Source organism: Cupriavidus sp. 05N39, assembly GCF_056397325.1.
The window spans coordinates 1-56,837 of the sequence record NZ_JBFTNE010000004.1 but is presented as its reverse complement, the minus strand read 5'-3'; the positions used below and the strand labels follow the sequence as shown (position 1 = coordinate 56,837).

Annotated in this window: 53 protein-coding genes (1 of these 53 running past the window's edge); 18 read left to right on the top strand and 35 right to left on the bottom strand. The window is 65.1% G+C overall.

Annotation, left to right across the window (positions count from 1 at the left end):
* The 10 genes from AC1DN0_RS03005 to AC1DN0_RS02960 all read right to left on the bottom strand — a co-directional run.
* Positions 1-667 carry the 5' portion of a formimidoylglutamate deiminase gene (locus tag AC1DN0_RS03005; RefSeq protein ID WP_441635358.1) on the bottom strand. 734 nt of this gene lie to the left of the window's left edge, so only the first 667 of its 1,401 coding nucleotides appear in the window; the start codon lies at positions 665-667; the stop codon falls past the left edge of the window.
* On the bottom strand, positions 664-1,938 hold the full coding sequence (gene hutI / locus AC1DN0_RS03000; RefSeq protein WP_441635360.1) for an imidazolonepropionase: 1,275 nt from the start codon (positions 1,936-1,938) through the stop codon (positions 664-666). The genes AC1DN0_RS03005 and hutI overlap by 4 nt, the downstream gene beginning before the upstream one ends.
* Positions 1,938-2,561: a HutD/Ves family protein gene (locus AC1DN0_RS02995; protein ID WP_441635362.1), complete on the bottom strand. Its 624-nt coding sequence runs from the start codon at positions 2,559-2,561 to the stop codon at positions 1,938-1,940. The genes hutI and AC1DN0_RS02995 overlap by 1 nt, the downstream gene beginning before the upstream one ends.
* A complete protein-coding gene (gene hutU / locus AC1DN0_RS02990; RefSeq protein ID WP_477102531.1) occupies positions 2,558-4,279 on the bottom strand; it encodes a urocanate hydratase in 1,722 nt (573 codons plus the stop codon). The genes AC1DN0_RS02995 and hutU overlap by 4 nt, the downstream gene beginning before the upstream one ends.
* Before the next feature lie 62 nt (positions 4,280-4,341).
* Positions 4,342-5,922: a histidine ammonia-lyase gene (gene hutH / locus AC1DN0_RS02985; RefSeq protein ID WP_441635366.1), complete on the bottom strand. Its 1,581-nt coding sequence runs from the start codon at positions 5,920-5,922 to the stop codon at positions 4,342-4,344.
* Positions 5,923-5,997: 75 nt separating this feature from the next.
* Complete coding sequence (hutC, locus tag AC1DN0_RS02980; RefSeq protein WP_045237655.1) at positions 5,998-6,762, bottom strand: histidine utilization repressor; 765 nt, start codon at positions 6,760-6,762, stop codon at positions 5,998-6,000.
* 15 nt (positions 6,763-6,777) lie between these two features.
* Positions 6,778-7,557: an ABC transporter ATP-binding protein gene (locus AC1DN0_RS02975; protein WP_045237654.1), complete on the bottom strand. Its 780-nt coding sequence runs from the start codon at positions 7,555-7,557 to the stop codon at positions 6,778-6,780.
* A complete protein-coding gene (locus AC1DN0_RS02970) occupies positions 7,554-8,426 on the bottom strand; it encodes an ABC transporter permease (protein WP_035867335.1) in 873 nt (290 codons plus the stop codon). Before AC1DN0_RS02970 ends, AC1DN0_RS02975 begins: the two co-directional genes overlap by 4 nt.
* Positions 8,427-8,439: 13 nt before the next feature.
* Complete coding sequence (locus AC1DN0_RS02965; RefSeq protein WP_441635369.1) at positions 8,440-9,408, bottom strand: ABC transporter substrate-binding protein; 969 nt, start codon at positions 9,406-9,408, stop codon at positions 8,440-8,442.
* Between the two features lie 470 nt (positions 9,409-9,878).
* Positions 9,879-10,859 carry an NAD-dependent epimerase/dehydratase family protein gene (locus AC1DN0_RS02960; RefSeq protein ID WP_477102530.1) on the bottom strand — a complete coding sequence of 327 codons (981 nt, stop codon included), beginning with the start codon at positions 10,857-10,859 and terminating at the stop codon, positions 9,879-9,881.
* Between the two features lie 9 nt (positions 10,860-10,868).
* On the opposite strand from AC1DN0_RS02960, the gene AC1DN0_RS02955 reads away from it, so the two are divergent.
* Positions 10,869-11,939: a CDP-6-deoxy-delta-3,4-glucoseen reductase gene (locus AC1DN0_RS02955; RefSeq protein WP_441626394.1), complete on the top strand. Its 1,071-nt coding sequence runs from the start codon at positions 10,869-10,871 to the stop codon at positions 11,937-11,939.
* A gap of 263 nt (positions 11,940-12,202) precedes the next feature.
* Positions 12,203-13,390, top strand: coding sequence for an acetylornithine transaminase (locus AC1DN0_RS02950; protein WP_045237649.1), 1,188 nt, complete (start codon positions 12,203-12,205; stop codon positions 13,388-13,390).
* 102 nt (positions 13,391-13,492) lie between these two features.
* Here AC1DN0_RS02950 and AC1DN0_RS02945 read toward each other — a convergent pair whose 3' ends face one another.
* From AC1DN0_RS02945 to AC1DN0_RS02915, 7 genes are all read right to left on the bottom strand, one after another.
* Positions 13,493-14,209, bottom strand: coding sequence for an ABC transporter ATP-binding protein (locus tag AC1DN0_RS02945; protein ID WP_441626391.1), 717 nt, complete (start codon positions 14,207-14,209; stop codon positions 13,493-13,495).
* A 15-nt stretch (positions 14,210-14,224) separates the two neighbouring features.
* The gene (locus AC1DN0_RS02940; protein WP_045237647.1) at positions 14,225-15,001 is read right to left on the bottom strand and encodes an ABC transporter ATP-binding protein; all 777 of its coding nucleotides are present in this window, start codon (positions 14,999-15,001) and stop codon (positions 14,225-14,227) included.
* Positions 15,002-15,014: 13 nt separating this feature from the next.
* Positions 15,015-16,175: an ABC transporter permease subunit gene (locus AC1DN0_RS02935; RefSeq protein WP_477145524.1), complete on the bottom strand. Its 1,161-nt coding sequence runs from the start codon at positions 16,173-16,175 to the stop codon at positions 15,015-15,017.
* 13 nt (positions 16,176-16,188) lie between these two features.
* The gene (locus AC1DN0_RS02930; RefSeq protein ID WP_276287479.1) at positions 16,189-17,124 is read right to left on the bottom strand and encodes a branched-chain amino acid ABC transporter permease; all 936 of its coding nucleotides are present in this window, start codon (positions 17,122-17,124) and stop codon (positions 16,189-16,191) included.
* A gap of 208 nt (positions 17,125-17,332) precedes the next feature.
* Complete coding sequence (locus AC1DN0_RS02925) at positions 17,333-18,535, bottom strand: branched-chain amino acid ABC transporter substrate-binding protein (protein ID WP_035867344.1); 1,203 nt, start codon at positions 18,533-18,535, stop codon at positions 17,333-17,335.
* 767 nt (positions 18,536-19,302) lie between these two features.
* Complete coding sequence (gene ispH / locus AC1DN0_RS02920) at positions 19,303-20,265, bottom strand: 4-hydroxy-3-methylbut-2-enyl diphosphate reductase (protein WP_441626386.1); 963 nt, start codon at positions 20,263-20,265, stop codon at positions 19,303-19,305.
* Positions 20,266-20,311: 46 nt separating this feature from the next.
* Positions 20,312-20,803 (bottom strand): FKBP-type peptidyl-prolyl cis-trans isomerase, encoded by a 492-nt coding sequence (locus AC1DN0_RS02915; protein ID WP_441626384.1) that lies wholly within the window; start codon positions 20,801-20,803, stop codon positions 20,312-20,314.
* A 90-nt stretch (positions 20,804-20,893) separates the two neighbouring features.
* Between AC1DN0_RS02915 and radC the strand changes: the two genes are divergently transcribed.
* The 4 genes from radC to nadB all read left to right on the top strand — a co-directional run bounded on the left by radC (position 20,894) and on the right by nadB (position 23,969).
* Positions 20,894-21,568 carry a RadC family protein gene (radC, locus tag AC1DN0_RS02910; protein ID WP_441626382.1) on the top strand — a complete coding sequence of 225 codons (675 nt, stop codon included), beginning with the start codon at positions 20,894-20,896 and terminating at the stop codon, positions 21,566-21,568.
* Positions 21,569-21,756: 188 nt separating this feature from the next.
* Complete coding sequence (rpmB, locus tag AC1DN0_RS02905) at positions 21,757-21,990, top strand: 50S ribosomal protein L28 (RefSeq protein WP_035867349.1); 234 nt, start codon at positions 21,757-21,759, stop codon at positions 21,988-21,990.
* A gap of 13 nt (positions 21,991-22,003) precedes the next feature.
* Positions 22,004-22,174: a 50S ribosomal protein L33 gene (rpmG, locus tag AC1DN0_RS02900; protein WP_006157508.1), complete on the top strand. Its 171-nt coding sequence runs from the start codon at positions 22,004-22,006 to the stop codon at positions 22,172-22,174.
* Positions 22,175-22,370: 196 nt separating this feature from the next.
* Positions 22,371-23,969 carry an L-aspartate oxidase gene (gene nadB, locus AC1DN0_RS02895; RefSeq protein WP_441626380.1) on the top strand — a complete coding sequence of 533 codons (1,599 nt, stop codon included), beginning with the start codon at positions 22,371-22,373 and terminating at the stop codon, positions 23,967-23,969.
* A 96-nt stretch (positions 23,970-24,065) separates the two neighbouring features.
* Here nadB and nadC read toward each other — a convergent pair whose 3' ends face one another.
* The 6 genes from nadC to purN form a co-directional block, all read right to left on the bottom strand.
* Positions 24,066-24,953, bottom strand: coding sequence for a carboxylating nicotinate-nucleotide diphosphorylase (nadC, locus tag AC1DN0_RS02890; RefSeq protein WP_441626378.1), 888 nt, complete (start codon positions 24,951-24,953; stop codon positions 24,066-24,068).
* Positions 24,950-26,101, bottom strand: a complete 1,152-nt coding sequence (nadA, locus tag AC1DN0_RS02885) for a quinolinate synthase NadA (RefSeq protein ID WP_441626376.1) — start codon at positions 26,099-26,101, stop codon at positions 24,950-24,952. The genes nadC and nadA overlap by 4 nt, the downstream gene beginning before the upstream one ends.
* Positions 26,102-26,250: 149 nt before the next feature.
* Entirely contained in the window at positions 26,251-27,441 is a 1,191-nt protein-coding gene (locus AC1DN0_RS02880) for a DesA family fatty acid desaturase (protein WP_441626374.1), read from the bottom strand.
* A gap of 394 nt (positions 27,442-27,835) precedes the next feature.
* Entirely contained in the window at positions 27,836-29,239 is a 1,404-nt protein-coding gene (locus tag AC1DN0_RS02875; RefSeq protein ID WP_441626372.1) for a mechanosensitive ion channel family protein, read from the bottom strand.
* Positions 29,240-29,457: 218 nt separating this feature from the next.
* Positions 29,458-30,858, bottom strand: a complete 1,401-nt coding sequence (locus AC1DN0_RS02870; protein WP_035867358.1) for an RsmB/NOP family class I SAM-dependent RNA methyltransferase — start codon at positions 30,856-30,858, stop codon at positions 29,458-29,460.
* Positions 30,858-31,511, bottom strand: coding sequence for a phosphoribosylglycinamide formyltransferase (purN, locus tag AC1DN0_RS02865; RefSeq protein ID WP_441626368.1), 654 nt, complete (start codon positions 31,509-31,511; stop codon positions 30,858-30,860). Before purN ends, AC1DN0_RS02870 begins: the two co-directional genes overlap by 1 nt.
* Positions 31,512-31,752: 241 nt before the next feature.
* Here purN and AC1DN0_RS02860 point away from each other — a divergent pair, with 241 nt between their 5' ends.
* Positions 31,753-32,412: a response regulator gene (locus AC1DN0_RS02860; protein ID WP_441626366.1), complete on the top strand. Its 660-nt coding sequence runs from the start codon at positions 31,753-31,755 to the stop codon at positions 32,410-32,412.
* Positions 32,413-32,494: 82 nt separating this feature from the next.
* On the opposite strand, the gene AC1DN0_RS02855 is transcribed toward AC1DN0_RS02860, so the two are convergent.
* Positions 32,495-34,324, bottom strand: coding sequence for a hybrid sensor histidine kinase/response regulator (locus AC1DN0_RS02855; protein WP_441626364.1), 1,830 nt, complete (start codon positions 34,322-34,324; stop codon positions 32,495-32,497).
* 148 nt (positions 34,325-34,472) lie between these two features.
* Between AC1DN0_RS02855 and AC1DN0_RS02850 the strand changes: the two genes are divergently transcribed.
* From AC1DN0_RS02850 to dut, 6 genes are all read left to right on the top strand, one after another.
* Complete coding sequence (locus AC1DN0_RS02850) at positions 34,473-35,480, top strand: bifunctional riboflavin kinase/FAD synthetase (protein WP_441626360.1); 1,008 nt, start codon at positions 34,473-34,475, stop codon at positions 35,478-35,480.
* A 144-nt stretch (positions 35,481-35,624) separates the two neighbouring features.
* Positions 35,625-38,504, top strand: coding sequence for an isoleucine--tRNA ligase (ileS, locus tag AC1DN0_RS02845; RefSeq protein ID WP_477145523.1), 2,880 nt, complete (start codon positions 35,625-35,627; stop codon positions 38,502-38,504).
* Positions 38,504-39,034 carry a signal peptidase II gene (lspA, locus tag AC1DN0_RS02840; protein ID WP_035867371.1) on the top strand — a complete coding sequence of 177 codons (531 nt, stop codon included), beginning with the start codon at positions 38,504-38,506 and terminating at the stop codon, positions 39,032-39,034. Before ileS ends, lspA begins: the two co-directional genes overlap by 1 nt.
* A 241-nt stretch (positions 39,035-39,275) precedes the next feature.
* Entirely contained in the window at positions 39,276-40,472 is a 1,197-nt protein-coding gene (gene coaBC / locus AC1DN0_RS02835) for a bifunctional phosphopantothenoylcysteine decarboxylase/phosphopantothenate--cysteine ligase CoaBC (RefSeq protein ID WP_441626355.1), read from the top strand.
* A gap of 49 nt (positions 40,473-40,521) precedes the next feature.
* Positions 40,522-41,544: an LLM class flavin-dependent oxidoreductase gene (locus tag AC1DN0_RS02830; protein ID WP_441626353.1), complete on the top strand. Its 1,023-nt coding sequence runs from the start codon at positions 40,522-40,524 to the stop codon at positions 41,542-41,544.
* Positions 41,545-41,599: 55 nt separating this feature from the next.
* Complete coding sequence (gene dut, locus AC1DN0_RS02825) at positions 41,600-42,100, top strand: dUTP diphosphatase (RefSeq protein WP_035867378.1); 501 nt, start codon at positions 41,600-41,602, stop codon at positions 42,098-42,100.
* A 19-nt stretch (positions 42,101-42,119) separates the two neighbouring features.
* On the opposite strand, the gene AC1DN0_RS02820 is transcribed toward dut, so the two are convergent.
* The 4 genes from AC1DN0_RS02820 to clpS form a co-directional block, all read right to left on the bottom strand.
* On the bottom strand, positions 42,120-42,962 hold the full coding sequence (locus AC1DN0_RS02820; RefSeq protein ID WP_441626402.1) for a VOC family protein: 843 nt from the start codon (positions 42,960-42,962) through the stop codon (positions 42,120-42,122).
* 27 nt (positions 42,963-42,989) lie between these two features.
* Entirely contained in the window at positions 42,990-44,003 is a 1,014-nt protein-coding gene (locus AC1DN0_RS02815; RefSeq protein WP_441626351.1) for a Bug family tripartite tricarboxylate transporter substrate binding protein, read from the bottom strand.
* A gap of 151 nt (positions 44,004-44,154) precedes the next feature.
* Positions 44,155-46,449, bottom strand: a complete 2,295-nt coding sequence (clpA, locus tag AC1DN0_RS02810; protein WP_276291161.1) for an ATP-dependent Clp protease ATP-binding subunit ClpA — start codon at positions 46,447-46,449, stop codon at positions 44,155-44,157.
* Entirely contained in the window at positions 46,446-46,772 is a 327-nt protein-coding gene (clpS, locus tag AC1DN0_RS02805) for an ATP-dependent Clp protease adapter ClpS (RefSeq protein ID WP_006157525.1), read from the bottom strand. The genes clpA and clpS overlap by 4 nt, the downstream gene beginning before the upstream one ends.
* A gap of 503 nt (positions 46,773-47,275) precedes the next feature.
* Here clpS and AC1DN0_RS02800 point away from each other — a divergent pair.
* Entirely contained in the window at positions 47,276-47,482 is a 207-nt protein-coding gene (locus AC1DN0_RS02800; RefSeq protein ID WP_017229665.1) for a cold-shock protein, read from the top strand.
* Between the two features lie 244 nt (positions 47,483-47,726).
* Here AC1DN0_RS02800 and AC1DN0_RS02795 read toward each other — a convergent pair whose 3' ends face one another.
* From AC1DN0_RS02795 to icd, 3 genes are all read right to left on the bottom strand, one after another.
* Positions 47,727-48,218, bottom strand: coding sequence for an SRPBCC family protein (locus tag AC1DN0_RS02795; protein ID WP_441626347.1), 492 nt, complete (start codon positions 48,216-48,218; stop codon positions 47,727-47,729).
* Positions 48,215-48,517: an ArsR/SmtB family transcription factor gene (locus AC1DN0_RS02790; protein ID WP_477145548.1), complete on the bottom strand. Its 303-nt coding sequence runs from the start codon at positions 48,515-48,517 to the stop codon at positions 48,215-48,217. Before AC1DN0_RS02790 ends, AC1DN0_RS02795 begins: the two co-directional genes overlap by 4 nt.
* A gap of 525 nt (positions 48,518-49,042) precedes the next feature.
* Complete coding sequence (gene icd / locus AC1DN0_RS02785) at positions 49,043-50,293, bottom strand: NADP-dependent isocitrate dehydrogenase (protein WP_477102529.1); 1,251 nt, start codon at positions 50,291-50,293, stop codon at positions 49,043-49,045.
* A 337-nt stretch (positions 50,294-50,630) separates the two neighbouring features.
* On the opposite strand from icd, the gene AC1DN0_RS02780 reads away from it, so the two are divergent.
* The 3 genes from AC1DN0_RS02780 (at position 50,631) to AC1DN0_RS02770 (ending at position 52,307) form a co-directional block, all read left to right on the top strand.
* The gene (locus tag AC1DN0_RS02780; RefSeq protein WP_441626398.1) at positions 50,631-51,308 is read left to right on the top strand and encodes a pseudouridine synthase; all 678 of its coding nucleotides are present in this window, start codon (positions 50,631-50,633) and stop codon (positions 51,306-51,308) included.
* A 105-nt stretch (positions 51,309-51,413) separates the two neighbouring features.
* On the top strand, positions 51,414-51,644 hold the full coding sequence (locus AC1DN0_RS02775; RefSeq protein ID WP_035867390.1) for a hypothetical protein: 231 nt from the start codon (positions 51,414-51,416) through the stop codon (positions 51,642-51,644).
* A 213-nt stretch (positions 51,645-51,857) separates the two neighbouring features.
* On the top strand, positions 51,858-52,307 hold the full coding sequence (locus tag AC1DN0_RS02770; RefSeq protein WP_276291158.1) for a DUF192 domain-containing protein: 450 nt from the start codon (positions 51,858-51,860) through the stop codon (positions 52,305-52,307).
* Positions 52,308-52,352: 45 nt separating this feature from the next.
* On the opposite strand, the gene AC1DN0_RS02765 is transcribed toward AC1DN0_RS02770, so the two are convergent.
* The gene (locus tag AC1DN0_RS02765) at positions 52,353-52,838 is read right to left on the bottom strand and encodes a YajQ family cyclic di-GMP-binding protein (RefSeq protein WP_035867396.1); all 486 of its coding nucleotides are present in this window, start codon (positions 52,836-52,838) and stop codon (positions 52,353-52,355) included.
* Between the two features lie 169 nt (positions 52,839-53,007).
* On the opposite strand from AC1DN0_RS02765, the gene murB reads away from it, so the two are divergent.
* Complete coding sequence (gene murB, locus AC1DN0_RS02760) at positions 53,008-54,024, top strand: UDP-N-acetylmuramate dehydrogenase (protein WP_441626343.1); 1,017 nt, start codon at positions 53,008-53,010, stop codon at positions 54,022-54,024.
* Positions 54,025-54,043: 19 nt separating this feature from the next.
* On the opposite strand, the gene ppnP is transcribed toward murB, so the two are convergent.
* The 3 genes from ppnP to argF form a co-directional block, all read right to left on the bottom strand.
* Positions 54,044-54,355 (bottom strand): pyrimidine/purine nucleoside phosphorylase, encoded by a 312-nt coding sequence (gene ppnP / locus AC1DN0_RS02755; protein WP_045237620.1) that lies wholly within the window; start codon positions 54,353-54,355, stop codon positions 54,044-54,046.
* A 152-nt stretch (positions 54,356-54,507) separates the two neighbouring features.
* Positions 54,508-55,737: an argininosuccinate synthase gene (locus AC1DN0_RS02750; protein WP_035867543.1), complete on the bottom strand. Its 1,230-nt coding sequence runs from the start codon at positions 55,735-55,737 to the stop codon at positions 54,508-54,510.
* Positions 55,738-55,933: 196 nt separating this feature from the next.
* Positions 55,934-56,837, bottom strand: a 904-nt coding sequence (gene argF, locus AC1DN0_RS02745; protein WP_477145522.1) for an ornithine carbamoyltransferase, incomplete at its 5' end; no start/stop codon positions are given.

The window sequence follows — 56,837 nt, the reverse complement described above, 5'->3', positions numbered from 1 at the left end:
TTTGCGGCGGCACCGCCCGCAGCGAATGCGGTGCCAGCCCTAGCCGCGCCTGGCCGTGGCATTGCGGGGCCAGGCGTCCGAGCAAGGCGAGCATGGCGTCGGTTTCGTGCAGGAAACGGCGCTGCTCGGCGAGCGCGGGCTTGTCGCCGAAGCCGGCGGTCTGGTACAGCACCGGCAGCAGCGTGATGCCGATGCCGGCGTTTTGCGCGGCGCGCAGCAGGCGCAGCGACATCTCGGCGGGATCGGCGTAGGGCTTGCCGTCCGGATCGTGATGCACGTAGTGGAATTCGCACACGCTGGTGTAGCCGGCGCGCAGCATCTCGATATAGAGCTGCGTGGCGATGGCTTCGAGCGTATCGGGCGAGAGCCGCAGCGCGAAGCGGTACATCAGCTTGCGCCAGCTCCAGAAGGAGTCGCTCTCCTGGCCGTCGGCCAGCGTCTCGCTGCGGTATTCGGTCAGGCCGGCAAAGCCGCGCTGGAAGGCGTGCGAATGCAGGTTGGGCATGCCCGGCAGCAAGGGGCCCGCGGCGCGCGGCACATCCGCCGCCGGCACCGCGCCGGCCTGCACCGTGGTGAAGGCGCCGGCATCGTCCCAGGCCAGCAGGACATCGCTGGCCCAGCCCGTGGGCAGCAAGGCCTGCGCGGCAAACAGGCTGCCGGCGCTCATGGCCGGGCTCCTTGCGCCGGCGCGACAGCGGGATAGATCTTGCCCTGCCGCACCACGGCGGCAGCCGGGTTGCGGCCGAACCAGTAAGCCAGCTCCGCCGGCGAGTCGACTTGCCACAGGACGAAATCGGCCGCGCGTCCGGCAGCCAGCAAGCCGTGGCGGTCCGCCGCGCCCAGCGCGCGCGCGGCGTGCGTGGTGACGCCCTCCAGGACTTCGGGCACGGTCAGCCTGAACAGGGTGCACGCCATATTCATCATCAGCAGCAGCGAAGTGACGGGCGAGGTACCGGGATTGTGATCGGTGGAAATGGCCATCGGCACGCCATGCCGGCGCAGCAGTCCGATCGGCGGCAGCGTGGTGTCACGCAGGAAATAATAGGCGCCCGGCAGCAGGACCGCCACCGTGCCGGACTCGGCCATCGCCATCACGCCGGCTTCGTCGAGATGCTCCAGGTGATCGGCCGACAGCGCATGGTGGCGCGCTGCCAGCGCACTGCCCCCCAGGTTGCTGAGCTGCTCGGCGTGCAGCTTGACGCGCAGGCCAAGGCGCTCGGCCGCCTGGAAGACGCGCTCGGTCTGCGCCAGGCTGAAGCCGACGGATTCGCAGAAGGCATCGACGGCATCGACCAGGCCTTCCTCGGCCAGCGCCGGCATCATGGTGTCGCACACCAGCGCGATGTAGTCGTCGGCGCGGCCCGCGTACTCCGGCGGCAACGCGTGCGCGCCGAGGAACGTGGTGTGCACCGTTACGCCGAAGGCTTCGCCGAGGCGGCGCGCCACGCGCAACTGCTTGCGCTCGCTGGCGAGGTCAAGGCCATAGCCGGACTTGATCTCCAGCGTGGTCACGCCCTCGGCCAGCAGCGGCGCGAGGCGCGCGGCGGCTAGCGCGAACAGGGTATCCTCGTCGGCGGCGCGCGTGGCGCGCACGGTGGACACGATGCCGCCGCCGGCGCGGGCGATTTCTTCGTAGCCGGCGCCAGCCAGGCGCATGGCGAACTCATCGGCGCGCTGGCCGCCGTACACCAGGTGGGTGTGGCAGTCGACCAGGCCCGGCGTGATCCACGCATTACCCGCATCGAAGCGCGGCAGCGCGGCGTAGTCCCGCGGCAGTTCGGCCAGCGGGCCCAGCCAGGCAATGCGGCCCTGTTGCACGACCAGTGCCGCGTCGCGGATCGCCCTGGCGGGATCGCCGTCGGGCAGCAGGTGGCAGCGATGCCAGACGCCGTCGGCGGACGAGGAGGAAGCGGCGGCCTGCGCCGGGGTCAGGTTCATTACGGGTTCTCCATTTCCAGGGTGACGCACAGGCAGAGCGCCGGCTCGGACATCGCCTGCAGGCGATACGGCGCCGCCACGCCTTCGGCGAACAACATGCCGTCGTCGCTGGCCAGCACGGCCTGCCCGCCTTGGCCGGCGATGCCGTGGCGCCATGCACCCTCAATGACAAACAGCAGCACAACATGCGCGCCGGGGGGAATCGTGAATTCGCGGCGCGCCGCTACGATGCTCGCGCGGCAGGCGCCGCGCCGCGTCATCACATTGAAGTCGCGCGTGGCGCCATCCAGCAGTGTCGCCTGCACGCCGCGCTCGCCGGCAAAGGCGAACGGCTCGCCCACGGTATCCAGGCGATGGTCGAAACTGCCATCGTCCGCCAGCAAGCGAACGCCCGCGCCATCGAGCAGCGCGATCTGGCGGTCGATGCCGGGGAAGGCGGAAAACGGGCCATCGGCGGCGATATCGGCCACGCTCACGCGCCACTGAAAGGCGTCCATGCCGGCGCCCGGCGGCCACGCCGCGATCTCGCGCGTGACGCCGCCGCCGTTTTTCCAGGGCTGCGCAGGCAGGGCGCCGAGCGAGAAATACTCCAGGCCGCGCGGGCCTTCCATTGCGCCGCTCATGCCCCTGTCGCCTTTGGCACCATCGGCAGGTTCAGGCCCTTCTCGTGCGCGCATTCGATAGCGCTTTCGTAGCCGGCATCGGCATGGCGCATCACGCCGGTGGCGGGGTCGTTCCAGAGCACGCGCTCGATACGTTTCGCCGCGGCGTCGGTGCCATCGCAGACGATCACTACGCCGGAATGCTGCGAGAAGCCCATGCCCACGCCGCCGCCATGATGCAGGCTGACCCAGGTGGCGCCGCCCGCCGTGTTGAGCAGCGCGTTGAGCAGCGGCCAGTCGGACACCGCATCGGAGCCGTCGCGCATGGCTTCGGTCTCGCGGTTGGGGCTGGCGACCGAGCCGCAATCCAGGTGGTCGCGGCCGATCACCACGGGCGCCTTCAGCTCGCCGTTCTTCACCATCTCGTTGAAGGCCAGGCCGGCGCGGTGGCGCTCGTCCAGCCCCACCCAGCAGATGCGCGCGGGCAGGCCCTGGAAGGCGATGCGGTCGCGCGCCATGTCGAGCCAGCGGTGCAGGTGATGGTCTTCGGGGAACAGCTCCTTCATCTTGGCATCGGTCTTGTAGATGTCCTCGGGGTCGCCCGACAGCGCGACCCAGCGGAACGGGCCCTTGCCGCGGCAGAACAGCGGGCGGATATACGCGGGCACAAACCCCGGGAAATCGAAGGCATTGGCCACGCCTTCGTCAAAGGCGACCTGACGGATGTTGTTTCCGTAGTCCAGCGTGGGCACGCCCATCTGCTGGAAGGCCAGCATGGCCTGCACGTGCCCGACGATGGAGGTCCTGGCCGCTGCCTCGACGGACTTCGGATCGGCCGTGCGCGCGGCTTCCCACTGCGCCACGGTCCAGCCCGCCGGCAGGTAGCCGTTGACCAGGTCGTGCGCCGAGGTCTGGTCGGTGACGATGTCCGGGCGCATGCCACCGGCCTGCGCGCGCTTCACCAGTTCCGGCATGATCTCGGCGGCGTTGCCGAGCAGCCCGACCGAGATGGCCTGCTTGTTGCGCGTGGCCTCTTCGATCATGGCCAGAGCTTCGTCGATGGTGGTCGCCTTCTTGTCGACGTAGCGCGTGCGCAGGCGGAAGTCGATGCGTGACTCCTGGCATTCGATCGCCAGCACGCAAGCGCCGGCCAGCACGCCGGCCAGCGTCTGCGCGCCGCCCATGCCGCCCAGGCCGGCGGTGAGGATCCATTTGCCGGAGAGATCGTTGTTGTAGTGCTGGCGGCCGGCTTCGACGAAGGTCTCGAAGGTGCCCTGCACGATGCCTTGCGTGCCGATATAGATCCACGAGCCGGCGGTCATCTGGCCGTACATCATCAGGCCGGCGCGATCCAGCTCGTTGAACTTGTCCCAGGTGGCCCAGTGCGGCACCAGGTTGGAGTTGGCGATCAGCACGCGCGGCGCGTCCGCGTGGGTGCGGAACACGCCCACCGGCTTGCCCGACTGGACCAGCAGCGATTCCTCTTCACCCAGGTTGCGCAGGCTGTCGAGGATGGCGTCGAAGCATTCCCAGTTGCGCGCCGCCTTGCCGATGCCGCCGTACACCACGAGGTCCTGCGGGCGCTCGGCCACGTCGGGATCGAGGTTGTTCTGGATCATGCGGTAGGCGGCTTCGATCAGCCAGTTCTTGCAGTGCAGCTCGGTGCCGCGCGGCGCGCGGATTTCGCGCCGGCCGCGCAGGGGTGCCGCTTTGGTGAATTGGTGTTCGTTGGCGTTCATGTGGGGTTCTCCTGCGTGTTCAGTTCAGCGGTTCGGCCTGCGTATGGGACGTTGCGCGCGCATCAAGCCACGCCGGCCTGCGACGGCAGCACCTGGCGTACCGACTCGGGCCAGCCAGCACCCGCATCGCCTTGCTTCACCCACTGCTTCATCGCCTCGATATCCGGCGCGAAGTAGCGGTCGCCTTCCACGAAGGCCACGCGCTCGCGAATGCGCGCGATCTCGATCTCGATCAGCGGCGAGGACTCCAGCGGACGATGGAACTCGATGCCCTGCGCGGCGGCCATGGCTTCGATGCCGACCACCACGGCGGTGTTCTCCGCCATATCGCCCAGGCGGCGCGCGCCATAGGTGGCCATCGACACATGGTCCTCCTGGTTGGCCGACGTAGGCAAGCTATCCACGCTGGCGGGGTGTGCCAGCGACTTGTTCTCGGAGGCCAGCGCGGCGGCGGTGACCTGCGCGATCATGAAGCCGGAATTGAGACCGCCGTCGCGCACCAGGAACGGCGGCAGGCCGGACAGGCCGGAATCGAGCAGCAGCGCGAGGCGGCGCTCGGAGATCGCGCCGATCTCGGCGATGGCAAGCGCGATGATGTCAGCGGCGAATGCCACCGGCTCGGCGTGGAAGTTGCCGCCCGAGATCACGTCGCCTTGCTCCGGGAACACCAGCGGATTGTCCGACGCGGCATTGGCCTCGATCTGCAGCACGCGCGCGGCGTGTTGCAGGTTGTCCAGGCAGGCGCCCATCACCTGCGGCTGGCAGCGGATAGAGTACGGATCCTGCACGCGGCCGCAGGTCACATGCGAATCCACGATCTTGCTGCCGTCGAGCAGCGCGCGCACGGCGCCGGCCACGGCGATCTGCCCGGCCTGGCCGCGCGCGGCGTGGATGCGGGCGTCGAACGGCTTGACCGAGCCCTTGATGGCTTCCAGCGACAAGGCGCCCGCCACCAGTCCCGCGGCGAAGATGTCCTCGGCGGCGAACAGGCCGGCCAGCGCCAGCGCGGTGGAAACCTGGGTGCCGTTGAGCAGCGCCAGCCCTTCCTTGGGGCCGAGCGTAAACGGCGCCAGCCCGGCATGGGCCAGGCCTTCGGCAGCCGGGCGGCGCACGCCGTCGATCATCACATCGCCCACGCCGATCAGCGTGCACGACATATGCGCCAGCGGCGCGAGATCGCCCGACGCGCCCACCGAGCCCTTGGCGGGAATGCACGGCGTGACGCCGGAGTTGGCCAGCGCCAGCAGTGCCTCGATGATCTCGGGGCGGATGCCCGAATGGCCGCGCGCCAGGCTCACGGCCTTGATCGCCAGGATCAGGCGCACGGTGTCGGCGTCCAGGTCGGCGCCGGTGCCCACGCTGTGCGACAGCACCAGGTTGCGCTGCAGCTCGGCCAGCTTGTCGTGCGGGATGCGCGTCTGGGCCAGCTTGCCGAAACCGGTGTTGATGCCGTAGACCACGGCATCGGCGTCGATGATGTCCTGCACGGTAGCCTGGGACGCGCGCACGCCGGCCCAGGCGCATTCATCCATCGCCAGGCGCACTTCGCCGCGATGGATGCGGCGCAGGTCGGCCAGGGTGACGGAGCCGGGCTGCAAGGTCAGCAGCGGGCGGGAGGCTTGGGTGGCTTGGGTGGCGCTCATTTGTATGTCCCTGTCTATACAGCTGGGGTCGTGAGTTGGCTGGGTATCTGGAAAATTAACGGCGGACGGCTGGGCTCAGCCGAAGGCCGGGTTGCCATCGGCGCGGAATCGGCTGCCGAGGCGGTAACGGTTGCCGGGGTGCAGGCAACGTACAAAGGTAACGGGCGTGCCGCCGGTCCAGGTGCGGCGGGTCAGCAGCAGGCACGGCTGGCTGCCGGGCATTTCCAGTTGCGCGGCCTGCTCGGGCGTGGCGGCAATCGCGTCGACCACGTGCTCGATCTGGTCGTAAGGCACATGGCGCAGCAGGTATTCGCCGGGCTTCACCGCGACGAAATCCTGGTTGATAAAGTCCGGCGCCACGCGCGGGTTGACGTAGCGGTCTTCCAGTTGCACCGGCACGCCGTCCTCGCGGTGCACGCACACCGAGTGGAACACCGACTCGCCGGTGCGCAGGTCCAGCGCGGCGGCCACTTCGATGGAGGCCGCCACGCGTTCCACCACCATGACGTCGCAGGCGTAGTCGTGGCCACGCATGCGGATCTCGTCCTGCAGGTTGACCACGCTGAGCAGCGTCGACTGCGGCTTGTGCTCGGCCACGAACGTGCCCACGCCGGCCACCCGGACCACCCTGCCCTGCTCGGCCAGCTCGCGCAGCGCGCGGTTCACCGTCATGCGCGACACGCCGAAGCGGGTCACCAGTTCCTGCTCGGACGGCACGCGGTCGCCCGGCTGCCACGCGCGGCTCTGGATATTGCGCGCGATGTACTCCTTCACCTGCTGGTAAAGCGCGGCGGGAGTGGCATCGGGAACACCCCGGCGGTTGGCGGTGGCAGCTTTCATGGCTTGGCTTGCAACTCAGTGCTCGGCGGAGGCCATGGCCTCTGCGCGGATTTCCTCGGTCAGTACCGCCTTGAGTTCCGAGAACTCCGGCGAGGTCTTGATCGTGTAATGGCGCGGATGCGGGAAGTCCACATCGATGGTGCGCTTGATGCGGCCAGGCCGCGCCGAGAACACCGCCACGCGGTTGGCCATGAAGATGGCCTCGTCGATATCGTGCGTGACGAACAGCACCGTCTTGCGGGAGGCTTCCCAGATGCCCAGCAGCAGTTCCTGCATCAGCACGCGGGTCTGGTTGTCGAGCGCGCCGAAGGGCTCGTCCAGCAGCAGGATCTTGGGGTCGTTGGCCAGTGCCCGGGCAATGGCCGTGCGCTGCTGCATGCCCCCCGAGAGCTGCTTGGGGAAATGGTGCTCGAAGCCGCGCAGGCCCACGCGCTGGATAAAGAAATCGCTGCGCTCGCGCTGCTCCGCCTCGCTCATGCCGCGCTCGCGCAGGCCAAAGCGTACGTTCTGCTCGATGGTCAGCCACGGGAACAGCGTGTACGACTGGAACACCATGCCGCGCTCCGCGCCGGGGCCGGTGACTTCCTGGCCGTCCAGCAGCACGCGCCCGGTGGTGGGCGTATCCAGCCCGGCGACGATGCGCAGCAGCGTGGACTTGCCGCAGCCCGAGGGACCGAGGATGGTGACGAAGTCGTTGTCCGCCACCTCGAAATCGGTAGGCTGCAAGGCCAGGGTCTGGCCGCCGCGCGGATTGACGAAGGTACGCGAGACCTGCTGGATGGACAGCGCGCTCATTTGATTGAACTCCACGGGAACAGGCGCTGGTTGGCCAGCTTGAAAGCCAGGTCGGAGACCAGGCCGATACAGCCGATCACGATGATGCCGAAGATGATCTGCCCGGTGTTGAGCAGCGCCTGGCTGTCGGTGATCATGTGGCCGATGCCGGAAGACGAGCCGATCAGCTCGGCCACGATCACATAGGTCCAGGCCCAGCCCAGCACCAGGCGCAGGATCTCGGCGATCTCCGGCGCGGCGCCGGGAATCAGCACGCGCCGCACGATGCCGCTGCTGTTGGCGCCCAGCGTGTAGGCCGCCTCCACCAGGTCGCGCCGCGCGCCGCCCACCGTCACCGCCACCATCAGCACGATCTGGAAGAACGAGCCGATAAAGATCACCAGCACCTTCTGCGCCTCGCCGATGCCGGCCCACAGGATCAGCAGCGGGATGAAGGCCGAGGCCGGCAGGTAGCGGCAGAACGAGACGAAGGGCTCGAAGAACGCCTCCGCCGCCTTGTACGCGCCCATGAAGATGCCCAGCGGCACAGCCAGCGCGGCGGCCAGCACGAAGCCGCCCAGCACGCGCCACACGGTCATGCCGATGTCGCCGATGAAGTTGTACTCGGTGAACAGCAGCACGCCTTCGCGCGCCATGGTCATCGGATCGGCCAGGAAGGTGCGCGGCACCATGCCGCCGAGGGTCACCGCCGCCCACACGCCGAAGAACAGCACGAAGAACCCCAGCCCCAGCACCCAGCGCGCCTGCTGCGAGACGGGTGTCAGCGGCGCGAGCCACGGATGGCGGCGCGCGGCCGCCGGATTCGCCGCGGCGGGAGCGGGCTTTGTAGCGGGATTCGCCGCGGGCGAACCAATGTGAACCTGCGTCATGGCACCAACCTCGTTACTTGATGAAGCGCGCGTCGTACAGGGCCGTAACGTCCGGCACCTGGCGGATCACGCCGATTTCCAGCAGCACCTGCGCCGCTTCCTTGCTGAAGCTGGCCAGCTCGCCGCCGAAGAACTTGCGGTTGGCTTCGCGATCCTGCCAGCGCAGGTAGGCGGACGACTTGGCGAACTGCTCGCCGCTTTGCTTGACCGCCGCGCCCATGATGTCGTTGGCCTTGGCCGGGTCCTGCTTGATCATGTCGAGCGCTTCGAAGTAGCTGTCCACCAGCGCTTGCGCGGCCTTGGGATTGTCCTTGAGCCACTTGGGCGCGCAGCCCAGGGTGTCCATCACCATCGGGTAGTCGAGCGTGGTGGCGAGGATCTTGCCCTTGTCCGGGTTCTGGCGCACGGACGACAGGTACGGCTCATACGTCATCGCGGCATCGTTCTGGCCGGAGATAAAGGCCTGCGCGGCCGCCTGCGGCGACAGCGTGGTGGTCTTGACGTCCTTCAGGGTCATGCCGTTCTTCTTGAGCATCCAGGCCAGGCCGAAGTACGGCGCGGTGCCCGGCGCATCCACGCCGACGGTCTTGCCCTTGAGGTCCGCGAAGCCCTTGACGTCGCCGCGCACGGCCAGGCCGTCGGCACCGTAGGACTTGTCCAGCTGCACGATCTGGGTGATGGGCACGCCGTTGGCGTTCCAGGCCACGTGGGTCTCGACCGTGGTGGCCGCGCACTGGATCGCGCCGGAGGCGAGCGCCAGGTGACGGTCCTTCTGCGGAATCATCTTGATGTCGACGTCGACACCGTGTTTCTTGAAGATGCCGGCCTTGTCGGCCAGCGTCAGCGGCGCGAAACCGGTCCACCCGCTCATGCCCAGCGTGACCTGGGTGGCTTGCGCCTGGGCGGCGCCGGCGGCACTCAGCGTGGCGACTGCTGCAACGGCGGCGGCTAGCGACTTACCGCTACGGATACGAAATCCCATCTTCCTGGCTCCTTTGGTGTGATGCGAACGGGACCGCGCCGGCATTGGCGGCGGCCGGATCGCCCGGCTCGGGCGGCGCCGTACTTGCGGCGCCGGTCATTTGCCAGGCAATTTAGCAACCCTGTATATACAAGTCAATGCAGTAGTTAACCCGAGGCCGCAGGCGGAATTGGCGTTGCCGGCACTTGATGCGCGGCAGGCCGCGAATCGGCCACACACCTAGGGAAAACACTACTCCGCGTCATGCGCCGGGCGCACCCTCGCAGGGCGCGAGTGCCTGGATAAGGCACACCGGGCGCACCAAAGCGGTGTCTTTCCGTCAACGGGACATCACTTGCTGTCTATACAGGATCGAGCGGCAACATCTATGCAAACGACGTGCCACATAGACTTCGAAGGCACCGCCCGCGGAAGTGCCGGAGACATCCCACCGGGCGGAGAGACGCGCGGGGCCGCAGCCCCGGCTTCGTTCAGGCGTCGAAGAACGACGCCACGGTGGGATAACGCAGGCGCAGGCGCAGCTCGCGTTTGAGGCGGGCATTTTCCAGCCGCCGCGATTCGCTCATGAAGCTGAGCAAGGTGGGCTCGACCGCCTCGCGCAACTGCGCGCGGCTCAGGCGTGGCGGGCGCGGCAGGCCGCGGCGGTCGGCCACCAGGTCGAAATAGTCAGCCATGCGCATCTCGGAATCGTCGCTGGCGTGCACCACCCGCTGGGGCCGGCCGCGGAACAGCGCCGCCACCATGGTGCGAGCCAGGTCAAAGGCATGGATGTGGTTGGTATAGACATCGTCCTGCGGCGCCAGCGCCGGCGTGCCTTTGGTCAGGCGGGCCAGCGGCAACCTGTCCTCGGCATAGATGCCGGGGATGCGCACGATCGAGCTGCGCCAGCCGGCGTGGCGGCCGAAGTCCCGCACGGCGCGCTCGGCCGCCACGCGGCGCCGGGCGCGCGCGGTTTGCGGGCGCACCGCGTGCGATTCCGCCAGCCGGGCGCCGCCGCGGTCGCCGTACACGCCGGAGGTGCTGGCGTAGACAAAGACACGCCGCGCCGGGCTTGCGGCGGCCCCCCTGCCGCCCCGCTCGGGTAGAATGTCGGGCTTGGCAGACCATCCGCCAGCCCGCGCGGGAGACCGCCGCCAGGCAGCCCGCCGCAATGCGCGCAACAGCGCCAGCGTGCGCGGATCGCCCTCGCCGCGCGCGGGTGGCGGCGCCAGGTGGAGCACCCTGTCGGCCAGGCCGGCAAGGCGCGCCAGCGTGGCGGGCCGGTCCAGGTCGGCTACCAGCGGCACCGCGCCGTTGTCCCGCAATACAGTGCGGCGGGACGGCTGCGAAGTGACGGCAAAGACGCGCCAGCGCGTCGACAGAATACGCAGGCAACGTGTGCCCACATCCCCACAGCCGACGATGAGAAGGCGCGGGCGACCCAGGCGGCGTCGCGACAGATTTTTGCTCATAGAGTGATCATGGCTTATCAAGTTACCGTCATGCCCAGCGGCCGCCAGTTCGAAGCGGCCGCGGACGAAACCATCCTCAGCGCGGCCCTGCGCCACAGCATCGGCCTGCCCTACGGCTGCAAGAACGGCGCGTGCGGATCGTGCAAGGGCCGTGTCACCGCCGGCGGCATCGTCCAGGGCGATCATGCCGCATCCGCGCTTTCCGCGCAGGAGAAAACCGAGGGCCGCGCGCTGTTCTGCTGCGCCACGGCCACCTCGGACGTCACCATCGAATGCCGCGAGGTGCATGGCGCCGGCGATATTCCCATCAAGAAGATCCCGTGCCGCGTCGCCTCGATGGAGCGCGTGGCCGACGACGTCGTCGTCGCGCGCCTGCAGCTGCCCGCCACCGAGCGCATGCAGTACCTGGCCGGCCAGTACGTTGAATTCCTGCTGCGCGACGGCAAGCGCCGCAGCTACTCGATCGCCACGCCACCCCATCAGGAAGGCCCGATCGAGCTGCATATCCGCCATATGCCGGGCGGTACCTTCACCGACTACGTGTTCGGCGCGAAGGACGGCCAGCCGGCCATGAAGGAGCGCGACATCCTGCGTTTCGAAGGCCCGCTGGGCAGCTTCTTCCTGCGCGAGGATTCCGACAAGCCCATCATCCTGCTGGCCTCCGGCACCGGCTTCGCGCCGATCAAGGCCATCGTCGAGCATGCGGTCTACACCGGCATCACCCGCCCGATGACGCTGTACTGGGGCGGCCGCCGCCCGCGCGACCTCTATATGCACACGCTGTGCGAACAATGGGCGCGCGATCTGCCCAACTTCCGCTACGTGCCGGTGATCTCCGACGCGCAGGCCAGCGACGACTGGGACGGCCGCACGGGCTTCGTCCACGAAGCCGTGATGGAAGACCACCCGGACCTGTCCGGCTTCGAGGTCTACGCCTGCGGCGCGCCGGTGATGATCAATGCCGCGCGCAAGGACTTTTCCCTGCGCTGCGACCTGCACGAAGACGCCTTCTTCGCCGACTCGTTCACCTCGGAGGCCGATATGCACCCGGCCCCCGCGGCGGCGGCACCGGCGGCCTGAACGCCACCCGGTCCGTCCCCACGCTGCAACAATGCCCGGCCCGACCAAAATTCGTTTTGACAGCCGGGCGCATGCGCCTTATATTGGCCGCCATGAACTACGCTATCAATCGACGCAGCTACCGTACGTTGCTCCCCACCGGGGTGCCTCGCGGCTGACCGTCCATAGCATCTGTTCAGGTCGACAAGCCACGGGCAACCCCCGTGGCTTTTTGTTTTTCCGCTCTCCTCTTCCCTGTTTCACGCCGACCCCTGGAGTCCGCCATGGCATTTGCTGAGTACCCCGTCCAATCCCTGATGTACATCACCAACCGGCCCGAGCTCGTCTTTACCGAAGGCAAGGGCTCGTGGCTCACGGACCATAACGGCAAGCGATACCTGGACTTCGTGCAAGGCTGGGCGGTCAACTGCCTGGGGCACTCCAACCAGGGCATGATCGACGCGCTGGTGGCGCAGTCGCAAAAGCTGTTCAACCCGAGCCCGGCGTTCTACAACGAACCCATGCTCAAGCTGGCCAAGCAGCTCACCGACAGCAGCTGCTTCGACAAGGTCTTCTTCGCCAACAGCGGCGCCGAGGCCAACGAAGGCGCGATCAAGCTGGCGCGCAAATGGGGCCGCAAGCACAAGAACGGCGCGTTCGAGATCATCACCATGGACCACAGCTTCCACGGCCGCACGCTCGCCACCATGAGCGCGTCGGGCAAGGCCGGCTGGGACACCATCTTCGCGCCCCAGGTGCCGGGCTTCCCCAAGGCCGACCTGAACGACCTGGCATCGGTGGAAAAGCTGATCAACGACAAGACCGTGGCGATCATGCTGGAGCCGGTGCAGGGCGAAGGCGGCGTGATCCCCGCCTCGCGCGAATTCATGCAAGGCCTGCGCAAGCTGGCCGACAAGCACAAGCTGCTGTTCATCGTCGACGAAGTGCAGACCGGCTGCGGGCGCTGCGGCACGATGTTCGCCTATGAGCTGTCGGGCGTGGAACCGGACATCATGACGCTGGGCAAGGGCATCGGCGGCGGCGTGCCGCTGGCGGCGCTGCTGTGCAAGGCTGAAGTGGCCAGCTTCGAGGCCGGCGACCAGGGCGGCACCTACAACGGCAATCCGGTGATGACGGCGGTCGGCAGCGCCGTGATGACGCAATTGACCGCGCCCGGCTTCCTGCAAAGCGTGCAGGAAAAAGGGGCTTACCTGCGCGAGCAATTGCTGGCACTGTCGTCCGAGTTCGGCCTGGGCGGCGAACGCGGCGAAGGCCTGCTGCGCGCGCTGGTGCTCGACAAGGACATCGGCCCGCAGCTGGTGGAAGAAGCACGCGACATGCAGCCGGAAGGCCTGCTGCTGAACTCGCCGCGCCCCAACCTGCTGCGCTTCATGCCCGCGCTGAACGTGACCACGGAAGAGATCGACCTGATGATCGGCAAGCTGCGCACGCTGCTGAAGAAGCTGGCCTGAGTCTCATCTGCAGCCCGGCCCATCGCCGGGTCACACGTAAAGAAAAAGCCCCGCAAGCTGTTGCGGGGCTTTCTTTTTCAAACGTGAGTTAAACGGGCAGCATCACTCGCCCAGATACGCCGCGCGCACCTTCGGATCGTCCAGCATCTCCTTGGCGTCGCCGCTCATGGTGACCAGACCCGATTCCATCACATAGCCGCGGTGCGCGGCCTGCAGCGCCAGCCGCGCATTCTGCTCCACCAGCAGCACGGTCACGCCCAGCGCGGAGACGTCGCGCACCACCTCGAAGATCTTCGCGACCATGATCGGCGACAGCCCCATCGACGGCTCATCGAGCAGCAGCAGCTTGGGCTGGCTCATCAGCGCGCGCGCCATGGCCAGCATTTGCTGTTCGCCGCCCGACATGGTGCCCGCCAGCTGGTTGGCACGCTCTTTCAGGCGCGGGAAGACGCCGAACATGCGGTCGATGTCGGACTTGATGCCGGCCTCGTCATTGCGCGTATACGCGCCCATCTGGAGGTTCTCGGTGATGGTCATGCGCGCGAACACGCCGCGCCCTTCCGGCACCATCGCCAGCCCTTGCTTGAGCAGCGTGTAGCTGGGCACGCCCTTGATGGACTTGCCCATGTATTCCACGTCGCCGCCAGCCCAGCCCTGCAGCCCGGTGATGGCCTTCATGGTGGTGGTCTTCCCAGCGCCGTTGGCACCGATCAGCGTGACCAGCTCGCCTTCCCGGATCTCGAGGTCGATGCCCTTGACGGCCTGGATGCCGCCGTAAGCGACCTTCAGGCCGGATATCTTCAGTAGCGTTTGTTTCATTGTCTGTTTCCCCCGTCAGTGCGCCGGGGTACCGAGGTAAGCCTCGATCACCGCTGGATTGCTCTGAACTTCGTGCGGCAGGCCCTGCGCGATGACCTTGCCGTAGTCGAGCACGGTCAGGCGGTTGCACAAGCCCATCACCAGCTTTACGTCGTGCTCGATCAGCAGGATGGTCTTGCCGTCGGCGCGGATCTTGTCGAGCAAGCCACGCAGTTCCACCTTTTCGGTTGCGTTCATGCCGGCGGCGGGTTCATCCAGCGCCAGCAGCTTTGGCTCGGTGGCGAGCGCCCGCGCGATTTCCAGGCGGCGCTGATGGCCGTAGGAAAGGTTGCGCGAGGTGAAGTGGGCGTACTTGCCGATGCCGACATACTCCAGCAGGTCGTGCGCCCAGTCTTCCACCGACTCTTCTTCGCGCCGCACCGAGGGCGGACGGAATACCGCGCCGAGCAGGCCCGCCTTGGTGCGCACATGGCGCCCCACCATCACGTTTTCCAGCGCGGTCATCTCGCCGAACAGGCGGATGTTCTGGAAGGTGCGGGCAATGCCCGCCTTGGCGACTTCGTGTACGGCGGTGGGCTGGTAGGGCTTTCCGCCCAGCACGAACTCGCCGGAATCCGGCGTGTACAGGCCGGTGATCACGTTGAAGAAGGTGGTCTTGCCGGCCCCGTTGGGACCGATCAGGCCGTAGATTTCGCCCGGATTGATCTGCAGGCCCACATCGGACAGCGCCTGCAGGCCGCCGAATCGCTTGTTGACCCCCTGTACCGACAGGAGGAAATTCTCGTTGCTCATGATGTCCTCCGGGTCAGAAACGGCCAACGCTGCCCGGGCGGCGGATCACCGGCCGGTCTTCCTTGCGCGGCGACGGCCACAGGCCTGYCGGGCGATACAGCATCACGCCAACCAGGGCCAGCCCGAACAGCAACTGGCGCAGCACTTCGGCGTCGACGATGGTATGGCCGAAGAGCATGTTCTGCGCCGGCTCCGCCACGGCGCGCAGCAGTTCCTGGAAACCCACCAGCAAGATACCGCCGAGGATCACGCCGGGGATGTGGCCCATACCACCCAGCACCACGATGGCGAGGATGTAGATGGACTCCCACAGCACGAACGACTCAGGCGAGACAAAGCCCTGGAAGGCGCCGAACACCGCGCCCGAGGCACCACCAAACGACGCACCCATGGCAAAGGCCAGCAGCTTGATGTTGCGGGTGTTGATGCCCATCGCCTTGGCGGCGATCTCGTCTTCGCGGATGGCCACGAAGGCGCGGCCGATGCGCGAATTCTGCAGGCGCAGGCAGATGAACACGATGGCGATCACCAGCACCACCAGCAGGTAGTAGTACATGAACACCGGCGTGAACTTCAGCCCGAAGATCTCGTGCGACTTGGAGAAATCGAAGCCGAAGATGTGAACCGGGTCCACCGCCGTGATCCCCTTCGGGCCGTTGGTGATGTTGAGCGGACGGTCGAGGTTGTTCAGGAAGATGCGGATGATCTCGCCAAAGCCCAGGGTCACGATGGCGAGGTAGTCGCCGCGCAGCTTGAGCGTTGGCGCGCCAAGCAGCACGCCGAAGGTTGCCGCCACCAGCACGGCCAACGGCAGCACGAACCACATGGAAAGGTGCAGGCCATTCGGGAAAAGCTGGTGGATCCACTCAAACTGGTTGGCCAGGTGGGGCGAGCCCAGCAAGGCCATCATGTACGCCCCTACGGCGTAGAAAGCGATGTAGCCGAGGTCGAGCAGGCCGGCAAAGCCCACCACGATATTCAGGCCGAGCGCCAGCATGATGTAGATCAGCGCGAAATCAAGCACGCGCACCCAGTAGTTGCCGCCCAGCGTCTGCACGAGGAACGGCGCGCACAGGGCGATCACCAGGAAGGCCATCAGGGCGGCCATGGTCTTGGCCGGGGTCTTGGTTAGCGGCGCTGCCGGCGCCGCCGGGGATGGAATCGGGGTATTCATGGATTCTCTCTCCTCAGGCGCGTTCGGAAACCCGCTCGCCCATGATGCCGGACGGACGGAACACAAGGACGATGATCAGCACGATGAAGGCGAACACATCCTGGTAGTTCGAGCCAAATACGCCACCAGTGAGATCGCCGATATAGCCGGCGCCCAGCGCTTCGATCAGGCCCAGCAGCATGCCGCCGACCATGGCGCCCGCCAGGTTGCCGATGCCGCCCAGCACTGCGGCGGTGAACGCCTTCAGGCCCGGGATGAAGCCCATGTAGAAGTGCGCGTTGCCGTAGTTGGTCGCCATCATCACGCCGGCCAGCGCAGCCAGCGCGGCACCGATCATGAAGGTGGCCGAGATCACGAAGTTCGGGTTCACGCCCATCAGCCCCGCCACCTTCTGGTTCTCGGCGGTGGCGCGCATCGCGCGGCCGAGCTTGGTGCGGTTGACGAGAGTCAGCAGGCCCGCCATCACCATCAGCGCCATGCCGATGATGACGATTTCCTTGCCCGTGATGGTCGCGCCGGTGGCACCGATATCGATCGGCTCCGAGGGCAGCAGTTGCGGGAAGGTAAGGGGGTTACGCGACCAGATCATCATCGCCACGGTCTGCAGGATGATGGAAACGCCAATGGCGGTGATCAGCGGGGCCAGCCGTGGCGCGTTGCGCAACGGCCGGTAGGCCACCCGCTCGATGGTGTACGCCAGCACGGCGCAGACCGGCATGGCGATCAGCGTCGCGATCACCAGCGTGAGCCATTCGGGTAGCCCGGGGGCAAATTTCTGCAATCCCAGGATAGCTGTCAAAGCGGTCAGTGCGCCGATCATCAGGACGTCGCCGTGGGCGAAGTTGATGATCCCGAGAATGCCGTAGACCATGGTGTAGCCGAGTGCGATCAGCGCATAGATGCTGCCTAGCACCAGACCGTTCACGATCTGCTGGATAAGGATATCCATGAAAACTCCTTGCTTCCGTCCAATTTCCCTCGACATGGTGTGGATGCCGGGGGGACGTTGATATGTGGGTGGCTTGGTAGTGCGGTTGTTTGCTGGTAAGCGGCCTGCCTACTCCACCCATGGTAAGGATGCTGCATGTAAGGCAAGGCTAAAAAAACGGCACCGCAACATACTCGCGGTGCCGTTCGGATGGGCCGGTAAGCCCGGATTACATCTTCACGACGTCAAGGACGGTCTTCTTCTTGTCCTTGTACTCGTACAGCGTGATGGTGCCCTCCTTCATGTCGCCCTTTTCATCGAAGGCGATGGTGCCGATCAGGCCCTTGTAGTTCGTCTTGGGCATCTCGGCCAGGATGGCCGCCGGTTCGGTCGAGTTGGCGCGCTTCATGGCGTCGACGATGACCATCACGGCGTCATAGGTGAACGGTGCATAGATCTGCACCGGCGCATTGAAGCGAGCCTGGTAGCGCTTGTCGAAATCCGCTCCCTGCTCCATCTTCGACAGTGCCAGGCCAGCTTCCGAGCAGATGATGTTTTGCACGGCATCGCCGGCCAGCTCGGCCACCTTGTCGGTACATACGCCATCGCCGCCAACGATCTTGGAGGTGATGCCGAGTTCCTTGGCCTGCTTGGCGAACGGCCCGCCGGTGGCGTCCATGCCGCCGTACATGATCACATCAGGCTTCTTGCCCTTGATCTTGGTCAGAATGGCCTTGAAGTCGGTGGCCTTGTCGTTGGTGGCTTCACGCGCCACCACGTTCACGCCGGAAGCCTTGGCGGTCTTCTCGAATTCGTCGGCCAGGCCCTTGCCGTAGGCAGTGGCATCGTCAACGATGGCCACGCTCTTGGCGTGCAGGCTCTTGGTGGCGTAGTTGGCCAGCGCCGGACCCTGCTGGGCATCGGTGGCGACCACGCGGAAGGTCGTCTTGAACCCTTGCTTGGTGTAGTCGGGGTTGGTCGACGACGGCGAGATCTGCACGATGCCGGCATCGCTATAGATCTTGGAGGCCGGGATCGATACGCCCGAATTCAGGTGACCGACCACGGCCACGACCTTCGCGTCCACCAGCTTCTGCGCCACGGCGGTGCCGGTCTTCGGGTCGCCCGCATCGTCTTCGCCGACCAGTTCGAGCTTGACCTTCTTGCCGTTGACTTCCAGGCCGGCCTTGTTGACTTCTTCCACGGCCAGGCGAGCGCCGTTTTCGTTGTCCTTGCCAAGGTGAGCGATACCGCCGGTGAGCGGTGCCGCGTGGCCGATCTTGACTACAACTTCGCCGCCACCCGCTGCGGGCGCAGCCGCGGCAGGCGCCGACGCTGCCGGCTCGGCCGGCTTTTCTTCTTTCTTGCCGCAAGCAGTAACCAGCGCCACTGCGGCTGCGATCGGCAGAATCTTGGCAAACGTGATTTGCATGAGTGATCTCCTAGGATTCACATGATCAGGGTAAACCAACGCCCCCCGGACGTTTCCCCTGAACCGCCATAGTTTAGTTTCAATTTGAAACGCGCGAATTGTATTCCCTTTTTATACGGATGCAATATGCGACGCAACAACCTGAAGGATTAACCCACCAAATGAGCTAGGGAATTTCCCCAATGCACAAATTGGGGCAATTCCCGCCTACATGGAGGCTAGCCGTTGACACTAACAAGATTCGTGCCTACCGCAGGCCAGAGGCCGCATTTGCAGCGTTTGCATCACTCATTCAGGCGCCGTATTAAATAGGTGTTTCATTTAATATGGCCCACCTCATTCATATACAACGAGCGAGCACGCCGGCACCATAATAGGGAAATCCCCAATTACAGGGATTTCCCTTGGTTGTCTTTTAGTGCAGACAGGTACAAGGGCCGCGGCGGCAAGTATGCGCATTATCCAAGGAATACCGGGCTATATATCGATGCGATATATTGGTGCAACCGTGGCAATGGAGTGGTGCGAAGCAGGCCGCAACCAGTTGCACCAGCCTGGACTGGATTGCGACGGGCATGCCTGCGCGCGTGGACGGGCGTGGACGGGAAAGTGGGAAGCAAGACGAGCGCCAGCCGCAGCGGGCGCGCTGCGGCCCCGGCCAGGGGCCGGCACGGGGATGATGCACCAATCTGGAAAGGAGGGTCTGCGCCAGCCGGTGCCGGCAGCGCCATGAGACAGCCGCCGGCCGCTACGGAATCAGCAGCGAATCAGGCGGGAGTGACTTGCTGCAGGCCCCGCGGCAGGGGGAACGACATCTTCTCTTCGATGCCATCCAGCGCACGCACGTTGCGCACTCCCAGCAGGTGCAGGCGCTCGACGATGGACTGCGCCAGCGCCTCCGGTGCGGACGCGCCGGCTGTCAGCCCGATGCGGCGCTTGCCCGCGACCCACTCCGCACGCAGCTGATCCGGCGAATCGATCATGTAGGCCGGCACACCGAGGCGTTCGGCGAGCTCGCGCAAGCGGTTGGAGTTCGAACTGTTGGGACTGCCCACCACGATCACCACCTCCACCTGCGGCGCCATGAACTTGACGGCATCCTGGCGGTTCTGGGTGGCGTAGCAGATGTCCTGCTTCTTGGGTTCGCGGATCAGCGGGAAGCGCGCCTTGAGCGCAGCGACGATCTCCAGCGTCTCGTCGACCGAGAGCGTGGTCTGGGTCACGAAGGCGAGCCGCCCGGGGTCGGCCACCTGCAGCTTCGCCACATCTTCGGCGGACTCGACCAGCAGCATGCCGCCTTCGGCCTGCCCCATGGTGCCCTCGACTTCGGGATGGCCCTTGTGGCCGATCATGATGATCTCGCAGCCCTCGGCGCGCATCTTGCCGACTTCCACATGCACCTTGGTCACCAGCGGACAGGTGGCATCGAAGACGTTGAGGCCGCGCACCGTGGCGTCGGCACGCACTTCCTTTGATACGCCATGCGCACTGAAGATCACTGTGGAGCCCGGGGGCACCTCCTCCAGTTCCTGCACGAAGACAGCGCCCTTGCGGCGCAGGTCTTCCACCACGTAGGCGTTGTGCACAATTTCGTGGCGCACATAGATAGGCGCGCCGTAGCGTTCAAGGGCGCGCTCGACGATCTCGATGGCACGATCCACACCGGCGCAGAAGCCGCGCGGCTGCGCCATCAGGATCTCGGCATCGGTGGCTGTGGTGAGCTCAGACATGCAAGGATTCGATTCAAGGATGCCGGCGGTTGCCGGCCGGTGGTGCTTAGAGAATGCCGATCAGCTGGACATCGAACAGGATGGTCTGCCCGGCCAGCGGGTGGTTGAAATCGAACAGCGCCGACGTCGCCCCGATCTCCTTGAGCACACCGGCGTACTTTCCGCCTCCCGGCGCGTTGAACTCCACCAGGTCGCCCGGGGCGTAGTCTTCTTCGAACGAGCTGTTCTCGCGCAGCGTCGCCAGCGAAACCCGTTGCAGCAGCTCAGGGTTGCGCGGACCGAAGGCATGCTCCGCCGCCAGCCGGTAAGTCATGCGCTCGCCCTCCGGCATGCCCAGCAGGGCCTGCTCCAGGGTGGGCGCGAACTGGCCTTGCCCCAGCAGCAACGTGGCGGGCTTCTCGTCAAAGGTACTGATGATCTCAGTGCCATTCTCGAGGGAGATGCTGTAGTGAAGGGTCAGGAAGGAATCCGCCTGCACGGTCTTCCGACCGTCCGCGGCGCCGTCCTTCGGACCGGAAGCAATAGTTTGCAAATTCATGAGTGCTCAACCTGTCGACAACCCGTATTGTAAGCGACTCGACCGAGCGCCGCCTTGTCCGCGGTGCCATTGTTCCGGGGGGATCTTGTCATGCGTATTACCGACTGGCCCAGCAACGAGCGGCCACGCGAGAAGCTTCTCTGTAGCGGCGCCGCAGCACTCTCGGATGCCGAGCTGCTCGCCGTATTCCTGCGCGTGGGCGTCGCCGGAAAAAGTGCAGTGGACCTGGCATGCGAGCTTCTTAACCATTTCGGCTCGCTGAGCAGCCTGCTTTCCGCCAGCGCCGGGCAACTGGCCAGCATCAAGGGCATCGGCAGCGCCAAGTACGCGCAACTGCAGGCGGCGCAGGAACTCACCCGGCGCACGCTGGCTGAGCAACTGCAGTTGCCGGGCGCGCTGAACTCACCCACGGCTGTGCGCAACTACCTGCGCCTGACGCTGGCGAGGCTTCCCCATGAAGTCTTTCACTGCCTCTTTCTCGACGCGCGCAACGGGCTCCTGGCCAGCGAAGAACTATTTCGCGGCACCCTGACCCAGACCAGCGTCTACCCGCGCGAGGTAGCGCGAAAGGCACTTTCACACAACGCCGCGGCTGTGATCGTCGCCCACAACCACCCGTCGGGCAACGCCACGCCCAGCCCGGCCGATCTAGCCATGACCCGCGCGCTGTGCCGCTCCCTCGCCTTGATCGACGTACAGGTACTCGACCATTTCGTCGTGGCGGGCAGCAGCATTCACTCCTTCTCCGAGCACGGCCAGTTGTGACGCGACATGTGACGCCAACCGCATGAATGCACACCCCTGCACGGTAAACGACGGAAGGCATTGATTCATCATCGCTTTCCGGTCTATAATGCTCGTTTGCTGAAGTCTCAACCGCTGCAGTCCGGGCCAGCGCGCCTTTTGTTGATCTGTTGCGAACATTGTCCACGTAGAAGAGTTAGGAGTGCTTCATGGCACGCGTCTGTCAAGTGACCGGGAAAGCGCCGATGGTCGGCAACAACGTTTCCCACGCAAACAACAAGACCAAGCGCCGTTTTCTGCCCAACCTGCAGAATCGTCGTTTCTTTGTTGAATCGGAAAACCGCTGGGTGAGCCTGCGCGTCTCGAACGCCGGCCTGCGCCTGATCGACAAGAAAGGCATCGACTCCGTGCTCGTAGATCTGCGCGCACGCGGCGAAGTCTAATTAGGAGCACATCATGGCCAGCAAAGGCGGACGCGATAAAATCAAGTTGGAGTCGACTGCAGGTACGGGTCACTTCTACACGACCACCAAGAACAAGCGCACGATGCCGGAAAAGATGGAGATCATGAAGTTCGATCCCGTCGCCCGCAAGCACGTGTCGTACAAGGAAACCAAGATCAAGTAATTGATCCTGTCTTCCACATGCCGATCGCGCGGCATGTTAGTAGAAACCCCGCTCAGGCGGGGTTTTTGCTTTTTACGCGGCGCAAAAGCCGCATCACTGGCGCGACTCCGCAGCACTGCCCACGCAAGCGCGCCGCCGGTGTACACTTTCCAGCTTTCCTGCCTCCCGACCGCGCCACGCGCGCGTCTCTCGCATCATGAACTTCGATGTCGCCATTGTCGGCAGCGGACTGGCCGGTCTGACGGTCGCGCTGCAACTGGCCGACACCCATCGGGTTGTCATCATCTGCAAACGCGCCATGACGACGGGCGCCAGCGACTGGGCACAGGGCGGCATCGCCGCGGTGCTGGACTCGGGCGACAGCCATGACGAGCACCATCAGGACACCCTGGTGGCAGGCGCGGGCCTGTGCGATGACAGCGCAACGCGTTATATCGTCGAGCACGGGCGCGAAGCCATCCAGTGGCTGATCGACCGCGGCGTGCCGTTCACGCGCGACGACCAGGCCGAACTGGGCTACCACCTGACGCGGGAAGGCGGACACAGTCGGCGGCGCATCATCCACGCCGCGGACGCGACCGGCCACGCCGTCGTGTCCACCCTCACCGAGCAGGCACGCCAGCACCCCAACATCACGATCATCGAAGACCACTTCGCGGTGGACCTGATCACCTCGCGCAAGCTCGGCTTGCCGGGCAACCGCTGCTATGGCCTTTACGTGCTGGATGACGCCAGCGGCGAAGTGCAGACCATCACCGCTACGCACACCGTGCTGGCCACGGGTGGCGCGGGCAAGGTCTACCTCTACACCACCAATCCCGACACGGCCACCGGCGACGGCATCGCCATGGCCTGGCGGGCGGGTTGCCGTGTATCGAACATGGAATTCATCCAGTTCCACCCGACCTGCCTGTACCACCCGTACGCCAAGTCCTTCCTGATTTCGGAGGCAGTGCGMGGCGAAGGYGGCCTGCTCAAGCTGCCCGATGGCACGCGCTTCATGCCCGAGCACGACGAGCGCGCCGAGTTGGCTCCGCGCGACGTGGTGGCGCGCGCGATCGACTTCGAAATGAAGAAGCGCGGGCTGGACTACGTGCACCTCGACATCAGCCACCAGCCCGAATCCTTCCTGCGCGAGCACTTCCCGACCATCCATGCACGTTGCCTGGAGCTGGGCATCGACATTGCGCGCGAACCGATCCCGGTGGTGCCGGCTGCGCACTACACCTGTGGCGGCGTGGTGACCGACACGGCGGGCCGCACCGACCTGGCCAATCTCTACGCCGTTGGCGAAACCGGTTGCACCGGATTGCACGGCGCCAACCGCCTAGCCTCCAACTCACTGCTCGAGTGCATGGTGATCGGGCGCGCGGCGGCACTCGACATTGCCGGCCAGGACAAGGCTGGTCAGCCGGACATCACCCTGCCCGGCTGGGATGAAAGCCGGGTGGCGGATGCCGACGAGGAAGTGGTTGTATCGCACAACTGGGACGAGCTGCGCCGCATGATGTGGAATTACGTCGGCATCGTGCGCACCAGCAAGCGGCTTGAGCGCGCGCAACACCGTATCAGCCTGCTGCGCGAGGAAATAGCCGAATACTATGCCAACTTCCGCGTGACGCGCGACCTGCTGGAATTGCGCAACCTGGTGGAAGTCGCCTCATTGATCGTCGATAGCGCCTATTCGCGCCACGAAAGCCGCGGTTTGCACTTTAGCCGCGACTATCCGGAGACCTTGCCAAAAGCGCTGCCGACCGTGATGCAGCCGTTGTTCAAGCGCGAGCGGGCGAAGTAGCGTTCCTCGCTTTCCATCACGCAAAGAAAAAGCGCGCCTCGCAGCGCGCTTTTTCTTTCCGGACAGCCAATTTACCGATGTGCTTCAAACGCCAGATTACTCGATGATGCGCAACGAATAGTCCGTGGCGCGCACATCCTTGGTCAGCGCACCCACCGAGATCCGGTCGACACCGGTCTCGGCAAAGGCGCGAATGGTATCCGCATTGACGCCACCCGAGACTTCCAGCAACGCGCGCCCAGCATTGATACGCACGGCATCGCACATCATCGCCTCGGTAAAATTGTCGATCAGGATCGATTTCGCATCGGCCGCCAACGCCTCCTCCAGCTCCGCCAGGCTTTCCACCTCCACCTGCACCGACACGCCCGCATCGAGTGCGGCTGCTGCCCGCATGGCCGCGGTAATGCTGCCTGCCGCGGCGATGTGGTTCTCCTTGATCAGGATGCCATCGTACAGCGCCAGACGCTGGTTATCACCGCCACCGACCTTGACCGCGTACTTCTGTGCCAGGCGCAGGCCCGGCAAGGTCTTGCGGGTATCCAGCACGCGCGCGCGCGTCCCCTCGACCAGATCGGCATAACGGCGCGTAGCGGTAGCCACGCCGGACAGCAACTGCAGGAAGTTCAGCGCTGGCCGCTCCGCGGTCAGCAGCGAGCGGGCCGGTCCCGTGATCTCGCACACCACCGAGTCCGGTGCCATGCGGGCGCCTTCGGCTTGCTGCCAGCGAACCTGCAGCGCGGGATCCACCGCGCGCATGCAGGCCTCGAACCACGGCTGACCGCATAGCACGGCTTGCTCGCGCACGATCACGCGAGCCCGTGCGGACTTGGCTGCGGGCACCAGCAAACCGGTCAGGTCGCCGCTGCCGACATCCTCGGCGATGGCCGCGCGTACATTGGCTTTCAGGGCCTCGGCCAGCGCCGCGCCGTAGCTGTCGAAAACTGGATTGACGTTTGCGTTCACGTTTGCATTACTGCTCATGCCGGACCGATTCCCTTGAACAAAGCCTGCTCGCTGGCCAAATCGGCCTTGGGCCGCACATTGGCCTTCTGCCGCGCGGCGAAATCGAGCATGCGGTCGATGCAGATCACAGCCTGGCGGCCGATGGCGGCATCGACATGAATTTCGTTATGGCCGCGCTCAAGCACCTCAGCCAGGTTGGTCAGTGCATTCATCGCCATCCACGGGCAGTGCGCGCAACTCTTGCAGGTCGCACTGTTCCCGGCGGTGGGCGCCTCGATGAAATGCTTGTCGGGTGCGGCCAGCCGCATCTTGTGCAGGATGCCGTTATCGGTCGCAACGATGAATTCGCGGGCATCCAGCTCCTGGACCGCCGCGATCAGCTGCGAGGTCGAGCCAACCACATCGGCCTGCTCCACCACATTGGCCGGCGACTCCGGATGCACGAGGATCTTGGCCTTGGGGAACTCGCGGCGCAGCAGATCCAGCTCGATACCCTTGAACTCGTCGTGCACCAGGCAGGAGCCCTGCCACAACAACATGTCCGCGCCGGTCTGCTTCTGGATATAGCCGCCCAGGTGCTTGTCCGGTGCCCACAGAATCTTCTCGCCGCGTGCGTGCAGGTGCTCGACGATCTTCAGGCCGATGCTGGAGGTCACCATCCAGTCCGCGCGTGCCTTCACGGCCGCGCTGGTATTGGCGTAGACCACCACCGTACGGTCGGGATGCGCATCGCAGAACGCGGCGAACTCGTCGGCCGGGCAACCCAGGTCGAGCGAGCACGTCGCGTCAAGGTCGGGCATCAGGATGGTCTTTTCCGGACTGAGGATCTTGGCGGTCTCGCCCATGAAGCGAACGCCAGCCACCACCAGCGTCTTGGCCGGGTGGTCGCGGCCGAAGCGCGCCATTTCCAGCGAATCCGACACGCAGCCGCCGGTTTCTTCCGCCAGGTCCTGCAGGTCCGAATCGACGTAATAGTGCGCTACCAGCACCGCATTGCGCTGCTTGAGCAAATCCTTGATGCGCGCCTTCAGCGCCGTGCGCTCCTGTGCCGACAGCACCGGGGGCACCTTGGCCCAGGCATGGGCGACGCAGCTGCCGCCATCAGGGGACTCCGTCGACAGGTTCGGTTTCTCGAACTCGACGGTCTTGATCGTTTGGGGGGTCATCTCCGATACTCCTCTGGGGCCGCGCGCCTGGATTTCGCAGCCAGCCCTTACATTGGGGGAGTTTAGCGAAAACAAAAGCCCCGCCAGGGGCGGGGCTTTCGGGCGAGCTAAATTGTATCAGGCCACGCCGGGTCAGGCATCAAGCCTCATCAGGCATAGCGGCGCAGGCGCAGCGAGAAATCGTGCAGCGCCTCGATGCCGCTGGCCTCGGCGCGATGGCACCAGGCCTGCAACTGCTGCAGCAGCTGTTCGCGCGTCAAGTTGGAGCGGCCCCAGATCGCGGCCAGTTCGCGGCGCATTTCCACAAAAGTATGYAGCGACTTGTTCTGCTCGACGATGCTGGCCAGTTGCTGGCGTTGCGGATCGGCCAGCTTGGTTTCCTCGCGGTGGAACCACTTGCGGGCGGGCTTGAAGCTGCTGTACTCGGCCACGCGGGCTTCCTTCAGCTTTTCCAGTTCCTGCTTGTAGGCGCTCTTGACCGCCTTGGCATAGCGGGCCATCACGTCATAGCGATTGGCGATGATGGCTTCCAGCGTGTTGTGGTCGACCGGGCGAGCCTCCACCAGGCGTGCCTTCGGCGGGGTCTTCTTGACCCTGGCCAGGCCAACGGCCTGCATGGCGCGGATATAGCCCCAGCCGATATCGAACTCGTACCACTTGATCGAGAACTTCGCCGACGTCGGGTAGGTGTGGTGGTTGTTATGCAGCTCTTCGCCGCCGATGATGATGCCCCACGGCGAAACATTGGTCGAAGCGTCCTCGCAATCGTAATTGCGATAACCCCACCAGTGGCCCAGGCCATTGATGATGCCGGCGGCGTGGATCGGGATCCACAACATCTGCACCGCCCACACGGTCATGCCGATCACGCCGAACAAGGCGAGGTCGATGATCAGCATCAGGCCAACGCCCTGCCAGCCGAAGCGCGAGTAGACATTGCGCTCGACCCAGTCGTCAGGCGTGCCGTGACCGAACTTGGTGATGGTTTCCTTGTTCTTGGACTCGGCGCGATACAGCTCCGCGCCTTCCAGCAGCACCTTGCGGATGCCGCGAGTCTGCGGGCTGTGGGGATCGTCTTCGGTCTCGCACTTGGCGTGGTGCTTGCGGTGGATGGCGGTCCACTCCTTGGTGACCATGCCGGTGGTCAGCCACAGCCAGCCACGGAAGAAATGCGAAACGATAGGGTGCAGGTCCAGCGACCGGTGCGCCATGCAGCGGTGCAGGTATATCGTGACGCCCGCGATGGTGATGTGAGTCACCACCAGCGTGTAGATCACGATTTCCCACCAGGACCAGTTGGCGAGGCCGTTGGCGGCCCAGTCAAGAATAGTGTCGAACAAACTGTTCTCCGTCGATTAAACAGGGGGATTCAGTGCGGCACGACATGGCGGGCCACAAACAATGTGCAGAAAAAGGACTGCAAATTCAATGATTGCGTCATATGGCGCCTGCCTGAAACCCCGGCAATCGCCGGAGCCCCCAGGCATGCGCGTCTGGCGCCTTGGGCAACTGCTGCCTGCCGGCGGGACTGGACACGAGCCGCTGCAATCTGGCGGCTGTCTGGTGGGGGCGGGAGGTCGATAAACTCACCCGGACAAAATCCGATTCCGGACGAACCCGCAACTACCTCGGATTCTACCGCACCCGGATCGAGCGGACATCCGCTTTTACCCCGATTTTGACGTTAAGCAACACGGATCGTTCCACAAGGTGGCTCCAGCGCCGCGCGAAAAGTCAGGATTTGCTGCCCGCGGTGCCATCCAGCGGCGCAAGTAGCGCCTCATGATCCACGTCATCAGTCTCACCCCGTCCACCGGCGTCCGCCCTGCCCAGCACCCGCACTTCCCGCTGTGGATACGGGATCGAGATGCCATGCTCCCGGAATTTCCTCCATATGGCCCGGTTCAGTGCCGATTGCACGCCGAGCTTCCCGTTCTGGGGATCGGCGATGTAGCCAGCAAGCTCGTATTCGATGCCATTGTCTCCGAACAGCACCAGAAAAGCCGACGGCGCCGGCTCAACCAATAAACGCGGGATGTCTTGGGCCGCCTCGACCAGCAAAGCCAGCACCTTTTCGGGATCGGCCGCGTAATCGGCCTGCACACGCGTTGCAACACGCACATTGGTATTGGAGAACGAGTGGTTCTGCACGGCCTGCGCGACCAGTTGCTCGTTGGGCACCAGGGTTTCGCCATCACCATTGCGGACCACCGTGTAGCGCGTGCGAATCTGCGAGACGATGCCGGTGTACTTGTCCACGGTGATCTGGTCGCCCAGCTTGACCGAGTGGTCAAGCAGGATGATGAAGCCCGAAATATAGTTGCTGGCGATTTTTTGCAAGCCCAGGCCCAGACCCACACCCAGCGCGCCCCCAAATACGGACAGCACCGTGAGATCGATGCCTACCAGCGACAAGCTCAGCAAGAGCGAGACCAGCAGCAGCAATGCCTTGGAAAGCCTGGTCAAAACCACTTTCAGGTTGCTGTCCAGGCCGCTCGAGCGCATCAGGCGCTCTTCCAGCCACGAACCAAACCACATGGCCACCAGCACGGTGAGCAAGATCCATACGGCTGCCACCAGGGTGTCGGCGAGGTTGATCTTCTGCTTTCCGCCCAGCGAAAAGCGTACGGATTCCATCCAGTTCACTACATCAGACAGCAATCCCAGCACATATAGCGCCATTGCCACCCAAACCAGCGTCGTCAGTACCTTCTCCACCAGCAGCAGCATGCCGTGCAGCTGGCCACTGCCGGAGAGCACGCGGCGCAGTATATAGAAGGCGAAATAGAGGAACGTGATGCCAAAGAGCGGCACCAGCGCCAGACGCAGCACGCTGGTCGACATGACCAGTTCCAGCCCGTAGCGCGCGCCCATCACCAGCAGCCAGCCAAACAGTGGGAACATGGCGCGTTCCAGGCTGGCTGCGGCAAAGCGCAGCGCGAAGCTGGATCCGGCGTAGCCGGCTTCGACTCGCTTGACGACCAGCCTTGCCAGCGGCCATGCCAACGCGAGGCAGGCGGCGAGTACCACCAGTTGCCAGATAAAACCGGGGCCGCCCGCATCGCGGATCAGGTCATTGAGCATCTTGCCAAATGCCGGATGCGAGGCGTTGAGTTCGTTCAAGGGATTGGGATTCATGCTCTGGAATAACTGGGCGGCGCGCGCCGGGCGACAATCGAACGGCCCCGGCAAACACCCGATAACGGACCGCAAGAGCACAATGAGCAAGGCAACGCACCGCAAGCAGCGGGCCGGACACTTGTGGCCGGTCCCGCGCCGGAAATGCAGCCGGGACCGGGCGGTCCTCGGCATTGGAGCCGCCAGTCCCAAGCCGGGCACTGGCGGCGGTTCAGACGTTAGCTGACGCGTTCCAGTACCGCGGCGAAGAAGCCATCGGTCTGGTGCAGATGCGGGTAAAGCGCCAGCATCTCGGCATCTTCCGGCAAACCGGGCACCGTGATCTTTTGCTCGGCCAGCACCTGTGCGGCAGGGACCAGGCGGAAGGCAGGATGCGCGGCCAGGAAACCGCGCACGATGCCTTCGTTCTCGGCTTCCAGCACGCTGCAGGTCGCATAAACCACCCGGCCGCCCACCTTGACCAGACGCGCCGCGGATTCGAGGATGGCCGCTTGCTTGGCAGTCAGTTCCAGCACCGATTGCGGCGATTGGCGCCATTTCAGGTCCGGGTTGCGCCGCAGCGTACCCAGGCCGCTGCAGGGCGCATCCACCAGCACGCGATCGATCTTGCCGGCCAGACGCTTGATCTTGGCGTCATGCTCGGAGTCGATCAGTACCGGATGCACGTTCGACAGTCCGCTGCGCGCCAGGCGCGGCTTGAGGTTGGCCAGGCGCTTCTCGGACACATCGAACGCATACAGGCGCCCGGTGGAGCGCATCTGCGCCCCCAGCGCCAGCGTCTTGCCACCGGCACCCGCGCAGAAATCCACCACCATTTCGCCGCGCTTGGGCGCAACCAGGTTGCATAGAAGCTGGCTGCCTTCGTCCTGCACTTCGACCAGGCCGTTGACGAACAGCGGCAACTGGTTGAGCGCCGGCTTGCCGGCCAGGCGGATGCCGGCGGGGGCCATCGGCGTCGGCTCGGCCTTCAGGCCAGCGGCGGTCAGCTCGGCCAGCGCGGCTTCCTGGGTGGTCTTGACCAGGTTGGCGCGCAGGTCCAGCGGCGCGGGCCGCAGCCACGCGTCGCCCAGTGCTTCGACAAAGGCTTCGTCGTGGCGGGCGGCCAGCTGGTCGAACAGCCACTCAGGCAGGTTGGCGCGCACGCGCGGCGCCAGGCTGGCACGCTCGATTGTCGTCAGGCGATCGAGCCATTCGCCCTCTTCCGGCAGCAGGAACGGCGTCAGCGCATCCCGGCCCAGCGTGGCGGCTAGGCCGAGCAGGGCCAGTCGGCGCTGCGAGGCGCCCGTGCCGCTGGCAGCGAACTGCGAAAACTCGACACGCCGGCGCAATACGGCAAATACGGCTTCGGCGATGATGCCGCGTTCGCGATGGCCAAGCTTGGGGTTTTCGCGGAAGTAGTAGCTCACCACCACGTCGGAGGGGCGCGTGAACATCAGCACCTTGCCCAGCAGGCGGTCGATGTGCTGGATATGAACGGCGTGCAGGCCGCCATGCGGCCCGCGGCCCTGCTGCGGAGCATGGCTGTCGCCCGCGTCGCGCGGCCGGGCGGCCTGGCGGATCGGGGTACCCTTGTGCTTGTTGCGAACGGGCTGGCGCGCCCCTGCGGTATTCCGGCTCATTACTGCACCTCCGTAGCGGCAGCAAAGGCCGTAAATAACTGGGATTCGGGTGGTTCGACCCGGACTGCGCCGGCATGCACGCGCAGCCGGTCTTCGACAAACCAGCGCACCGCGCGCGGGTAGATCACGTGTTCGCTTGGCAACAGGCGCGTGGCCAGGCTCTCGGGCGTATCGTCCGGCAGCACGTCGAGCGCGGCCTGGACGATGACGGGGCCGTGATCGAGTTCCGGCGTGACGAAATGCACGCTGGCCCCGTGGACCTTGACACCCGCCTCGATGGCCTGCCGGTGCGTATGCAGCCCCGGAAAGCATGGCAGCAGCGAGGGGTGGATATTCAGCATGCGCCCGGCGTACTTGTCGACAAAGCCCGGCGTCAGGATGCGCATGAAGCCGGCCAGCACCACCAGGTCCGGCGCGAATGCGTCGATGGCCGTGGCCAGCGCCACATCGAAAGTGGCGCGATCAGCATATTGCGTGTGGTCCACCACACCGGTGGCCACGCCGTGCTCAGCGGCAAATTTCAGGCCTTCGGCGTCCGGCCGGTTCGACAGGACCGCCGCTACGCGCGCTGGCCAGCCTTCGGCGGCGCAGGCGCTGACGATGGCTTCCATGTTGGAGCCTCGCCCGGAAATCAGGATAACGATATTTTTCATCGCGCAATTCTACCAAGCCAGGGGCCGTACACGGCTAAAGCGAGCGCATTAGGCGCTTAAAACACGTGAAACCCTCATCGCAGCGCCGTTTCGCATGACCTATACGCAACGTAGGTACCCCTCCGACGGATTGTGACGCCTCGCCCGCTCTGCTAGAGTGGCTGCTATCGTCCACGCGCAGACCGTTAGCTCGGCTTTAAGTGACAACAAGGACGAACTGGGAAATTAGACGGGAAATCGCATGCCGAACGCTGCACCGACCTTGTTGGTGGTCGATGATCATCCTATGGCCTTGTCCGGCACTACCGCCTTCCTGGCGGAGGTGATGCCGGATGTCGCCGTCCATGCCGCCGGTAGCGCCAAGGAGGCGCTCAGTGCCTTGCAGCAAGGGCTCAGGCCTGACATCGTGCTGCTGGATATCTGGCTGACCGACGGTACCGGCTTCGACGCCATGCAGGCGCTCAAGACGCTGGTCCCTTCCGCCCGCTTTATTTTCATGTCGGCCGAGGCCACGCCCGAGATCGTAGGCCGCGCGCGGGCGCTTGCCGCCTACGGGTTCGTCGGCAAGCATCTCGATGCCAACGCATTCACAGCCGCCGTGCGCAAGGTGCTGGCAGGCGACACATCCTTTCCCTCCGACGAAGCGCTCAACGGCCGTGCCCAGTCCTTCGGACCGGCGCACGGCATTCCGGTCACGCCGGCGGAACTGGGACTGACCCCGCGCCAGGGCTCGGTGCTGGCGCTGGTACTGGAAGGGCTGCCCAACAAGGTCATCGCTCGGCGTCTCGGCCTGACGGAGAACACCGTCAAGGAACATGTCTCGGCGATCCTGCAGCGCCTCGGCGTACGCACCCGGATGCAGGTCATGTCGCGCATGGAGCGCTTCCGCCTGCGCCAGTAGCAGGCACCGCCGGCGCCAGCCGCCAATTGAAGACTCCGCAATGGGCCGGCGCGTTTGCGCCGGCCCATTTCGATTGTGCCTGTCAGGCCGCGTGCAGCCAGCGCCTGAGCAGCAGCCGCAACGCCGCCGGGTCGACGGGCTTGGGCAACACAAAGTAGCCAGCCTCCTCGGCTGCCGCCAGCGCGGCGGATTTCAGGTCGCCCGACAATAGGGCGCTACGTGCCTGCGGCTGTGTGTTCTGCCAGCGCTCCAGCAAGTCCAGGCCGTTCTCGCTGCCGGGCAGGCGCAAGTCGCAGAAGATGATGTCCGGCTTGAGCCCCTGGTGAAACAGCCGGTCCGCATCCGCGCCATGCGCCGCGCAGGCAACCTGGATGCCCCAGGCTTCCATCAGTGCAATCCACGCCTTGCGGATCTGGGTGTCGTCGTCGACCACCAGCACAGTGCCGCGCAAGTGATCGGGCTTGGCATCCTCGGCCAGCGCCGTAGCCCGCACGGCACGGATGGTGGCCACGGTCTCGGCCGGGACCGGCGCCAGCGAGAACCAGAATACCGAACCCCGTCCAGGCACCGAGCGCACGCCGTAGGTGCCGCGCATCAGGCGCACGCATTCCTTGAAAATCGCCAGCCCGAGTCCCAGGCCCTGGGACGGATCGCGCTGCGGGTTATGCACCTGGTAGTACGGGGAGAAGATGTCCGGCAGGTGCTCGGGCGTGATCCCGGCCCCGGTGTCCCAGACTTCCACGCGGATATGCTTGCGGCGCTCCCGCGCCGTTACCAGGACGCCGCCGCGCCGCGTATAACGCAGGGCGTTCTGCACGAGATTGAACAAGGCGCGGCGCAACAGCACCGGCTCGGCCATCGCGTACAACTCTTCGGGCACGCGCGGGGTCAGGGTCAGGCCGCTCTCTCGCGCGTCGGCGGCGAACTGGCTCATCACTTCGCTGATCAGGTGACTGAGTTCGCACGGCTCCAGCGTCGGCAGCACCTTGCGCCCTTCGAGCTTGGACAGGTCCAGCAGCGAGCGGAACAGCAGGTCGATGGTCTGGGTGCCGGCGGCCACCTGCTCGACCAGCGGATGGAGCGAGGAGGACTTGTTGCGGGCGCGCAGCGCCTCCACCAGCATCACCAGCGCGTGCACTGGCTGGCGCAGGTCGTGGCTGGCGGCGGCCAGGAAGCGCGATTTCTCCTCGCTGGCATGCAGCGCCCTCTCCTTTTCTTCCTGGAACTGCTTGGCCAGCCGCCGGCTCTCGCTTTCCAGCTGGATGGCCCGCACCAGCGTGCGCTGCAGGTTCAGGGCGTGGCGCGTAAGCATGATGGCGTAGACCACCAGCAGCAATTGCACGTAGGTGCCATGACCGGGAAATGCGTACTCGGCCAGCAGGATATTGGGCACCAGGATCGGTACGCCGGCATAGACCAGGTTGGACGGAACCGGAGACTGCGCGGTGACGCCGCCCGCCAGCACCCCGAGCGCCAGCAGGTACAGCACGCTGGAGAACACCGTGGAGCCGGAATACAGATGCAGCAGCGCCGAGCTGCCCCAGGTCAGCCCGGTCAGGAAGGCCATCGCGCGCATATTGGCCCACCATTTGCGCGTGTGCGCCGAGCGGCTCATGGTGGTGCCATCGCGCAGATAGCCAAAATAGAACCAGCTGGTGGCGGCGGTCAGCACCAGCATGACGCCGCACCAGCCGATCAGGGCGCTGTGGTCGGCGGCAGACCAGAAGGCGATCGCGGTCAGCGCCGGGAGCACCAGCGAGGCAACGATGGCGGTAGGGGAGACGCGATGGATGGTCGCCAGCAGCTTGGCCCGCGTTTCGGTATCGAGCGGAGGCCCTGGCGGCGGCAGGATTCGGTTAAGCAGCGCGTTCAAGGGAGGGCTGGGGGCAGCGAGTGCGATCCGCCGTATCATGCCGTCTTTTGTGGCATGGCGCCACGCCAAAGGGTCTATCCGTGCACAAAAACGCCAACCTCGGCGCCCACCGTGGTGCGGCCAGGCCAAACTTGTCCCCCATTCGCCTTATAATGCTCGCTTTACCCAAACGCTTGCTGCCGTCCTCGTGAAAGTCTTCCGTGGCCTGCCCAATGCCGAGAGCCGGGCGCCCTGCGCCCTCACCATCGGCAATTTCGACGGTGTGCACCGCGGCCACCAGTCGCTGCTTGCGCGCGCGCGCGCGGCGGCGGACGCACGCGGCCTGCCGCTGTGTGTGATGACGTTCGAGCCGCATCCGCGTGAATTCTTCACGCCTGACCAGGCCCCCACGCGCATTGCGCTGCTGCGCGACAAGCTCGAAAGCCTGCGCCGCAACGGCGTCGATCGCGTGGTCGTCGAGCATTTCAACGCGCATTTCGCCGCGCAATCTCCCCAGGCGTTCGTCGAGAACGTGCTCTGGCACGGCCTGCACACGCGCTGGCTGCTGGTCGGCGACGACTTCCGCTTCGGCGCCAGGCGCGCGGGCGATTTTGCCTACCTGCAGCAGGCCGGGCGCCAGTTCGGCTTCGACGTCGAGCAGATGGGCTCGGTGTCCGAAGGCGGCGTGCGCATCTCGAGCTCCGCGGTACGGCAGGCACTGACCGAGGGCGACCTCGAACACGCGCGCCGTCTGCTCGGCCACGGCTATGCCATCAGCGGCCATGTGGTCCATGGCCGCAAGCTCGGGCGCGACCTGGGCTTTCCCACCATCAACCTGCGCATCTCGCACAAGCGGCCGGCTGTCAACGGCATCTTCGTGGTACAGGTGCACGGGCTGGCCGAGCACGCGTTGCCGGGCGTGGCCAGCATCGGCGTGCGGCCGACCATCGAGGATGCCGGCCGGGTGCTGCTGGAAGTCCACCTGTTCGACTTCAATCAAAGCATCTACGGCAAGCTGGTGCGGGTCGAATTCATGAAAAAGCTCCGCGATGAAGCCCGCTTCGACAGCCTGGATGAACTGACCGCGGCCATTGCCAAGGACAGCGCGGACGCCCGCGCCTTCTTCGGCCTGACCGTGCCGGGCTCGCCCGAGGGCACGCCCCCGGCAGCGGGCGGCCGCGACTTCGCCACCTCCGCCACCGACCGAATTAGCTAGCGCCCCGTTCCCGCGAGGCGGGACCCGGGTCGCTACCCCACCCGAACCAGCCCGCGGCTCCGCCGCAGCCCGTCCACGCCATACCGCGCGCCGCGCCCAGCCGAGCTAGTGCCGCGCGCCAACCGAATTGCCCCGAGAATCGACATGTCCAACGACAAACGCGCCAAGCCCGAAAAAAGCAAGTATCCGGTCAACCTGCTGGAAACTCCCTTCCCGATGCGCGGCGACCTGCCCAAGCGCGAGCCGCTGTGGGTCAAGCAATGGCAGGACAAGCAGCTCTACAAGAAGATCCGGGCAGCTCGCAAGGGCGCCAAGAAATTCATCCTCCATGACGGCCCCCCGTACGCCAACGGCGACATCCATATCGGGCACGCGGTCAACAAGATCCTCAAGGACATGATCGTCAAGGCGCGCGGCCTGAGCGGCCTGGACGCCGTCTATGTGCCGGGCTGGGACTGCCATGGCMTGCCGATCGAGATCCAGATCGAAAAGCAGTTCGGCAAAGGCCTGCCGGTGCAGGAGGTGCAATCGCGCGCCCGCGCCTACGCCACCGAACAGATCGCCCGCCAGAAGCTGGACTTCGAGCGCCTGGGCGTGCTGGGCGACTGGGAACATCCCTACATGACCATGAACTACAGCAACGAAGCCGACGAGCTGCGCGCGCTGGGCAAGATCATGGAGAAGGGCTATGTATTCCGCGGCCTGAAGCCGGTGAACTGGTGCTTCGACTGCGGCTCGGCGCTGGCCGAGGCCGAGGTCGAGTACAAGGACAAGACCGATCTCTCCATCGACGTGGGCTTCCCCTTCGCCGATACCGACAAGCTGGCTCACGCCTTCAAGGTGCCGCTGGAGCAGCTCGCGGCCAAACCCGGCTGGATCGTGATCTGGACCACCACGCCGTGGACCATCCCGTCCAACCAGGCGCTGAATGTGCACCCGGAAGTCGAATACGCGCTGGTCGACACCGCGCGCGGCTTCCTGCTGCTGGCCACCGAGCGCGTCGAGGAACAGCTCAAGGTCTACGAACTGGAAGGCAAGGTGCTGGCCACCACGACCGGCGCGGCGCTGTCGGAGATCCGCTTCCACCACCCGCTGTCCAAGATGGACGCGGGCTATGACCGCCTGTCGCCGGTCTACCTGGGCGACTACGTCACCACCGATACCGGCACCGGCATCGTGCACTCGGCGCCGGCCTATGGCGTGGAGGATTTCCAATCGTGCAAGGCGCACGGCATGCGCGACCACGACATCATCAGCCCGGTGATGGGCGATGGCGTCTATGCCAGCACGCTGCCGCTGTTCGGCGGCCAGAAGATCTGGGACGCCAATCCCAAGATCGTCGAAGTGCTGAAGGCATCGGGCAACCTGTTCAACTCGCACAAGTACACCCACAGCTATATGCACTGCTGGCGTCACAAGACGCCGATCATCTACCGCGCCACCTCGCAATGGTTCGCGGGCATGGACGTTGACCCTGTCGACAACGGCGCCACCTTGCGCGAAACCGCGCTGGCCGGCATCGAGGCGACGGAGTTCTACCCGGCCTGGGGCAAGCAGCGCCTGCATAACATGATCGCCAACCGGCCCGACTGGACCTTGTCGCGCCAGCGCCAGTGGGGCGTGCCGATGGCCTTCTTCCTGCACAAGGAAACCGGCGCGCTGCACCCGCGCACGCCGGAGCTGCTTGAGGAAATCGCCAGGCGCGTGGAACTGCACGGCATCGAAGCCTGGCAGGCGCTCGATCCCAAGGAACTGCTCGGCGAGGAAGCCGCGCTGTATGAAAAGAACCGCGACACGCTCGACGTCTGGTTCGACTCCGGCACCACGCACTGGAGCGTGATCCGCGGCTCGCACCGTGAAGACCTGTACGACCCGTCGGCCGACCTGCCCGACGGCCGCCTGGCAGATCTGTACTTGGAAGGCTCGGACCAGCACCGCGGCTGGTTCCATTCGTCGCTGCTGACCGCTTCGATGCTGTACGGCAAGCCGCCCTACAAGGCGCTGCTGACGCACGGCTTCACGGTGGACGGCGAAGGCCGCAAGATGTCCAAGTCGGTCGGCAATACCGTGTCGCCGCAGGACGTGTCGAACAAGATGGGCGCCGAGATCATCCGCCTGTGGGTGGCCTCGACCGACTATTCGGGCGAGCTGTCGATCTCCGACGAAATCCTGAAGCGCGTGGTGGAAGGCTATCGCCGCATCCGCAATACGCTGCGCTTCCTGCTGGCCAACCTGGCCGACTACGATCACGCGCAGCACGCGCTGCCGGCATCGGAATGGCTGGAGATCGACCGCTATGCGGTCGCGCTGACGGGGCGCCTGCAAAAGGAAGTCCTGTCGCACTACGACGGCTACGAGTTCCACCCTGTGGTCGCCAAGCTGCAGACGTTCTGCTCGGAAGACCTCGGCGGCTTCTACCTCGACGTGCTGAAGGACCGGCTCTACACGACCGCGCCCAACGCCAAGGAGCGCCGCGCCGCGCAGAATGCCGTGTACCACATCACCCAGGCCATGCTGCACTGGATGGCGCCGTTCCTGTCCTTTACCGCCGAAGAAGCGTGGCAGATCTTCGGCCATGGCACCGGGCACACCGACACCATCTTCACCAGCACCTACTACGACGTGCCGGAGATCGACCAGGCCGACGACCTGCTGCAGAAGTGGCACGTGATCCGCGAAGCCCGCGCCGAAGTCACCAAGCAACTGGAAGCGGTGCGCGTTGACGGCGAGATCGGCTCCTCGCTCCAGGCCGAAGTCACCATCCAGGCCGGCGGCCCGGTGCTGGCCGCGCTGCAGAGCCTGGAGGACGACCTGCGCTTCGTGCTGCTGACCTCCGCCGCCAAGGTAGCGCCGGCGCCGGAAGGCGGCGACCTGCTGGTCACGGTGACGCCGTCGGTGCACGCCAAGTGCGAGCGCTGCTGGCACTACCGTGCCGATGTTGGCCGCGATCCGGCCCACCCCACCCTCTGCGGCCGCTGCGACAGCAACCTGTTCGGCGCCGGTGAACACAGGAGCCATGCCTGATGGCCACCACCACCACGCGCTCCGCGCGCGGCACCAAGCGCGCCAGCAGCAAGGGCAGCAACACCACCCCGCTGCTGTGGATGGCGTTCGCCCTGCTGGTGATCGTGCTGGACCAGTTCTTCAAGATCGTAATCGTCAGGACCTTCGCCTACGGCGAATCGCGCCCCGTGACCAGCTTCTTCAACCTGGTGCTGGTCTATAACAAGGGCGCCGCCTTCAGCTTCCTGGCCGACGCCGGCGGCTGGCAACGCTGGTTCTTTACCGGCCTGGGCGTGGTGGTGGGCCTGTTCATCATCTGGATGCTGTACCGCCATACCGGGCAGCGTTTGTTCTGCTTCGCCATCTCGCTGATCCTCGGCGGCGCCATTGGCAATGTGCTGGACCGGGTGGTGTACGGCCATGTCGTCGACTTCCTCGACTTCCACATGCGCAACTACCACTGGCCCGCGTTCAACGTGGCCGACTGCGCCATCACAGTGGGTGCGGTGCTGCTGATCGTGGACGAGTTGCGGCGGGTCCGGAAGCACTGAAGCAGCAGTCACCTGCACCGCGCTCCTGGGTGCAAAACGTTCCAACTGCGCCCGCGTCATGCGGGCGTTTTCCATGGTGCCGCCGAATTCGCATGATGGCGACGCGCGAGGCACGGCGGCAGCGCCGCCAACGCGCGCGCGGGCAAGCCGGTATTATTGACGTTTCTCCGGCGCGGGGGGTAGCAAACGCTGCCAGCTGCCGCGGCACCCGGACCACAACCCTCAAGCGAAGAGCACATCCATGGATCTGCGAGGCAAGCATCTCGTCCTTGGCCTGACCGGCGGCATCGCCTGCTATAAATCGGCCGAACTGGTCCGCCTGCTGACCAAGGCCGGCGCGACCGTGCAAGTGGTCATGACCGAGGGCGCCACCCAGTTCATCACGCCTGTGACCATGCAGGCACTCTCCGGGCGGCCTGTCTTCACCTCCCAATGGGATGCGCGCGTGGGCAACAATATGGCCCACATCGATCTCTCCCGCGAAGCCGATGCCATCGTGGTTGCGCCCACCTCCACCGATTTCCTGGCGAAGCTGGCGCACGGCCTGTGCGATGACCTGCTGACCACCCTGTGCATGGCCCGCGACTGTCCGCTGCTGGTGGCTCCCGCCATGAACCTGCAGATGTGGTCGGCCCCCGCCACCCAGCGCAACGCCGCGCAACTGCGCGCGGATGGCGTAACGGTACTGGGCCCTGGCAGCGGCGACCAGGCTTGCGGCGAAGTCGGCGATGGCCGCATGCTGGAGCCGGCGGAACTGCTCGACGACATCATTGCGTTCTTCCAGCCCAAGCCGCTGGCCGGGCGCCGTGTGGTGATCACGGCAGGCCCCACCTTCGAAGCCATCGACCCGGTGCGTGGCATCACCAACCGTTCCTCGGGCAAGATGGGTTTTGCCATCGCGCGCGCGGCCCGCGAGGCCGGCGCCGACGTGATCCTGGTGGCCGGCCCGACGGCCCAGCCCACGCCGCGCGGGGTTGCCCGCACCAATGTGGAGAGCGCGCAGCAGATGCATGACGCGGTGCTGGCGGCCTTGCCCGGCGCCGACGTGTTTGTTGCGGTCGCCGCGGTAGCGGACTGGCGCCCGGCCGAAGTCGCCGGCCAGAAATTGAAGAAGGCCAACGACAGCGACACACCGACGCTGCGCTTTGTGCAGAACCCCGACATCCTCGCCACCGTGGCGGCGCGGCCCGATGCGCCCTACTGCGTGGGCTTTGCCGCCGAGAGCGAAAAGCTCGAGCAATACGGCGAACAGAAGCGCCAGCGCAAGAACGTGCCCTTGCTGGTGGGCAATATCGGCCATCACACCTTCGGCATGGACGACAACGAGATCGTGCTGTTCGATGCCCAAGGCATGACCCGCCTGCCGCGCGCCGACAAGCTGACGCTGGCGCGCGACCTGGTAGCGGCTATCGCCCGGCGCTTGCCCGCACCCCGTTGAGCCCGCGCTTGCTCCGCCTCCGAACGCCACCCCGCCCGAACCCCTGAACATGTCCGCAAGCAAACCCAAACTGCGCCTCTCCGTGCTCGACCAGAGCCCGGTCATTGCCGGTCATACCGCGCGCGACGCCCTGGCCGCCACCGTGGAGCTGGCTCAGGCCGCCGATGCGCTGGGCTACACCCGCTATTGGTGTGCCGAGCATCACGGCCTGCGCGGTGTGTGCAACCCGGCGCCGGAAGTCATGCTGGCGCGCCTGGGCAGCGTCACGCAGCGTATCCGCCTCGGCTCGGGCGGCGTGATGCTGCCCTATTACAGCCCCTTCAAGGTAGCGGAGCAGTTCCGCATGCTGGAGGGCTTGTTCCCGGGCCGCATCGATCTTGGCGTGGGACGCGCGCCGGGCGGCGACATGCGTACCGCGCAGGCGGTGGCGATGGGCCAGTACAACCGCGGCGACCAGTTCGCCGAGCAGGTACAGGACCTATCCTGGCTCTTCCGTGGCGAGGTGCCGCCGGGCCATATCGCCGAAGGCGTGGTGCTGCAGCCCGAGATCGATACCCGGCCCGAGCTGTGGGTGCTGGGCTCCAGCGACTACGGCGGCGCCCTGGCGGCACGCCTGGGGCTGCGCTTTGCATTTGCCCACTTTATCAATCCGCATGTCGGCCATGCCGTCGCTCAGCAGTACCGCCGCAATTTCGAGGCGGGCTACGACGAGCGGCCCTACAGCGCGGCGGCCATCTTCGTGATCTGCGCGGACAGCGAGGCCGAAGCGGCGGAACTGGAGCGCGCCGTGGACCTGCGCCGGCTGCAGATGGCCTACGGCGTCAACGCCCCGATCCCCTCGCTGGCGCAGGCCGCCCAGCACGAGCCCACCGAACGCGATCGCCTGATCGTGGAACGCGAGCGCCCGCGCACCATTTGCGGCACTCCGGAGCAGGTCGCGCAGCGCATGCTGGACCTGCGCGAGCGCTTCCTCGCCGATGAACTGGTCGTGCTGAGCGTGACCGCCAGCTATGCCGCGCGGCTGCGCACCTACGAGCTGCTGGCACAGGCGTTTGACCTGTCGGGCGGCTGAGCTCGGCTATCATCTCGGGTTGCCAACGTTTTTTGTTTTCCGGGACTGACCAGCCATGACCATCGAAGCCAACCCCACCGTCGAAATCAAGGTGCTCGACGCACGCCTGCACGAATGGGGCCTGCCGGCTTACCAGAGCGATATGGCGGCAGCGATCGACCTGCACGCCTGCCTGGACGCGGCACTCGTCATCGAACCCGGCACGCCGGCCCAACTGGTGCCGGCCGGCATCGCCGTGCACATGGCCAATCCCTATATGGCGGCCACCATCGCCCCGCGCTCGGGTCTCGGCCACAAGAAAGGGCTGGTGCTGGGCAACTCGATCGGTGTGATCGACGCCGACTACCAGGGCCCGATCATGGTGAGCGTGTGGAACCGCAACGCGCCCGGCACCGAGCCGATCGTGATCCAGCCGGGCGAGCGTATCGCGCAGATGATGTTTGTACCGGTGCTGCGGCCCGTATTCAAGACCGTGGAAGACTTTTCGGAAGACACCGTGCGCGGCGCGGGCGGTTTTGGCTCCACCGGCGTCCACCACGCCAAGAACGGCGCCTGAGCCAGGTCAGGGGGCGCGCTCAGCGCGCCTGTTCGAACAGCAGCGCCACGCCGCCGGCAACGGAGGCGGGGATAAGGCTTTCGTCGGGACCAAGATCGAGCGCGCCCACACGCGCGGCGCGCCAGCCCTGACGGGCCGCGGCCAGATCGCTGGTACGCAGCCGGATGGCTGCATAACCAGGCACGGCACGGCGCACGTGTTCGGTGCCGGTGGCGGCGGCCAGCGCCTGTGGCGTGGTCACCACCAGCGTGGCGCCATCCAGCGCCAGGCTGCAGATGTGATCGCTCAACTGCGTCATCTCGCCGCCGGTGAGTTCGGCATAAGCGCGGCCAGCCGCCTCGACCAGGCACGGCGCCACCACCAGGAACATCGCGGCGATGCCGGTCGCGCCGTTGGCATGCGTGGTCCACTCTGGCCGCCACAGCAGCTCCGGCGTACGGTGCTCGCAGATAAAAAAGCGCGCGCCGGGCGCATCGTCGATCGCCGCGACACGGAAGGTGGCGGGCTGCTCGGTGCCATCGTCCAGCCGCACCGGCCGCGAGAACTCGATCGGGTCCGATGTGTGCCAGCCATCGGCGCGCAACTGCGCCGCGGCGGTGAAGGTATCGCTGCTCTTGCAGGACAGCGCGGCGCAGCCGCCTCCGGCTTCCTGCGCATCCCAGTAATACTGCCGCGTCGGGCTGGGTGCGGTGACGTGCAGCAACTCGAGATAGTCGCGCGCCAGCATCACGCAATGGTTCTGCGAGCCGAGCGTGTGATAACCGCGGGGGGTCAGCGTGAAGCCAAACCCGCGCCAGGCTTGCGCCGAAGCGTCAAGGTCGGGACACACCATCACGGCGTGGTCTAGCAGTTCCATCGTCATCGCTACCTCTACCTCTCGCTTCACACTTCAATCGAACTGGATATTGGCCTTGCGCGCCACCGCCTGCCATTTATCGTGCTCGTGCCGTACCAGGCTGGCCAGCTCGGCAGGCGAGCCGCCCACGATCTCGAATCCCTGCATGGCCAGCGCATCGACCACGCGCTGCTGCCGCAAGGATCGGACCAAGGCATCGTGCAAGCGCGCCACGGTCGGCTCCGGCAACCCGGCCGGGCCAAACACCCCGATCCAGGAATAGGCCTCGAAGCCCCGATATCCCTGCTCGGCCACGGTGAGCAACTGCGGGAACTGGCGCAGGCGGGTAGTACCGGTCACGCCAAGCAGCTTGACCGTCTTGGCTGCCACATGCGCCTGTACCGCCGCATAGCTGGAGAAAAATACGTCGACTTCATTCGATAGCACGGCCTGCACCGCCGGGCCGCCACCTTTGTATGGAACATGGAGAAAGCGCACGCCGGCCTCGGTCGCCAGCGCCTCGGCGGCAAGCTGGTTCAGGCTGCCGATGCCGGACGAAGCGTAGTGAATGCTCTCCGGCTTCTGCCGCGCCATGGCGACCAGTTCCTTCACATTGGAAGCTGGCAACGAGGGGTTGGCCGCGATCACCAGCGGAAAGCGGACCAGTTGCGTGATCGGCGTGAAGTCGCGGAAGGTGTCGTACGGCAGGTTTTTGTAGGCAAACGGGTTGATGGCGTGCGTGTCGAACGCCATCAACAAGGTGCTGCCGTCCGGCCGGGCACGCGCCACCGTACTCGACGCGATCAGGCCTCCCGCGCCGGGCTTGTTGTCGATCACCACCGTCTGGCCGAGCCCGCTCTTGAGGCCGGGCTGCAACTGGCGCGCCACGATATCGACGCTGCCCCCTGGCGGGAACGGCAGCACCATGGCAATGGGGCGACTGGAACCGGCGGCAGTGGCATCGCCACCCAGGGCAGCCATGCCGGGCACGGGAATCAGGGGCATCGCGCCAAGCGGCAACGATTTGAGCAGCAGGCGGCGCAGCCGCGAGCATTCGGATCGGGACATCGGGTACTCAGGCGAATGGCGGGAACACAGCTGCGGCGGCAACCGCACCCGGCCAAAACAAAAAGGGCGGCATCGCTGCCGCCCTGTATTTTGCCCGAGGATAGCACGAATTGCAGGCAAGGTCCGCTCTGCCCACCCTCCGCACTTCGTCCTAGACTTCCGCCTTCTCGTTTTCCGGCGATTCCGGCGGTTCCGCGGCAGCCTCGGCAAAGTCCAGCTTGATCTGGTCCTGCTCGTCGAGATCCACTACCACCCTGCCACCGGATACCAGCTTGCCGAACAGCAGTTCGTCGGCCAGCGCCTTGCGGATCAGGTCCTGGATCAGGCGTTGCATCGGCCGCGCGCCCATCAGCGGGTCGAAGCCCTTCTTGGCCAGGAACTTGCGCAGATGCTCGCTGAAGCTGGCTTCCACCTTCTTCTCGTGGAGCTGCTCCTCGAGTTGCATCAGGAACTTGTCGACCACGCGCAGGATGATTTCCTCATCGAGCGAACGGAAGCTGATCATCGCATCGAGCCGGTTACGGAACTCCGGCGTGAACATCCGCTTGATGTCAGCCATCTCGTCGCCCTGCTCGCGCGAGGACGTGAAGCCGATGGTGGCGCGGTTCATGGTTTCCGCTCCCGCATTGGTGGTCATGATGATGATCACGTTGCGGAAGTCAGCGCGGCGGCCGTTGTTATCGGTCAGCGCGCCATGGTCCATCACCTGCAGCAGGATATTGAAGATATCCGGATGCGCTTTCTCGATTTCGTCCAGCAGCAGCACACAGTGCGGCTTCTTGGTAACGGCCTCGGTCAGCAGGCCGCCCTGGTCGAAGCCGACATATCCCGGCGGCGCGCCGATCAGCCGGCTCACCGCATGGCGCTCCATGTATTCGGACATGTCGAAGCGCAGCAATTCGATGCCCATGATGAAGGCAAGCTGCTTGGCGACTTCAGTCTTGCCCACCCCGGTCGGACCGGAGAACAGGAAAGAGCCGATTGGCTTGTCGGTCTTGCCCAGGCCGGCGCGCGACATCTTGATGGCCGAAGCCAGCGCCTCGATGGCCGGGTCCTGGCCGAACACCACGGACTTCAGGTCGCGGTCCAGGGTCTGCAGCTTGCTGCGGTCGTCCTGGTTGACGCTCTGCGGCGGGATGCGTGCGATGCGCGAGACGATATCCTCTATCTCGCCCTTGCCGATGGTCTTCTTCTGCTTGGACTTGGGCAGGATGCGCTGGGCGGCGCCAGCCTCGTCGATGACATCGATGGCCTTGTCCGGCAGGTGGCGGTCGGTGATGAAGCGCGCCGACAGTTCGGCTGCCGCGGTCAGGGCCGCCGCCGCGTACTTGACGCCATGGTGCTCCTCGAAGCGCGACTTCAGGCCGCGCAGAATCTGCACGGTCTGGTCGACCGACGGCTCCACCACGTCGATCTTCTGGAAACGGCGCGACAGGGCCGCGTCTTTTTCGAAGATGCCGCGATATTCGGTGAAGGTGGTGGCGCCGATGCACTTGAGCTGGCCCGACGACAGTGCCGGCTTGAGCAGGTTGCTGGCGTCCAGCGTTCCGCCCGAAGCGGCGCCCGCGCCGATCAGCGTGTGGATCTCGTCGATAAACAGGATCGCGTTCGGATTGTCCTTGAGCGATTTGAGCACGCCCTTCAGGCGTTGCTCGAAATCGCCCCGGTACTTGGTGCCGGCCAGCAGGGCACCCATGTCGAGCGAGTACACGACCGCCTTTTCCAGGATGTCGGGCACTTCGTTCTTGGTGATGCGCCAGGCCAGCCCTTCCGCGATCGCGGTCTTGCCGACTCCAGCCTCGCCCACCAGCAACGGATTGTTCTTGCGCCGGCGGCACAGCACCTGGACCACCCGCTCGACTTCGCTCTCGCGGCCGATCAGCGGATCGATCTTGCCGGCCTTGGCCAGCGTGTTCAGGTTCTGGGTGAACTGCTCCAGCGGGCTTTCCTTGCCATCGCCGCCTTCACCCTCGGCCGTGCCGTCGCCATGCTTGGCGGGCTCGGCCTGGTCCTTGCGGATGCCGTGGCTGATGAAATTGACCACATCCAGCCGGGTCACGCCCTGCTGCTGGAGGTAGTACACCGCGTGTGAGTCCTTCTCGCCAAAGATCGCCACCAGGACATTCGCCCCGGTCACTTCCTTCTTGCCGTTGGAAGTGGACTGGACATGCATGATGGCGCGCTGGATGACGCGCTGGAAGCCCAGCGTAGGCTGGGTATCCACCTCGTCGGTGCCAGGCACCACGGGCGTGTTGTCCGCGATGAAGTTCTTCAGACTGGTGCGCAAATCCTCAATATTGGCTGCGCAGGCGCGCAAGACTTCCGCTGCCGTGGGGTTGTCAAGCAACGCCAGCAGCAGGTGCTCCACGGTAATGAACTCGTGGCGTGCCTGCCGGGCTTCAACAAACGCCATGTGCAGGCTGACTTCCAATTCTTGCGCAATCATGCTTCCTCCATCACGCATTGCAACGGATGACCCGCCTGCCGTGCGTGGGTTGACACCAGCTCGACCTTCGTCGCCGCGATATCCCTGGTATAGATACCGCAGACTCCCTTACCTTCCCGGTGGACGGTGAGCATGATCTGCGTCGCCGTCTCCCGGTCCCTGCTGAAATACTGCTGCAGGATCATCACGACGAACTCCATCGGGGTGAAGTCGTCATTCAGCAGCAACACCTTGTACATGGCGGGCGGTTTGAGCGCCTGCTCTTTCCGCTCCAGTACGGTGCCTGCTTCGCGTTGTGGGACATTTGCCAGCCGTGTAGCCATGGCTTTATTCTAACCCTTACGCACAACTCTGCAATTTGGGGAAAAGACGCCGGATTCAAGAGGCCGATGCAGCGGCCATCCAAATTCCGGAGATGCCGAAGGCATCCGGGTTCACCTCTTGGGCTGGACGCAGTTGCTGTGCAGCCCTCCCCTCCAAAATACCATCTACAGCCGTTCCTTTCCCGCCACACCCTACCGGGAGTGGGGAATCTGCCAACTTGACAGTGCGCAGGTTTGACAGAAGAATCGTTCGCACATTCACGTCTGGTTACGCGAGCCAAAGCAATAAGCCGGACCTGGGTGATCCGTGAGCAGGGAGGCCCACGAATCCGGCGGCGGCGAGTCAGCACATGAAACTGGCCGCTACGCGGTGTCCGCAAAGTCGTGTCATCGTACCTGGCCCGGTTCCACCGGACTGGGGCGCATGGCCAGGCACGCCGGGCACCCGGCTGGCCGCGGCGCTTTCCCCCGCTCGTATCGTGCTTTTTTTGTTGGGGGAGTTTATGGCAAGCGGTATCGTCAAATGGTTCAATGACGCCAAGGGCTTTGGGTTCATCAAGCCGGACGACGGCGAAGAAGAGCTGTTTGCGCACTTTTCGGCCATCCAGATGAGTGGCTTCAAGACCCTGAAAGAGGGTCAGCGCGTGTCCTTCGAAATCATCCAGGGTCCCAAGGGCAAACAAGCCACCAATATCCAGGACGGCGCCTGAGGGCAAGGTGCGCGACCGCACCAGCCGACAGAGCTTGAGGCGGTCACGACAGGATGCGGGGGAATCATCCCCGGAACGGGATCGGCCTGCCGCCCCCCGGACATCGCCTGGCCTCCATAGCCGGCGCGCCGTGTCCAGACCAGCAAGCTGAACAGCAGCACGTAGCGCATCCGACAAAAAGCCCGGTCAGGTCAATGCCGGGCTTTTTGTTTGCCAATTGGCTGGCATCGGCTACTGTCCGTCCTCATGGCATGGGCGCAGCATCCGCGCTCGCCGCCTGCCCCCGGTAGGCTGCCAGCAACGCCTGCCACCACTCGCCATTCCGTTGCAGAAATACGCCTTCCGGGAAGCCGTGGCGCGCCACATGCCCTTGCGGCACGCTATCCCAGCCGCGATGTTCGACGGTGACCCTGGTCTGATCGCCCACCGCGGTGAAACTGACCTCGACCTGGGTGGCCTGGTCCGGCCCGAAGTTCGCCTGCCGCCAGCCAAAGGCCAGCCGCACGCCGGGCTCCCAGGCCGTAACGGTGCCAATCGCGAATACCGATCCATCGCGGCATGTCTCGACCAGCCGGCCGCCCTCGCCCGGTTCGAACGACAGCACGCCGGGCCTGCCTGGCCCGACCTGGAACAGCATATTGGGGCGCCACCACAGTGCGATATCACGGGTGAACACCTCGAAAGCGCGCCGCGGCGTAGCCGTCACCCGCAAGGAAACCTGCACGCACGCGCTCATTCTCCGGCCTCCAGATGGGCCTTGAAGGCCGTGAGTTGCTCCGCCCAGAGCTGCTCTGTCTGCTCCAGCCAGGCCTTGAGTTCACTCATCGGCCCTGCCCGCAGGGCATAGATGCGCACACGGGCATCGAAGCCCGATGGCGACTGATGGGATTCTTCGATCAGCGCGCCCCCCTTGAGCACCCRCAGATGCCGGCTCATCGCCTGCGGGCTGAGGCCGGTGGCCCGCGCAATCTCGCCGGCGCGCATTGGCCGCTCGCGCAACAAATCCACTACCTGGCGCCGGCTGGGATCGGCCAGCGCCGCCAGGGTGCGGTCAAGCGAAGCAACGAAACTTCCTGCAGCTGCGAGTCGAACCGGGGATGGCGCGCACGCAGCGTACAGAAGTCGAGGCGAATCGAATGGTGTGCGTGGCAGTGTCCGGTGCGCAGACCTCCGCGACAGCGCCGGGACTATTCTCCCGCGAGACACACGCAACGGCGCGCATTGACTCGGCGGAATACCGGATGAAATTGGTCGACGTGAGCGCGGCAAGTACCGCTTTCATCCGCGCCAGGCCGGATGCCATCGCAAACGCGGGCCGTGCGCTAGGTAGTCCCAAACCAGAGCAGGAACCACCTGATTTGTGCGCAAAACAGCACCAAAATCAATCGGACATTTCTGCACGTGCTGTGAGCATTTTCATTATGTGCCCCATTCGTACTTTTCCCATGTCGATCAGGGTCCGCTTGCCGCGCAGTACGTCCTGATTCGGGATGAAAAAAACCCCGGCGACCTTTGAGTCGCCGGGGTTTTCGGTTCAGGCTGAGACGGCCTGATCTGCGCTTACATATTGTCGATCATCACCTGCCCAAAGCCCGAGCACGACACCTGCGTCGCACCCTCGAGCAGGCGGGCGAAGTCATACGTGACCCTCTTCGACAGGATGGACTTCTCCATCGACGAGATGATCAGGTCGGCGGCTTCGGTCCAGCCCATGTGGCGCAGCATCATTTCGGCGGAGAGGATTTCGGAACCCGGGTTCACGTAGTCCTTGCCGGCGTACTTCGGCGCGGTGCCATGGGTGGCTTCGAACATGGCCACGGAATCGGACAGGTTGGCGCCCGGGGCAATGCCGATGCCGCCAACCTGCGCCGCCAGCGCGTCGGAGATGTAGTCGCCGTTCAGGTTCAGCGTCGCGATGACCGAGTACTCCGCCGGGCGCAGCAGGATCTGCTGCAGGAACGCGTCGGCGATGGCGTCCTTGATCACGATTTCCTTGCCGGTCTTCGGATTCTTGAACTTGCACCACGGGCCACCGTCGATCAGTTCGGCACCGAATTCCTGCTGGGCCAGCTCGTAGGCCCAGTCACGGAAGCCACCTTCGGTGAACTTCATGATGTTGCCCTTGTGCACGATGGTCACCGACGGCTTGTCGTTGTCGATCGCATACTGGATGGCCTTGCGCACCAGGCGCTTCGTGCCTTGCTTGGAAACCGGCTTGACGCCGATGCCCGAGGTGTCCGGGAAACGGATCTTCTTCACGCCCATTTCGTTCTGCAGGAAGGCGATCAGCTTCTTGGCCTGGTCGCTTTCCGCTTCCCACTCGATGCCGGCGTAGATGTCTTCCGAATTCTCGCGGAAGATCACCATGTCGATTTTTTGCGGCTCGCGCACCGGCGAGGGCACGCCCTTGAAGTAAGCCACCGGGCGCAGGCAGACGTACAGGTCGAGTTGCTGGCGCAGTGCGACGTTGAGCGAACGGATGCCGCCACCGACCGGCGTGGTCAGCGGGCCCTTGATCGACACCACGTATTCCTTCAGGACCTCAAGGGTTTCGTCAGGCAGCCACACATCGGGGCCATATACCTTGGTCGACTTCTCGCCAGCATAGATCTCCATCCAGGAGATCTTGCGCTTGCCGGCGTAGGCCTTGGCCACGGCAGCGTCGACCACCTTGATCATCACCGGGGTGATATCCAGTCCCGTACCGTCGCCTTCGATGAAAGGGATGATTGGATTGTCCGGAACATTCAGCGAAAAATCCTGGTTGACCGTGATCTTCTCGCCGGCCGGCACCTTGATGTGTTGATACATGACGTCTCCAGTACGGAACGGGGGTTCGTAACGTGCCGCCCAGGTTCGTGACCGGACGGCGAGATGTGAGTGGCGCGCGGGCATTTTAGCGGGGTTCGATGCGGTTACGATGCCGCACCGCAACACGCGCCGCCTGCCCAGCCAAGCGTCAGAGGCAATTCAGTCTTATATAAGACACAAGACCGTTTTGTATTATGCAGCAAAATTTCATGATCCGCTATCCTGCCGGAACCCGCGCCGCCACGCGGGCTGCGGCATACTGGCGCCCGTGATGCCCTGGGGCCCGGCCATCGGCACGGCCCTGGCGTTGCCTACCCCGACTCGCTTCCCGCCCCTGATGACGCTGATTGCCCTGAACAAACCCTTCGGCACCATGAGCCAGTTCTCCGCGCACCCTACGCGCCCTACGCTCGCCGACTGCGTGCAACGCCCCGGCGTGTATCCGGCGGGACGGCTCGATGCCGACAGCGAAGGCTTGCTGCTGCTGACCGACGACGGCGCCCTGCAGGCGCGCATTGCCGACCCGCACCACAAGCTGCCGAAGACCTATCTGGCGCAGGTGGAAAACAGACCGGACGAAGCCGCGCTCGCGCGCCTGCGCGGCGGAGTCGATCTCGGCGACTTCCGCACGCTGCCGGCGCGAGCACAGTGCATCGATGAACCCGGCTTCCTCTGGCCGCGCAATCCTCCGGTGCGGTTTCGCGCAGCCATTCCAACCCAATGGCTGGAAATCGAAATCCGCGAGGGTAAAAACCGCCAGGTACGGCGCATGACGGCGGCTGTGGGCTTCCCCACCTTGCGCCTGTTGCGCGTACAGATCGGCGCGCTAGATCTGCGCACGCTCGGACTCGCGCCTGGGCAATGGTGCGAGATCGATCCGGCGATGCTCGGCATCGAGGCTGTCACGGCGCCGCGTGCCAACGCACCGGTGCGCCGCGCGCGCGCGGGTGGGGCAGCGAATCCGCAAGGCCCGCAGCGCCATCCACGCCCCCGCTCAAGAAGTTACAAAAATTAACAGTTCGTGAGTCAACGGCTCACCGGTCCGTTTCGTTTTTGACACTGACGCGTCGTATAACGAGTCAACTCTTCCGAATCGATTTCACCTTCCGAGGTAGATAGCATGAACAAACTGATCGCTGCTCTGGTTGCCGGCCTGTTCGCCACCGGCGCTTTCGCCCAAGCCGCCGCTCCGGCACCGGCAGCTCCGGCTGCTGCAGCGCCCGCCGCTGAAGCCCCGGCTGCAAAGCCCGCGACGAAGAGCACCAAGAAGTCCACCAAGAAGCACGCTCACAACAAGACCAAGGCTGCCCCGGCTGCCCCGGCTGCCAAGGCCGACGCTGCAACGAAGTAAAGATTTGCAGGCAGGCCGGGCATTGCGCCCGGCTAGCAAGGCAGGCTGCCCGCAAGGCGCCTGCTTTTTTTTTGCCTGCGATGGCCAGGCGCCAAAAGCGCGCGCCCGTCACCGTAGCCTGCAGCAACAAATGCGAACTATCCGATGGCGCCGCTCGCCCGATAGCTGCGCTATGCTGGCGGGTCCCGAACCGTCCAAATCGCCGTTCCTTCCATGCGCCCTGTCATCAAAAACCTGCTCGCCGGCGGCTGCGCCCTTGCCGCCCTGACGTCCGCCTCTGCCCAGTCGCCGGCTAGTTTGCCGGTCCGGCAACTCAGCGCGGGCATGTACGCCATCAAGGCGGAAATCGCCGCTACGCCGGAAGCCCGGGAACGCGGCCTGATGTATCGCAAAACCATGCCCGCCAACGAGGGCATGCTGTTCGTCTTCGATGAGAAGGCCGGACATTGCTTCTGGATGAAAAATACCGACCTGCCGCTGTCGATCGCCTTCCTGGCCGATGACGGCTCCATCGTCAATATCGAGGACATGGCGCCCCAGACCGAGGACAACCACTGCCCGCGCGCAGCGGTGCGCTACGCGCTGGAGATGAACAAGGGATGGTTCGCGCAGAAGGGCCTGAAGGCCGGCGCGAAGATCGGCGGCCTGCCGCAGCCCAGATGATGGCCAAGCGCGGCAGCACGGCTGCCGCGCCAATTTGCGACAAGGTCAGTCGCGGAAGTTATTGAAGTCCAGCGGGGCTTCCGGAACATCCTTGCGCAGCAGCGCGATCACGCTCTGCAGATCGTCGCGCTTGGTACCGGTAACGCGCACCGCGTCGCCCTGGATGCTGGCCTGTACCTTGATCTTGCTGTCCTTGATCATCTTGACGATTTTCTTGGACAGGTCACCGGTGACGCCCTTCTTGATGGTGATGACCTGCTTGACCTTGTCGCCACCGATGCGCTCGGTCTTGCCGTAGTCCAGGAAGCGCACGTCGACATTGCGCTTGGCCATCTTGCTGATCAGCACGTCCTTGACCTGGCCGAGCTTGAAATCGTCATCGGCGAAAGCCGTGAGTTCGTTCTCCTTGTGCTCGACCCGCGAATCCGAACCCTTGAAGTCAAAGCGGTTCGTGATTTCCTTGTTGGCCTGCTCGACCGCGTTCTTCACCTCGATCATGTTCGCTTCGCACACTACGTCAAACGACGGCATTGCATTCTCCTTGTCTTGCTGCGTGTTGCTGTGTATTGCCACTTGCCCGCGGCAGTCCCGCAGGCTTTGTCCTGGGCGCGCGCCGGCTGGCGGCGGCGCTTACGTATAATCCAGCCTACCCTGCAGTCCGGTGCCGTCGACCACGGCGGCCGCCTCACCTTTCCCTTGCATGGCTGATTTCCACGAATTTTATCCCCTGCGCCGCCACAATTCATTCGGATTCGACGTACGCGCGCGCTTTGCGGCGCACGTGCGCAGCGAAAGCGACCTGCTGTGCGCGCTGGCCGATCCGCGCGCGCATGGCCTGCCCCTGGTTGTGCTTGGCGGCGGCAGCAATGTGGTCCTGACGCGGGACATCGACGCGCTGGTGCTGTTGATGGAAATCCCCGGCTACGCGGTGGCCGCCGGCGACGATGCCCACCTGGTGACGGCCGGCGCCGGCGAGAACTGGCATGCACTGGTCTGCCGCACCATTGCCGACGGCCTGCCAGGGCTCGAAAACCTGGCCCTGATTCCCGGCACCGCAGGCGCAGCGCCGATCCAGAATATTGGCGCCTACGGCGTTGAACTGCGCGAGCGCTTCGACAGCCTGCGCGCCTTCGACCGGCACAGCGGCGAATTCGTCCGCCTGACGCTGGAGCAATGCGAGTTTGCTTACCGGGACAGCCTGTTCAAGCGCGAGGGGCGTGACCGCTACATCATTACGGCTGTCACCCTGCGCCTGCCGCTGCCCTGGCAGCCGGTGCTGGGCTATGCGGAACTGGCGCGCGAACTGGCACAAGAGTCAGCCGCGGTGCCCACGGCGGATCGCATCCGCGAAGCGGTGATCGCGATCCGCACGCGCAAGCTGCCCGACCCTGCCCAAATCGGCAATGCAGGCAGCTTCTTCAAGAATCCCGTGGTTGCCCCCGGCCAGCGCGACGCGCTGCTGGCGCAGTACCCCAACCTGGTCAGCCATGTCCAACCCGATGGCAGCTACAAGCTGGCGGCCGGCTGGCTGATTGACCAGTGTGGATTCAAGGGGGTGAGCGACGGCCCGGTGGGCGTCTACGGCAAGCAAGCCCTGGTGCTGGTGCACCACGGCGGCGGCACGGGGCAGGACCTGCTGGCGCTGGCGCGTCGCATCGCCGATGCCGTGCAGGCCCGCTTCGGCGTGCGCATTGAGCCCGAGCCGGTGGTGCTTTAAGCCGCCCGGGCCATCGTACTCAGGCGAAGTGGCAGACGTAGTCCAGCGTTTCGGTCACTTCGATATCAAAGCTGCTGTCGCCGGGCACATTGAACTGCTGGCCGGCGCCATAGGTATTCCACTGATCTTCGCCAGCCAGCTTCACGCGGCACACGCCGGCATTGATTTCCATGATTTCCGGAGCGCCGGTGCTGAAGGTCAGCGCGGCGGGGAAGATGACGCCCAGCGTCTTGCGGGTGCCATCCGGGAACAGCACCGTGTGGCTGACGCACTTGCCGTCGAAGTACAGGTTGGCTTTCTTGACGACGGATACGTTGTCGAACTGGCTCACGCTATTTCTCCTTGATGCTTGGTTCTTGATGACTGGAATCTGGAATGTTCAATGGCGAGGCGGCGCAAAAAAGGGGCCATGACGGCCCCTCTTCTGCTGAGTGCTGACTGCCAGGGCCACGGTCCGAATTGGGCCGGGGCCTGAAGCCCGCCTTACTCGCCGCGCTGGCGGCGTGCGTTCTCGGCGATGCGCATGCGCAGCGCGTTCAGCTTGATGAAGCCGCCGGCGTCGGCCTGGTTGTAGGCGCCGCCATCATCGTCGAAGGTCGCGATGGTCTTGTCGAACAGCGTGTCCTTGGAGTCGCGCGCGACCACGATCACGTTGCCCTTGTACAGCTTGACGCGCACCCAACCGTTGACCTTGGCCTGCGTGTGGTCGATCAGCACCTGCAGCGCGCGGCGCTCCGGGCTCCACCAGTAGCCGTTGTAAATCAGGCTGGCGTAGCGCGGCATCAGGTCGTCCTTCAGGTGAGCCACTTCGCGGTCGAGCGTGATCGACTCGATGGCGCGGTGGGCCTTCAGGATGATGGTGCCGCCGGGGGTTTCATAGCAGCCACGGCTCTTCATGCCGACGTAGCGGTTTTCCACCAGGTCCAGGCGGCCGATGCCGTGCTTGCCGCCCAGGCGGTTCAGCTCGGTGAGCACTTCGGCCGGGGTCATGCGCTTGCCATTCAGGCCGACGATGTCGCCGCCCTCGAATTCGACGTCCAGGTACTCGGCCGCGTCCGGTGCGTTCTCGGGCGACACGGTCCAGCGCCACATGTCTTCCTCGGCCTCGGCCTTGGGGTCTTCCAGGTGGCGGCCTTCGAAGGAGATGTGCAGCAGGTTGGCGTCCATCGAGTACGGGGCGCCGCCCTTCTTGTGCTTCATGTCGATTTCGATGCCGGCCTTTTCAGCGTAGGCCAGCAGCTTTTCGCGGGACAGCAGGTCCCACTCGCGCCACGGCGCGATGACCTTCACGCCCGGCTCCAGACCGTAGTAGCCCAGTTCGAAGCGAACCTGGTCATTGCCCTTGCCGGTGGCGCCATGCGACACGGCGTCGGCGCCGGTGCTGCGCAGGATCTCGATCTGGCGCTTGGCGATCAGCGGACGCGCGATCGAGGTGCCCAGCAGGTACTCGCCTTCATAGACGGCGTTGGCGCGGAACATCGGGAAGACGAAATCGCGCACGAATTCTTCGCGCAGGTCGTCGATAAAGATGTTCTCCGGCTTGATGCCGAACTTGAGCGCCTTCTGGCGGGCAGGTTCGAGTTCCTCGCCCTGGCCGATGTCGGCGGTAAAGGTGACCACCTCGCATTGATAGGTGTCTTGCAGCCACTTCAGGATCACCGAAGTGTCCAGCCCGCCGGAGTAGGCGAGCACGACTTTCTTGATATCGCTCATGTTCGACTCGATGCGCAAAGTAAGCGTGGCCGGCGCTGACGCCGGACACGCGAAAAAGAATGCGGAAAAACCGCTATTTTGACACGTCCGCTCCGGCTTGGGCGGCACTTGCCGCCTTCATCCAGCGCTCAGCCAGCCTTCTGGCACCGGGTTGGCGTGCCGCATGTGCGCCAAACTTGGCGCGGTACGCTCAGGATCAGTAGCGCCCGCAGAGCAGGAATTCCATCAGGGCCTTCTGCACGTGCAGGCGGTTCTCGGCCTCTTCCCACACCACGCTCTTCGGGCCGTCGATGACAGCCGCCTCGACTTCCTCGCCGCGATGCGCCGGCAGGCAGTGCATGAAGAGCGCGTCGGGGTTGGCGCGATCCATCATGGCGGTGGTCACCATCCAGTTCTGGAAGGCGCGCTTGCGCGCGTCGTTCTCGGCTTCGTAGCCCATGCTGGTCCACACATCGGTGGTGACCAGGTCCGCGCCCTGGCAGGCGGTCAGCGGATCGTCGAACACCTTGACCAGGTGCGCGGCCGACGCCGGCACCATGGCCGGGTCGAGCTGGTAGCCGGGAGGCGCCGAGAAGTGGAAAGTAAAGCCGAGGCGCTCGGCCGCCTGGATCCAGGTGTAGGCCATATTGTTGGCGTCGCCGATCCAGGCCACCGTCTTGCCGCGGATGCTGCCGCGCTGCTCGATATAGGTGAAGACGTCGGCCAGCACCTGGCAGGGATGGTATTCATTGGTCAGCCCGTTGATCACCGGCACCCGCGAATGCGCGGCGAAACGCTCGATGATGTCCTGGCCGAAGGTGCGGATCATGATGATGTCGACCATGCGCGAGATCACCTGCGCCGCGTCTTCGATCGGCTCGCCGCGCCCGAGTTGCGAGTCGCGGGTATTGAGGAAGACGGCATGGCCACCCAGCTGGTGGATGCCGGCCTCGAACGACAAGCGCGTACGAGTCGAGTTTTTCTCGAAGATCATGGACAGCGTGCGGTCGTGCAGCGGATGCCATGTCTCGTAGTTCTTGAACTTGGTCTTCAGAATCCGTGCGCGGTCCAGCAGGTACTCGTACTCATCGGGAGTCAGGTCGCTGAACTGGAGGTAATGC

Coding starts and splice junctions, on each gene's coding strand:
- hutI (WP_441635360.1), bottom strand. CDS start 1,938: ATGAACCTGACCCCGGCGCAGGCCGCCGCTTCCTCCTCGTCCGCCGAC.
- AC1DN0_RS02995 (WP_441635362.1), bottom strand. CDS start 2,561: ATGAGCGGCGCAATGGAAGGCCCGCGCGGCCTGGAGTATTTCTCGCTC.
- radC (WP_441626382.1), top strand. CDS start 20,894: ATGCGTATTACCGACTGGCCCAGCAACGAGCGGCCACGCGAGAAGCTT.
- AC1DN0_RS02860 (WP_441626366.1), top strand. CDS start 31,753: ATGCCGAACGCTGCACCGACCTTGTTGGTGGTCGATGATCATCCTATG.
- AC1DN0_RS02955 (WP_441626394.1), top strand. CDS start 10,869: ATGGCTTATCAAGTTACCGTCATGCCCAGCGGCCGCCAGTTCGAAGCG.
- AC1DN0_RS02940 (WP_045237647.1), bottom strand. CDS start 15,001: ATGAGCAACGAGAATTTCCTCCTGTCGGTACAGGGGGTCAACAAGCGA.
- AC1DN0_RS02965 (WP_441635369.1), bottom strand. CDS start 9,408: ATGGGATTTCGTATCCGTAGCGGTAAGTCGCTAGCCGCCGCCGTTGCA.
- AC1DN0_RS02830 (WP_441626353.1), top strand. CDS start 40,522: ATGTCCGCAAGCAAACCCAAACTGCGCCTCTCCGTGCTCGACCAGAGC.
- AC1DN0_RS02750 (WP_035867543.1), bottom strand. CDS start 55,737: ATGAGCGATATCAAGAAAGTCGTGCTCGCCTACTCCGGCGGGCTGGAC.
- clpA (WP_276291161.1), bottom strand. CDS start 46,449: ATGATTGCGCAAGAATTGGAAGTCAGCCTGCACATGGCGTTTGTTGAA.
- hutH (WP_441635366.1), bottom strand. CDS start 5,922: ATGAGCGCCACCCAAGCCACCCAAGCCTCCCGCCCGCTGCTGACCTTG.
- AC1DN0_RS02950 (WP_045237649.1), top strand. CDS start 12,203: ATGGCATTTGCTGAGTACCCCGTCCAATCCCTGATGTACATCACCAAC.
- purN (WP_441626368.1), bottom strand. CDS start 31,511: ATGAAAAATATCGTTATCCTGATTTCCGGGCGAGGCTCCAACATGGAA.
- coaBC (WP_441626355.1), top strand. CDS start 39,276: ATGGATCTGCGAGGCAAGCATCTCGTCCTTGGCCTGACCGGCGGCATC.
- AC1DN0_RS02970 (WP_035867335.1), bottom strand. CDS start 8,426: ATGACGCAGGTTCACATTGGTTCGCCCGCGGCGAATCCCGCTACAAAG.
- AC1DN0_RS02795 (WP_441626347.1), bottom strand. CDS start 48,218: ATGAGCGCGTGCGTGCAGGTTTCCTTGCGGGTGACGGCTACGCCGCGG.
- AC1DN0_RS02925 (WP_035867344.1), bottom strand. CDS start 18,535: ATGCAAATCACGTTTGCCAAGATTCTGCCGATCGCAGCCGCAGTGGCG.
- AC1DN0_RS02780 (WP_441626398.1), top strand. CDS start 50,631: ATGACGCTGATTGCCCTGAACAAACCCTTCGGCACCATGAGCCAGTTC.
- murB (WP_441626343.1), top strand. CDS start 53,008: ATGGCTGATTTCCACGAATTTTATCCCCTGCGCCGCCACAATTCATTC.
- rpmG (WP_006157508.1), top strand. CDS start 22,004: ATGGCCAGCAAAGGCGGACGCGATAAAATCAAGTTGGAGTCGACTGCA.
- icd (WP_477102529.1), bottom strand. CDS start 50,293: ATGTATCAACACATCAAGGTGCCGGCCGGCGAGAAGATCACGGTCAAC.
- AC1DN0_RS02775 (WP_035867390.1), top strand. CDS start 51,414: ATGAACAAACTGATCGCTGCTCTGGTTGCCGGCCTGTTCGCCACCGGC.
- rpmB (WP_035867349.1), top strand. CDS start 21,757: ATGGCACGCGTCTGTCAAGTGACCGGGAAAGCGCCGATGGTCGGCAAC.
- nadC (WP_441626378.1), bottom strand. CDS start 24,953: ATGAGCAGTAATGCAAACGTGAACGCAAACGTCAATCCAGTTTTCGAC.
- AC1DN0_RS02855 (WP_441626364.1), bottom strand. CDS start 34,324: ATGATACGGCGGATCGCACTCGCTGCCCCCAGCCCTCCCTTGAACGCG.
- AC1DN0_RS02770 (WP_276291158.1), top strand. CDS start 51,858: ATGCGCCCTGTCATCAAAAACCTGCTCGCCGGCGGCTGCGCCCTTGCC.
- AC1DN0_RS02975 (WP_045237654.1), bottom strand. CDS start 7,557: ATGAGCGCGCTGTCCATCCAGCAGGTCTCGCGTACCTTCGTCAATCCG.
- ispH (WP_441626386.1), bottom strand. CDS start 20,265: ATGTCTGAGCTCACCACAGCCACCGATGCCGAGATCCTGATGGCGCAG.
- dut (WP_035867378.1), top strand. CDS start 41,600: ATGACCATCGAAGCCAACCCCACCGTCGAAATCAAGGTGCTCGACGCA.
- AC1DN0_RS02800 (WP_017229665.1), top strand. CDS start 47,276: ATGGCAAGCGGTATCGTCAAATGGTTCAATGACGCCAAGGGCTTTGGG.
- lspA (WP_035867371.1), top strand. CDS start 38,504: ATGGCCACCACCACCACGCGCTCCGCGCGCGGCACCAAGCGCGCCAGC.
- AC1DN0_RS02960 (WP_477102530.1), bottom strand. CDS start 10,859: ATGAGCAAAAATCTGTCGCGACGCCGCCTGGGTCGCCCGCGCCTTCTC.
- AC1DN0_RS02870 (WP_035867358.1), bottom strand. CDS start 30,858: ATGAGCCGGAATACCGCAGGGGCGCGCCAGCCCGTTCGCAACAAGCAC.
- hutC (WP_045237655.1), bottom strand. CDS start 6,762: ATGAAAGCTGCCACCGCCAACCGCCGGGGTGTTCCCGATGCCACTCCC.
- AC1DN0_RS02915 (WP_441626384.1), bottom strand. CDS start 20,803: ATGAATTTGCAAACTATTGCTTCCGGTCCGAAGGACGGCGCCGCGGAC.
- AC1DN0_RS02820 (WP_441626402.1), bottom strand. CDS start 42,962: ATGACGATGGAACTGCTAGACCACGCCGTGATGGTGTGTCCCGACCTT.
- AC1DN0_RS02930 (WP_276287479.1), bottom strand. CDS start 17,124: ATGGATATCCTTATCCAGCAGATCGTGAACGGTCTGGTGCTAGGCAGC.
- AC1DN0_RS02945 (WP_441626391.1), bottom strand. CDS start 14,209: ATGAAACAAACGCTACTGAAGATATCCGGCCTGAAGGTCGCTTACGGC.
- nadA (WP_441626376.1), bottom strand. CDS start 26,101: ATGACCCCCCAAACGATCAAGACCGTCGAGTTCGAGAAACCGAACCTG.
- hutU (WP_477102531.1), bottom strand. CDS start 4,279: ATGAACGCCAACGAACACCAATTCACCAAAGCGGCACCCCTGCGCGGC.
- AC1DN0_RS02765 (WP_035867396.1), bottom strand. CDS start 52,838: ATGCCGTCGTTTGACGTAGTGTGCGAAGCGAACATGATCGAGGTGAAG.
- clpS (WP_006157525.1), bottom strand. CDS start 46,772: ATGGCTACACGGCTGGCAAATGTCCCACAACGCGAAGCAGGCACCGTA.
- AC1DN0_RS02815 (WP_441626351.1), bottom strand. CDS start 44,003: ATGTCCCGATCCGAATGCTCGCGGCTGCGCCGCCTGCTGCTCAAATCG.
- AC1DN0_RS02875 (WP_441626372.1), bottom strand. CDS start 29,239: ATGAATCCCAATCCCTTGAACGAACTCAACGCCTCGCATCCGGCATTT.